Origin of the sequence: Pseudomonas sp. AAC (assembly GCF_000725445.1) — a bacterium.
Lineage (GTDB): Bacteria > Pseudomonadota > Gammaproteobacteria > Pseudomonadales > Pseudomonadaceae > Pseudomonas > Pseudomonas citronellolis.
This window is the reverse complement of record NZ_KL647096.1, coordinates 1-54703: the sequence shown is the minus strand read 5'-3', so window position 1 is coordinate 54703 and position 54703 is coordinate 1. Positions and strand designations below refer to the sequence as shown.

The following is a 54703-nucleotide window of genomic DNA, read 5'->3' as shown; positions in this document are numbered from 1 at the left end:
AGTTCCTCGTCGTACTTGCGGTTGCGCAGGACCTGGGCTGCCTGCTGCTCGCGGAACTTGTCGCTGCTGTCGGTGGCGCGGCGGCCGAGGACTTCCAGGATGTGCCAGCCGAACGGCGAGCGGAACGGCTTGGACAGCTGGTTCTGCGGGATGCTGTTCATCACGTCGCGGAATTCCGGCACCAGGGATTCCGGATCGACCCAGTTGAGGTCGCCGCCGTGCAGCGCCGAGCCCGGGTCTTCGGAGAACTGCTTGGCCAGCTTGCCGAAGTCCTCGCCGCTCTGGATGCGCTCGTAGAGCTTCTGCGCCAGCTTCTGGGTTTCCTCGTCGCTGCGGATTTCGCTGGGCTTGAGCAGGATGTGGCGGACATGCACCTCGTCACGCACCATCTTGCTGCCGCCGCGCTTCTCTTCCAGCTTGAGGATGATGAAGCCGCCGGGGGTGCGCACCGGCTCGGTGACGTCGCCCACGGCCAGGCTGCCGATCATGCCGTCGAACGGCGAGGGCAGCTGGGCGGCCTTGCGCCAGCCGATCTCGCCGCCTTCCAGGGCGTTGTCGCCGGCCGAGCGGGAAATCGCCAGCTGGTTGAAGTCGGCGCCCTGCTTGAGCTGCTGGTAGACCTCCTGGGCCTGCCTGCCGGCGGCCTGGAGGGTTTCCGGCGAAGCGCCGTCCGGCACCGGGATGAGGATGTTGGCCAGGCGGTACTCTTCGGAGAGCTGGATCTTGCCCAGGTCGGAGGCCAGGAAGTTCTGCACTTCCTGGTCGCTGACCTGGATGCGCTCGGCCACGCGGCGCTGGCGCACGCGGCTGATGATCATCTCGCGGCGCACCTGCTCGCGGGCGTCGTCGTAGGACAGGCCGTCGCGGGCGAGGGCGGCGCGGAACTGGTCCAGGCTCAGGTTGTTGCGCTGGGCGATGGTGCCCATGGCCTGGTTCAGCTCTTCGTCGGTGATGCGGATGCCGGAGCGCTCGCCGATCTGCAGCTGGATGTCCTCGATGATCAGGCGCTCGAGCACCTGCTGGGTCAGCACGTGCTCGGGGGGCAGCGGCGCGCCGCGCTTCTCGATGGTCTGGCGGACTTCGCGCAGGCGTTGGTCGAGCTGGCTCTGCATGACCACGTCGTTGTCGACGATGGCCACGACACGGTCCAGCGGGGTGACTTCGGCATGGGCTGCGGAACAGACCAGCAGGGCGCCCAGCATCAGCGGGCGCAGGGCATTACATAGAGCTGTCTTCACGTTGACGATAACCTTGGATGCCTTGGTCGAGGAAGCCTTCGACTTGGTTGCCTACAACGCCGCCAAGGCCCTTGAGGATGATTTGCAGGAAGATGCCGCGGTCGGCCTTGGAGTCGGACGTGTAGAAGTTGTCGTCGTCGTACTTCAGCCAGTAGCGGTTGACCAGTCGCAGTTTCCAGCAGCAGCTGTCGTATTCGAAGCCGCCGAGGGCCTCGAGGGTGCGGTTCTGGTTGTAGTCGTACTGCCAGCGGGCGATCGCGCTCCACTGCGGGACGATCGGCCAGATGACCGAGAAGTCGTGCTGCTCGATCTTGTACTCGTCGCTGTTGTAGCTGAAGCGGCCGAGGTTCGGGTCGAACGACTTGCTGTCCGCGCGATAGCGGTAGCCGGCGTTGAACACCTTCTGCGGCTCGGCTTCGGGCTGGTAGTGGAACATCACGCTGCCGCTGTCGGTGTGGTGCGTGTTGGGGTTCCAGTTGTAGTCCGAGCTCAGGCGCCAGTCGTGGTTGAAGCGATAGACGCCCTGCAGGGCGTAGGGCGAGCGCCAGGTGTCCGCGTCGGGGTTGTCGATCGGGTTGTTCGGGTTCGCCAGGTTGTAGTTGCGGATGTACTTCTCGGTCAGGCCCGGCAGCTGCACGCGGCGGTCGGAGAAATAGTAGATCTGGCCGGCGCTGACGGAGGCGCGCTCGAAGCCGTTGTCCTCGATGAAGCGCGAGGTGGCGCCCAGGGACAGCTGGTTGGCGTCGCCGATGCGGTCCTTGCCGGTGAAGCGGTTCTCGCGCCACAGCGAGTCGTAGCTGAAGTTGAACTCGCCGGTGTCGAAGCTCGGCAGGTTGTCCTGGTTGCGGTACGGCACGTACAGGTACATGGCGCGCGGCTCCAGTGTCTGGCGGAACTTGGTGCCGCCGAACGTGGTGTCGCGGTCGAAGTACAGGCCGCCGTCGAGCTTGGCCAGCGGCAGCGAGCGGTCGGGGCTGCTGTCGTAGCTGACTTCGCCGTAGTTGGTCGAGCTGTTCAGCTGGGCCTTGCCGGTGCCGTCCAGGTCCAGATCGTACTTGGTGTACATCGCCTTCAGCGTCGGCGTCAGGAAGCCCCAGCTGCTGGCCAGCGGCAGGCTGACGCCCGGCTCGAAGTGCGCACGGTCGCCGGTGGCGCGGGCCAGGCCGGAGATGTTCACGTCCGGGCGCTGACCGAGCACGTTGCCGTCGGTATCGAAGTAGACGTCCTCGTCCAGGTCGCGGTCGAAGCGCACCAGTTCGCTGCCGTAGGTGAACTCCAGGCCGCCCGGGTGGTAGGGCAGGCGACCGTCGAGGGTCAGCTGCGGCAGGCGGTCATATGGCGTCACGTCGGTCACGGTGGCCAACTGGTAGGCCTGGGCGTTGAGGCGCGCGGTGAAGTCGTCGCCGCGGTAGGTCAGGGCGCCCTGCTGGTTCACGTAGGTCGGCGAGCCCAGGCCCAGGGAGGTGTCCAGGTCCTGGAAGTAGTACGGGTCGCTGATCTTGGTGTAGTCCACCTGCGCCAGCCAGCGCGAATCCAGGCCGCTGGTGTTCTTCCAGCCGTACATCCAGCGCTGGTCGGTGAAGTGCGGCTGGCCTTCGCGGTCGTCGTCCTTGTCGTTCAGGTAGGCGGCGGTGATCTGGCCCTCGCTGCTGTGGGTCAGGTAGCGGAACTCGCCTTCCATCATCAGGCCGCGCTTGGCCATGTAGCGCGGGAACAGCGTGGCGTCGTAGTTCGGCGCCAGGTTGAAGTAGTACGGGGTGACCACGAACATGCCGGTGTCGCTGGTGCTGCCCAGGGTGGGCGGCAGGAAGCCGGACTGGCGGCGATCGTCGATCGGGAAATAGATGTAGGGGGTGTAGAACACCGGAATGTCCTTCACCCGCAGGGTCGCGTTGGTCGCGGTGCCGAAGCCGGTGGCCGGGTTCAGCTTGATGTTGTTGCCCTTGACGTACCAGGAGTTGCTGCCCGGCTCGCAACGGGTATAGGTGCCGTCCTTGAGCTGGATGATGGCGTCTTCCTGGCGCTTGGCGTAAAGCGCGCTGCCGCGGACCTGGGCCTGGTGCATGACGTACTCGGCGTTGTCGATCTTCGCCTCGCCGTTGTCCAGTTGCAGGTCGGCGTGGTCGCCGACGATCAGCGCGCCGTTGTCGCGCAGGCGCACGTTGCCGGCCAGCTCGCCGCGGTTCTCGGCCTGGTGCAGGTTGGCCTCGTCGGCCTCCACCTGCATGCTGCCCTGGCGCAGGACCACGTTGCCGGCCAGGGTCGCGACCTGCGACTCCTGCTCGTAGCGCGAGACCTTCGCCGAGACGTAGGTCGGGGCCTCGTCGCGCGGGGTCTTGTCGTTCATGCCCGGGCGGGTCGGTTCGATGTAGGCGCCGCTGCAGTACGGGCCGACTTCCGCCAGCTGGGCGGCGGTGAGCTTCTCCCGCGGGACCCAGTCGAGGTGGCTGTAGTCGGCGCTGCGCGACTTGAGGCCTTTGCCGCCGCTCTCGGTGACCAGCTTCTGCCTGGGCTCTTCGGCGCCGCCAGCCGCACCTGCGACGGCTGCGCCTTCAGCGCCGCCGCTGGCGGGGGTGCTGACCGAGCTTTCGGTATGCTCCGGACGCGGCGGCAGGGCGCTGGCCGGCTGCTGCGCGGAGCAGTCCCAGCTGCCGCCGGAAGGGGTGCAGTTGAACTGTTCGGCCGCCGTGGCGGTCGAGGAAGCGAGCGGCTGCATAGCCAGCAGGCCACCGGTCACCAGTAAGGGGAACTTTCTACGGAACACGGGGAGAATCACTGCCATCTTGTTAATCCGGGCTTCCTGCGAGCCATCGGCCAGATTCGGCCATAGCCACTCGATGGGCTCAAAAAGATGCTGGATAATAAAGCATGACCCGCGCAACGGCTAGGGCCGTGGAGAACCCCCAAAGATGTCTGAGGATGCCCGTTACCAGCTCCTGAATCGCTGGTTGGACTCTTGTTTACCCGTAGTGTTCAGTGCCGAGGGATGGGGGCCGGTGCCGCCCGCCGAGCTCACCCCGGCCAGCAGCGACGCCAGCTTCCGCCGCTATTTCCGCTGGCAGGGCGAGGGCCGCACGCTGATCGTCATGGACGCGCCGCCGCCCCAGGAGGACTGCCGCCCCTTCGTCAAGGTGGCCGGCATGCTCGCCGAGGCCGGGGTGCACGTGCCGCGCATTCTTGCCCAGGACCTGGAGCAGGGCCTGCTGCTGCTCGACGACCTGGGCCGCCAGACCTACCTGGACGTGCTCAACCCGCAGAACGCCGAGGAACTCTTCGAGGATGCCCTGGATGCCCTGGTGGCCTTCCAGCAGGTGCCGGCCGAAGGCCGCCTGCCGGCCTACGACGAGGCGCTGCTGCGCCGCGAGCTGGGCCTGTTCCCCGAGTGGTACCTGGGCCGTCACCTGAACATCGAGCTGCGAGGCGAGCAACTGGCGCGCTGGCAGCGCACCTGCGACCGCCTGGTGAGCAGCGCGCTGGAGCAGCCGCGGGTGCTGGTGCATCGCGACTACATGCCGCGCAACCTGATGCTCAGCGAGCCGAACCCCGGCATCCTCGATTTTCAGGATGCGGTGTACGGCCCGGTGACCTACGACGTCACCTGCCTTTATAAGGACGCCTTCCTCAGCTGGCCCGAGCCGCGCGTGCACGACGGCCTCAGCCGCTACTGGCGCAAGGCCCAGGCCGCCGGCATTCCGTTGCCGCCGACCTTCGAGGAGTTCTTCCGCGCCAGCGACCTGATGGGCGTGCAGCGCCATCTGAAGGTGATCGGCATCTTCGCGCGCATCTGCCACCGCGACGGCAAGCCGCGCTACCTGGGCGACGTGCCGCGCTTCTTCCGCTACCTCGACAGCGTCGTCGCCCGCCGCCCCGAGCTGGCCGACCTGGGTGCGCTGCTCGCCGAGCTGCCGCAACCGGTGGCGCCATGAAGGCGATGCTCCTCGCCGCCGGCAAGGGCGAGCGCATGCGCCCGCTGACCCTGCACACGCCCAAGCCGCTGGTGCCGGCCGGCGGCCGGCCGCTGATCGAGCACCAGCTGCTGGCCCTGCGCCGCGCCGGTTTCCACGACCTGGTGATCAACCACGCCTGGCTGGGGCAGCAGATCGAGGACTACCTCGGTGACGGCTCGCGCTTCGGCGTCGCCATCCGCTACTCCGCCGAAGGCGAGCCGCTGGAGACCGGCGGCGGCATCTTCCGCGCCCTGCCGCTGCTCGGCGAGGCGCCCTTCGCCCTGGTCAACGGCGACATCTGGACCGACTTCGACTACGCGCGCCTGCAGGGCGCGCTGGCCGAGGGCGACCTGGCGCACCTGGTGCTGGTGGACAACCCCGGGCACAACACCCGCGGCGACTTCCATCTGCAGGGCGGGCGCGCCAGCGACTATCGCGAGGGCGAGCCCAGCTACACCTACAGCGGCATCGCCGTACTGCACCCGGCACTGTTCGCCGCCTGCACGGGCGGCGCCTTCAGGCTGGCGCCGCTGCTGCGCGAGGCCATGGCCGCCGGCCGCGTCAGCGGCGAGCTGCACCGCGGGCGCTGGGTGGACGTCGGCACCCACGAGCGCCTGGCCGAAGTCGAACGTCTGCTGGCGGCCGGCTGAATGTTCTGGCCGGGCACCCTGATAGGCATAGTCGCCGGCTGGGCGCTGGCGAGCATCCCCGGGGCCATGCTCGGCGGCCTGCTCGGCCAGGTGCTGGACCGTCGCCTGCGCCGGCGCAGCTGGCGCGAACTCCTCGATGAGCTGCGCGGCGGCGCGCGGGTACCGGAGGAGGAGCTGCTGTTCCTCCTGCTCGGCCGCGTGGCCAAGAGCCGCGGCCGCGTGCAGGACGCGCATATCCAGCAGGCGCGGGCGGAAATGTTGCGCCTGGGCCTGGACGAAGCCGGCCGTCTGCGCGCCATCGATGCCTTCAACCGCGGCAAGCACGGCGGGCCGCGCCTGGAGGAGGGCGTGCAGCAGTGTCGGGGCCTGCGGCCCAGCGTCGACGGCCTGCTGCAGGCTTGCTGGCGCATGGCCTGGGCGGCCGGCGCGCCGAGCGCGGCGGAGAAGGCGCTGATCCTGCGCTGGGGCGAGAGCTTCGGCCTGCCGCGCGCCACCGTGCTGTCCCTGGCCGCCGGCGCCGAGGCCCTGCGCGCGCCGCCGAGCCGGGCGGAAAGCTATCGCCAGGCGCTGCGTTTATTGGGCGTGGAGGACGACAGCCCGGTGGAGGAGATCAAGCGCGCCTACCGCCGGCTGATCAGCCAGCACCACCCGGACAAGCTGGCCGGCGCCGGCGAGGCGCGCATCGCCGCCGCCACCGAGAAGACCCGCGAGATCCAGCAGGCCTATGCCCTGGTGCGCGAGCGTCGCGGCTTCCGCTAGGGCTCGGGGCCGGTTTACTCGGCGGGCGCCTGCTTGATGTGCAGCGACAGCCAGCCGCGGATGCGCCGGTAGAGCTGGTCCTGCTCGGTGGCGCGGTCGGCCGGCAGGGCGTTCATGCCGATCTGCACGTAGGTCTTGCCGGTCTCGCGCCGGCTTGCCTGCAGACGGGCCTTGGCGGCGTCGCGGTCGACGCGCCTGTCCTTGTAATAGAAGTCGCCGGTGGCCAACTGCAGGCGCGGCACCATGTCTTCCAGCGCCGGGCGGAAGTCCCGCGGCACTTCGGCGTCGACTATCAGCAGGTTGTGGATTTCGCCGGGTTCGCGCTCGGCCAGGTAGCGTGCCGCCCAGTAGGCGCCGGTGCCGTGGCCGAGGAGGACGATGCTCTTGGGCTTGCCTTGCAGGGCGAAGTCGAGGCCGGCCTGGATGCGCGCCATGACTCGGTCGGCATAGGCCTTGCGCCGCTCGATGGCCGCATCCGGCGCCGGCGGCGCCTCGCTGCTGGCCTGGGCCGGTTCGCCGCTGCCGGCTTCGGCGGTGCTTTCCGGTGTGGGCGTGGCGGCGCCGGATTCGCCCTGGACGTCCTTGCTGCTGGCGCCGGCGTCGCTGTCGGCGGCGGCCTTGTCCGCGCTTTCCTTGCGCGGCACCGGCTGGCTGTCCTGCGGGTCGGGCAGGCCGAGGGCGAGGGTCTGCCAGCCGGCGTCGGGCAGCTTGCGCCGCAGCGGGCCCACCGCCACCGGCCAGTCGGGGTTCTCGCCGTCGCCGGGGACGATGATCACCACGCCCTCTGCCTGCGGCGCGTTGGCCGGCAGCCACAGGGCGAGGAAGCTTTCCTCGCCGGCCTGCAGCGTCTGTTGCTGCTTCTGTGGCAGGCGCTGCTGCAGGGCGCTGGCTTCGTCCTGGCTGCGTTCCTCCAGGGCCGGGCGCGCGGGCGCTGCCGGCGCCACCGCCGGGCCGGGCGGGCTGGCCGGTGTGTCTTCGGCCCAGCCCGGCACCAGGGGCGCCAGGCTCAGGGCCAGGCAGAGGGCGAGGCGGGTAGGCTGTGCGGGACGGGACATGGGGCGGGTTCCTTGCGTGGCTCGGGCTGGCCTGGCAAAACGGCCAGACTAATCCCTTGTTTCTGGTTTGTCAGGCGCCGGCCTTTCCGGGTTCCCCCCGCCATGGGGTAATGTAGGCGCGCTTTTTTCTCGGGGAGCGGGCATGGGACGACTGTGCTGGAACGCCGTGGCGGCGTTCCTGTTGTGCATTCCTTTGTGGGGCGCCGCGCAGGACGCGCCGCCCGGCGTGCCCCTGGACGCCGCCCAGCGCGCCTGGCTGCAGGCGCACCCGCAGCTGCGCGTCGGCGTGGTCCTGGATGCGCCCTACGCCCAGCAGGACCGGCGCCTGCAGCAGCTCTCCGGCGCCCATGTCGAGCTGCTCGACTGGATCGCCGGCGCGTTGCAGGTGAGCCTGCAGTGGCGCGTCTATGCCGACCAGGACGAACTGGAGCGTGCCGCCCGCGCCGGCGAAATCGACCTGGCCCCGGGGCTCGGCCAGACCCCTTCCAGCCTGCGCGATTGGCTGTTCTCCGACCCCTACCTGCGGGTGCCGCGCCTGCTCATCGGCTTCCGCGACGGTCCCGGCTCCGTGGAGCTGGAGCGCCTGGGCGCGCTCGAACCCGTGGCGTTGCGCGGCCCGGGCGCGGTATCTGACTACCTGCGCGGGACCTATCCGGGCCTGGAGTTGCAGCTCACCGACAGCGACCGCGAAGCCCTGCGCCGGGTGCTCGGCCAGGAGGCCAGCTACGCGGTGGTCGACGAGGCGCACCTGGCCCGCCTCAGCCGCGAGGTCGAGTTCTCCGGCTTCCGCGTGCTGGCCGACATCGGTTATCCGCAGCTGTTGCGCCTGGCCACCCGCCGCGACCTGCCCGAGCTGGCCGGTATCCTCGACGCCAGCCTGCGCGCCTTGCCGGCCAAGCAGCTGGACCAGTTGCACGAGCGCTGGCTGCAGCCGCAGTACCCGCGCCTGGGACAGTCCCCCGGCTTCTGGCAGAACCTCTGCATCCTCCTCGGCCTGTTGCTGCTCATGGCCCTGGCCACCGCGCTGTGGCTGCGCCACCAGCGCAACGTGCTGGAGCAGCGCCTGCTCGCCGCGCGCCGCGACATGGAGCTGCGCCAGGCGGCCGAGGAAGCCCTGCGCCTGACCCAGTTCGCCATCGACAGCAGCACCGTGGGCATCCTCTGGGTCAACTGGGACAGCCACGTGCGCTACGCCAACCGCGCCGCCGAGGACATGCTCGGCTACGCCCCCGGCGAGGTGATCGAGCGGCCCCTGGCGGACTTCGAGCCCGGCCTGGACATGGACGCCTGGCTCGACCTCTGGCGCCGCGCGCGCAACAGCGAAGAAGGCCCGCTGAGCTTCGAAAGCCACCTGCGCCGCGCCGACGGCCAGTGGCTGCCGGCGGAAGTGTCGCTGAGCTTCCTGCGCTTCGGCGGCTCGGAATACCTGCTGGTGTTCCTCAACGACGCCACCGAGCGGCGCCGCGCCCGCGCCGCCCTGGAAGAGAGCGAGGCGCGCCTGCAGGGCATCGCCGCCAACGTCCCCGGCCTGGTGTTCCGCCTGGAGCCCAGCGCCCCGGGCGGCTCCGACTTCGCCCACCTCAGCTTCATCAGCGGCGGCAGCGAGGCCTCGCTGGGCTATTCCCCCGGCTACCTGCGCGAAAGCGGCCTGGGCATCCTCGGCCTGGTGCACCCGGGCGACCGCGACGGCTACCTCGCGAGACAACTGGAAGCGGTGGCCGGCGGCAAGAACTGGCACTGGCAGGGGCGCATCCTGACCCGTTCCGGCGAGCCGCGCTGGGTGGACATCAAGGCCACCGCGCGGCGCCTGGACGATGGCCGCCTGGCCTGGGACGGCGTGGTCTGGGACATCAGCGAGAACAAGCAGATCGAGCTGGAGCTGGCGCAATCGCGGGCGCAGTTGCGCGAGCTGTCGGCGCACCTGGAGAGCGTGCGCGAGGAAGAGAAGGCGCGCATCGCCCGGGAAGTGCACGACGAGCTGGGCCAGGTGCTGACCGTGCTCAAGCTGGAGACTTCCATGTGCGAGCTGGGCTACGGCGAACTGGACCCCGGCCTGAGCGAGCGCCTGGGCAACATGAAGAAGCTCATCGCCCAGCTGTTCCAGCTGGTGCGCGACGTGGCCTCGCCCCTGCCCCCGCCGATCCTCGACGCCGGTATCGGCTCGGCGCTGGAGTGGCAGGCGCGGCGCTTCGAGACGCGCACCGGCATCCCCTGCCTGGTGGAGGTGCCGGAGAACCCGCCGCGCCTGGGCGACGCCAAGGCCATCGGGTTGTTCCGCATCCTCCAGGAGGCGCTGACCAATGTCATGCGCCACGCGCAGGCGCATACTGTGGAACTGGCCCTGCGGGTGGAGGGCGACGAACTCTGCCTGAGCATCAGCGACGATGGCTGCGGCTTCGACACCGCGGCGGCCTGGGGCGGCAGCTCCTTCGGCCTGGTCGGCATGCGCGAGCGCGTGCTGATGCTCGGCGGCGAGCTGGAGATCGACAGCCAGCCGGGGGAGGGCAGCAGCCTGCGGGTGCGCGTGCCGCTGGATGCGGGGGAATTGCCGGAGCCGGGGCCGTAACGGGGCCGGCGCGGTTTTGTCTGTTCGGGGAGGGCAGCGTGATTCGAGTACTGGTGGCCGAAGACCACACCATCGTCCGCGAGGGCATCAAGCAACTGATCGGCATGGCCAAGGACCTGCAGGTGGTGGGCGAGGCCACCAACGGCGAGCAGTTGCTCGAAACCCTGCGCCAGGTGCCCTGCGAGGTGGTCCTGCTGGATATCTCCATGCCCGGCGTCAACGGCCTGGAGGCCATCCCGCGGATCCGCGCGCTGAACGATCCGCCGGCGATCCTCATGCTGTCCATGCACGACGAGGTGCAGATGGCCGCCCGCGCGCTGAAGATCGGCGCCGCCGGCTATGCCACCAAGGACAGCGACCCGGCGCTGCTGCTCACCGCCATCCGCAAGGTCGCCAGCGGCGGCCGCTACATCGACCCGGAACTGGCCGACCGCATGGTCTTCGAGGTCGGCCTGACCGACTCGCGGCCACCCCACGCGCTGCTCTCCGAGCGCGAGTTCTCGGTGTTCGAACGCCTGGTCAAGGGCGAGGGCGTCAACGAGATCGCCCAGCACCTGGCGGTCAGCAGCAAGACCATCAGCACCCACAAGGCGCGGCTGATGCAGAAGCTCGGCGCGCATTCGGTGGCCGACCTGGTCAAGTATGCCGTGGAGCACAAGCTGGTCTGAGCCGGTGCGCGGCGGGGCGATTCGCCGATGCTTATGTGAGTCCCTTCCGGTTTTTGCAACGCCCGGCTACCTCGCCGGCTGGCGAAAGGGAATCATTGCCCGCTCAGTGGGGTACTTCATCAGAACAAGGAGAAGAAGGATGTTGTTGCGAGCGGTACGGGGCGGGTTGCTGGCCGGCCTGCTGGGGACTGTCGCCACGCCGGCGCTGGCGGACTACGTGACAGTGATTTCCTTCGGTGGGGCCAACAAGGCGGCCCAGGAGAAGGCCTTCTACGAACCCTTCAAGACGGCCACCGGCACGGCGGTGGTGCACGGTTCCTACAACGGCGACCTGGACAAGCTCAGGCAGATGGTGGAGATCAGCCATGTGTCCTGGGACGTGGTCGAGGTGGAGGCCCCGGAACTGGCCCGCGGCTGCCAGGAGGGCCTGTTCCAGAAGCTCGACCAGCGCCTGATCGGCGACCCCGCCGACTTCGTGCCCGGCGCGGTGCAGCCCTGCGGCGTCGGCATCTTCGTCTGGACCACCCTGCTGGCCTACAACCAGGACAAGCTGCAGGGCAAGCCCCAGGGCTGGGCCGATTTCTGGGACCTGAAGAAATTCCCCGGCAAGCGCGGCCTGCGCTGGGGCGCCAAGTACAGCCTGGAGTTCGCCCTGATGGCCGACGGCGTGGCGCCCAAGGACGTCTACCAGGTGCTGGGCACCCCCGGCGGCGTCGACCGCGCCTTCCGCAAGCTCGACGAGATCAAGCCGAGCATCCACTGGTGGAAGTCCGGCCAGGACCCGGTGCGCGACCTGTCCGACGGCACCGTGGTCATGAGCTCGGCCTACAACGGCCGCATCGCCGCGGCCCTGCCCGAGCAGAAGGGCCTGCGCATGGCCTGGGCCGGCGGCATCTACGACTTCGACTTCTGGGCGTTGCCGTCGGGGGCGTGGAAGAAGGAGCTGGCGGAGAAGTTCATCGCCTTCGCCAGCCAGCCCGAGCAGCAGAAGGTCTATGCGCAGAACATCGCCTACGGCCCGACCAACCGCAAGGCGGTGGAGCAGCTCGACCCGCAGGTGGCCGCCAACCTGCCCACCGCGCCGCGCAACATGGCCGACGCGCTGGGCATGAACGTGGCCTTCTGGGCCGAGCATGGCGATGCCCTGGAGAAGCGCTTCCAGGACTGGGCCAAACGCTGAGAACCTGCCTACGATCTGCTGCGCGTCGGCATGACTGCGTTAAGAACAGGCGAGCGATGCTCATTTAGCGGCCTGAACTCCGCTCACTCGCCTGTTCCCGCCTTGTCCTGCTCTAGCTCGCGAGATCGTAGACAGGCTCCAGGTCGCTTTCGGATATGCCGGTGTCGCAGTCAATGCGACGCCGGCTTTCTGCGACTGATAGCCACACTTTTCGTGTAGGGATCGCCCTACAGACGATCCTCTTCTACCCTTATAGCAAGTTCTCTTCCCGCCCGATTTGCGCGCGCTGCAGGCTTCTCTAGTCTTGCTTCACGGCAACTTCTTACAAATACAAAAGGTGCGGTTATGGCCGAGACTCAGGCGAACGATGTGCTGGTGAGCTTCCGTGGCGTCCAGAAGAGCTACGACGGCGAGACGCTCATCGTCAAAGACCTCAACCTGGATATTCGCAAAGGCGAATTCCTCACCCTGCTGGGGCCGTCCGGTTCCGGCAAGACCACCAGCCTGATGATGCTGGCCGGTTTCGAAACCCCCACCTCCGGCGAGATCCAGCTGGCCGGCCGCTCCATCAACAACGTCCCCCCGCACAAGCGCGACATCGGCATGGTGTTCCAGAACTATGCCCTGTTCCCGCACATGACCGTGGCGGAGAACCTGGCTTTCCCGCTCTCCGTGCGCGGCATGAGCAAGACCGACGTGGCCGAGCGCGTCAAGCGCGCGCTGTCCATGGTCCAGCTCGACGCCTTCGGCGGGCGCTACCCGGCGCAGCTCTCCGGCGGCCAGCAGCAGCGCGTGGCCCTGGCCCGGGCGCTGGTCTTCGAGCCGCAACTGGTGCTGATGGACGAACCCCTGGGTGCGCTCGACAAGCAGCTGCGCGAGCACATGCAGATGGAGATCAAGCACATCCACCAGCGCCTGGGCGTGACCGTGGTCTACGTGACCCACGACCAGGGCGAGGCGCTGACCATGTCCGACCGCGTGGCGGTGTTCCACCAGGGCGAGATCCAGCAGATCGCCCCGCCCCACGAACTCTACGAACACCCGCGCAACTCCTTCGTGGCCAACTTCATCGGCGAGAACAACCGCATCGCCGGGCAACTGGCGAGCCACGAGGGCGAGCGCTGCGTGGTGACCCTGGCGCGTGGCGAGAAGGTCGAGGCGCTGGCGGTGAACGTCGGCCAGCCCGGCGACCCCGTCAGCCTGTCGATCCGTCCCGAGCGGGTGCGCCTGAACGGGCACAGCGAAAGCTGCGTGAACCGCTTCTCCGGCCGTGTGGCCGAGTTCATCTATCTTGGCGACCACGTGCGCATCCGCCTGGAGGTTTGCGGCCGCACCGATTTCTTCGTCAAGCAGCCGATCGCCGAGCTCGACCCTGCGCTGAGCGTGGGTGATGTGGTACCGCTGGGCTGGGCCGTGGAGCACGTGCGTGCCCTCGACCCGCTGTCGGCGGCCTGATTCGAAGAAAAACAAACCAGCACACTGTGGAGAGAAGAATAATGTCGAAGTCCCCGTTCCACCCGTCGAAGGCCGGCCTCAAGCTCGCCGCGCTGACCCTCGGCCTGGCTTGCGCCGCGCAGTCCATGGCGGCCACCGATCTGACCGTGATCTCCTTCGGCGGCGCCAACAAGGACGCCCAGACCAAGGCTTTCTACCAGCCCTTCGAGAAGGCCACCGGCAACAAGATCGTCGCCGGCGAGTACAACGGCGAGATGGCCAAGGTGAAGGCCATGGTCGACACCAACAGCGTGACCTGGGACCTGGTCGAGGTGGAGTCGCCGGAACTGGCCCGCGGCTGTGACGAAGGCATGTTCGAGGAAATCGACCCGGCCATCCTCGGCAAGGCCGAGGACTACGTCCCGGGCGCCGTGAGCAACTGCGGCGTCGGCTTCTTCGTGTGGTCCACCGTGCTGGCCTACAACGCCGACAAGCTCAAGACCGCCCCCACCGGCTGGGCCGACTTCTGGGACCTGAAGAAATACCCGGGCAAGCGCGGCCTGCGCAAGGGCGCCAAGTACACCCTGGAATTCGCCCTGATGGCCGACGGCGTCGCGCCCAAGGACGTGTACAAGGTGCTGGCCACCAAGGAAGGCCAGGACCGCGCCTTCAAGAAGCTCGACGAGATCAAGCCGAGCATCCAGTGGTGGGAAGCCGGCGCCCAGCCGCCGCAGTACCTCGCCTCCGGTGACGTGGTGATGAGCTCGGCCTACAACGGCCGCATCGCCTCGGTGCAGAAGGAAAGCAACCTGAAGGTCGTGTGGAACGGCGGCATCTACGACTTCGACGCCTGGGCCATCCCGAAAGGCGACAAGAAGAAGGAAGAAGCCCTGAAGTTCATCGCCTTCTCGGTCAAGCCCGAGCAGCAGAAGATCTACGCCGAGAACATCGCCTACGGCCCGGTGAACAAGAACACCGTGAGCCTGCTGGACAAGGGCGTGCAGGCCAACATGCCGACCACCCCGGAAAACATCGCCAACCAGGTGGGCATGGACGTGACCTTCTGGGCCGACTACGGCGAGCAGCTGGAACAGCGCTTCAACGCCTGGGCCGCCAAGTAAGGCAGGCCCCGCCGCCCGCCCGGGCGGCAACCGCGGCAGCGATGCCACGGCCCGCAGGCCCTGCGGGCCGTTCCCGCCGGGAAAAGCTCCCGGCGCGGCGGCGCTCGCCGTGACACACCCGATACACCACACCTTGGCCGCCCTCGCGGGCGGCCCGTTTTACCGGAGTTCGCTATGGCCACCGCTGTGTCCTTGAACGAGGTCGCCGGCCCCACCCTGAAGCAGCGCCTGGCGCGTGCGGAGCGGATGAACCGCCTGAAATCCCAGGCGCTGGTCCTGCCGCTGCTGCTGTTCCTTCTGCTGACCTTCCTGGTGCCGATCGCCGCGCTGCTCTACAAGAGCGTGTACAACCCCGAAGTGGTCGGCTCGCTGCCCAAGACGGTCAACGCCATCACCACCTGGGACGGCAAGTCGCTGCCGCCGGACGCGGTCTACCAGGCCCTGAGCGAAGACCTCTACGCTGCGCGCAAGAACCAGACCATCGGTGACCTCTCCAAGCGCCTGAACATGGAACTGGCCGGCTACCGCAGCCTGATGGCCAAGACCGCCCGCGCCCTGCCGTTCAAGGAGCAACCGGCTTCCTACAAGGACGCCATGGAGACCATCGACGAGCGCTGGGGCGACCCGGCCTACTGGCAGGTGATCCGCCGCAACGCCAGCAGCATCACCCCCTATTACCTGCTCGCGGCCCTCGACCACCGCATCGACGACCTCGGCGAGCTGGCCCCGGCCACCCCGGACCAGTCCATCTACCTGGACATCTTCGCCCGCACCTTCTGGATGGGCGCGGTGATCACCGTCATCTGCCTGCTGCTGGCCTACCCGCTGGCCTACTTGCTGGCCAACCTGCCGACACGCAAGAGCAACCTGCTGATGATCCTGGTGCTGCTGCCGTTCTGGACCTCCATCCTGGTGCGCGTGGCGGCCTGGATCGTGCTGCTGCAGTCCGGCGGGCTGATCAACGGCGCGCTGCTCAAGCTGGGCCTGATCGACCAGCCGCTGCAGCTGGTGTTCAACCGCACCGGCGTGTACATCGCCATGGTGCACATCATGCTGCCGTTCATGATCCTGCCGATCTTCAGCGTGATGAAGAGCATCTCGCCCAGCTACATGCGCGCGGCCATTTCCCTGGGCAGCCACCCGTTCGGCGCCTTCTGGAAGGTCTACTTCCCGCAGACCGTGGCCGGCGTCGGCGCCGGTTGCCTGCTGGTGTTCATCCTGTCGATCGGCTACTACATCACCCCGGCCCTGCTGGGCAGCCCGAACGACCAGATGGTCAGCTACTTCGTCGCCTTCTACACCAACACCACCATCAACTGGGGCATGGCCACGGCCCTGGGCGGCCTGCTGCTGTTCGCCACCCTGGTGCTGTACGTGATCTACGGCTGGCTGGTGGGCGCGAGCCGCCTGCGCCTGAGCTGAGGAGAGAAAGACGATGCTGAGTCCCTACATGTCCCCGGTCGAGCGCCTGTGGTTCTACACCCTGCGCATCCTCTGCGGCCTGGTGCTGCTGTTCCTGGTGCTGCCGGTGCTGGTGATAGTGCCGCTGTCGTTCAACTCCGGCACCTTCCTGGTCTACCCGCTGCAGGGCTTCTCGCTGCGCTGGTACGCCGACTTCTTCCACAGCGCCGAATGGATGCGCTCGCTGACCAACAGCATGATCGTGGCCCCGGCGGCCACCCTGCTGGCGATGGTCTTCGGCACCCTGGCGTCGATCGGCCTGACCCGCGGCGAGTTCCGCGGCAAGGCCCTGGTGATGAGCCTGGTGATCTCGCCGATGGTGGTCCCGGTGGTGATCATCGGTGTGGCCGCCTACCTGTTCTTCGCCCCGCTGGGCCTGGGCAACAGCTACATCTCGCTGATCATCGTGCACGCGGTGCTGGGCGTGCCCTTCGTCATCATCACGGTGTCGGCGACCCTGCAGGGCTTCAACCAGAACCTGGTGCGCGCCGCCGCAAGCCTGGGCGCGCCGCCGCTGCTGACGTTCTTCAAGGTGACCCTGCCGCTGATCGCCCCCGGGGTGATCTCCGGCGCGCTGTTCGCCTTCGCCACCTCGTTCGACGAAGTGGTGGTGACGCTGTTCCTCGCCGGCCCCGAGCAGGCCACCCTGCCACGGCAGATGTTCAGCGGCATCCGCGAGAACCTCAGCCCGACCATCGCCGCCGCGGCGACCCTGCTGATCGGCTTCTCGGTCCTGCTGCTGCTGACCCTGGAATGGCTGCGCGGCCGCAGCGAGAAACTGCGCACCGCCCCCAGCGCCTGATCCGCCGCTCCTACGCCGCAGGCGGGGACGGCTTTTCGTAGGATGGCGTTGAGCGAAGCGATACCCATCGCCACCATCGCATGGGTTTCGCAAGCTCAACCCATCCTACGAAAAGCGCCTCGGCGCGGCCTGCAAGACCGCCGCTCCTACGGTTACAGGGAAGCACGGACGTAGGAGCGGACTCCGTCCGCGATTGGATTCACCCGCCACGCCGGCTCCCCGGTGCCCCGGCCAGCGGCGGATAACCGCGAACGGTTATACGCCCTACGCCGATGTTGCTTCTCGTAGGATGGCGTTGAGCGAAGCGATACCCATCACCACCACCGCATGGGTTTCGCAAGCTCAACCCATCCTACGAAAAGCGCCTCGGCGCAGCCTGCAAGACAGTTGCTCCTACAACCATCGCCTCGATCCCCCTCGCTCGCTCCGAGCGGCTACAATGCGCGCCATCCGTGATTCCGCCCACAGAGGTGCGCCATGCAACCCTACGCCATCGCCCCGTCGATTCTCTCCGCCGACTTCGCCCGCCTGGGCGAGGACGTGGACAAGGTGCTCGCCGCCGGCGCCGACATCGTCCACTTCGACGTGATGGACAACCACTACGTGCCGAACCTGACCATCGGCCCGATGGTCTGCTCGGCGCTGCGCAAGTACGGCGTCACCGCGCCCATCGACGTGCACCTGATGGTCTCCCCGGTGGACCGCATCATCGGCGACTTCATCGAGGCCGGCGCCACCTACATCACCTTCCACCCCGAAGCCAGCCAGCACATCGACCGCTCCCTGCAACTGATCAAGGATGGCGGCTGCAAGGCCGGCCTGGTGTTCAACCCGGCCACCTCGCTGGACGCGCTCAAGTACGTGATGGACAAGATCGACATGGTCCTCCTGATGAGCGTGAACCCCGGCTTCGGCGGGCAGAAGTTCATCCCCGGCACCCTCGACAAGCTGCGCGAGGCCCGCGCGCTGATCGACGCCTCCGGCCGCGACATCCGCCTGGAGATCGACGGCGGGGTGAACGTGAAGAACATTCGCGAGATCGCCGCGGCGGGCGCCGACACCTTCGTCGCCGGCTCGGCCATCTTCAACGCCCCCGACTACGCCGAGGTCATCCGCGCCATGCGCGCCGAACTGGCGCAGGCCGGTAAGTGATGAGCGCTGCCCAAGCGCTGTTCGCCGGGCGCCTGCCGCGCCTGGTGATGTTCGACCTGGACGGCACCCTGGTGGACTCGGTGCCGGACCTGGCCGCCGCGGTGGACAAGGCCCTGATTGGCATGGGCCGCGCGCCCGCCGGGCTGGAGCAGGTGCGCCACTGGGTCGGCAACGGCGCCCGGGTGCTGGTGCGCCGCGCCCTGGCCGGCGGCATCGAGCATGAAGGCGTCAGCGAGGAGGATACCGAGCGCGCCCTGGCGCTGTTCATGGACGCCTACGCCGACAGCCACGCGCTCACCGAGGTCTACCCCGGCGTGGTGGACACCCTGAAATGGCTGAAGAAACAGGGCGTGGAGCTGGCGCTGATCACCAACAAGCCCGAGCGCTTCGTCGCCCCGCTGCTGGACGAGATGGGCCTGGGCAAGTTCTTCCGCTGGATCGTCGGCGGCGACACCCTGCCGCAGCAGAAGCCCGACCCGGCCGCGCTGCTGTTCGTGATGAAGGCTGCCGGCGTTGCGCCCGGCGAGGCGCTGTTCGTCGGGGACTCGCGCAACGACGTGCTGGCCGCCAAGGCCGCCGGGGTGCGCAGCGTCGGCCTGACCTACGGCTACAACCACGGCCGGCCGATCGCCGAGGAGCAGCCGAGCCTGGTGCTGGACGACCTGCGCCAACTGCTGCCTTGCTTCGACCCGGGCAAAGCGATAGTGTTGCCGGACGACGGTTCCAACCCCGCCCATCGAGACTCCAACGTGCTGGACACGGCTCCCCGCAAACTCTGGATGAAAGTCATCAAGGCCCTGGCCCGCTGGCGCTGGCGCGCCTGACATTCCTCCGGCCGGACCTCCCGGCGCCCGTTTGCCACTGCCCGTTCCACCTCCTCGCACGAGACCGCTCATGAACCGCGACGCATTCCAGCGGCTGGCCGCCGAAGGCTACAACCGCATCCCCCTGACCTGCGAAACCCTCGCCGACTTCGACACCCCGCTGTCGATCTACCTGAAGCTCGCCGACGGCGCCAACAGCTACCTGCTGGAATCGGTGCAGGGCGGCGAGAAGTGGGGCCGCTACTCCATCATCGGCCTGCCGTGCCGCACCGTGCTGCGCGTCTACGGCCACAGCGTGAGCATCAGTGTCGACGGCGTGGAAAGCGAGCGCTTCGACTGCGAGGACCCGCTGGCCTTCGTCGAGCAGTTCAAGGAGCGCTACCGTGTACCGACCCTGCCGGGCCTGCCGCGCTTCAACGGCGGCCTGGTCGGCTACTTCGGCTACGACTGCGTGCGCTACGTCGAGCCGCGCCTGGCGCAGTGCCCGAACCCGGACCCGCTGGGCAACCCGGACATCCTGCTGATGGTCTCCGACGCCGTGGTCGTCTTCGACAACCTGGCCGGCAAGCTGCACGCCATCGTTCTCGCCGACCCGGCCGAGGCGGACGCCTACGACAAGGGCCAGGCGCGCCTGGAGGAACTGCTGCAGCGCCTGCGCCAGCCGATCACCCCGCGCCGGGGCCTGGATTTCGCCGCGGTCAACGCGCCCGAGCCGCAGTTCCGCGCCAGCTTCACCCGCGAGGACTACGAGCGCGCGGTGGACACCGTCAAGGAATACATCCTGGCCGGCGACTGCATGCAGGTGGTGCCCTCGCAGCGCATGTCCATCGACTTCAAGGCCGCGCCCATCGACCTGTACCGCGCGCTGCGCTGCTTCAACCCGACGCCCTACATGTACTTCTTCAACTTCGGCGACTTCCACGTGGTGGGCAGCTCGCCGGAGGTGCTGGTGCGCGTGGAGGACGGCGAGGTCACGGTGCGCCCGATCGCCGGCACCCGCCCGCGCGGCGCCACCGAGGAAGCCGACCGCGCCCTGGAGCAGGACCTGCTGTCCGACGCCAAGGAAATCGCCGAGCACCTGATGCTCATCGACCTGGGCCGCAACGACGTCGGCCGCGTGTCGCAGACCGGTTCGGTGAAGGTCACCGAGCAGATGGTCATCGAGCGCTACTCCAACGTCATGCACATCGTTTCCAACGTCAACGGCCAGCTCAAGCCCGAGCTCAGCGCCATGGACGCCCTGCGCGCGATCCTCCCGGCCGGCACCCTGTCCGGTGCGCCGAAGATCCGCGCCATGGAAATCATCGACGAGCTGGAGCCGGTCAAGCGCGGCGTCTACGGCGGCGCCGTGGGCTACCTGGCGTGGAACGGCAACATGGACACCGCCATCGCCATCCGCACCGCGGTGATCAAGAACGGCGAACTGCACGTGCAGGCCGGCGGCGGCATCGTCGCCGACTCGGTGCCGGCGCTGGAGTGGGAAGAAACCATCAACAAGCGCCGCGCCATGTTCCGCGCGGTGGCCCTGGCCGAACACACCGCGCGCCTCGAAGACTGAGCGCTGCTGCCGTAACGCAGAACGCCGTTTCCCCGGGAGGGGAAACGGCGTTTTCGTTGGTGCCCGCGGTTTTCCCGTAGCGGACCTTGTCCGCGATGGTTGAGCCCGTGCTGGGCAATCGCGGATAAATCCGCTCAGGAAGCACGGCTTTTCGTAGGATGGCGTTGAGCGAAGCGATACCCATCACCACGACCGCATGGGTATCGCAAGCTCAACCCATCCTACGAAGAGCACCTCGGCGCAAGACTGTTGCTCCTACGATGCGAGCGCGGCATTTCGCTCACCCCATCACGCCTGCTGCCCCGCCCGGCGCCGGGCCAGGGCGGCATCCGCCAGGCTGGCGCGCTGCTCGACGTAGGCCGCGAGGTGATCCACCGCCACGTACTGCATGGCCTTGTGGCTGTCGTCCAGGGTGGTCACCGGCAGGGCGATGCGCCCGCAGGCCAGGGCCTTGCCGAAGTTCTCCCGGTTGAGGTTGCGGAACCAGCGCTCGCGCACCTGCTCCAGGGGCACCAGCACGTCGCCGAAGATCTGGTAGACCAGCGCCACGGTTTCCTGGCGTGGCGCCGGTTGGGTGTCGGAATTCGGCGGCAGCATGGCTTCCTCCTGCTTGCGGTTGTCGTTCGATGGGGGAAATATAGCTTTTGTTGTTTTTCCTGGCAATCGCCGTTCGCCCGGCTTTCCATCGCGCAGAACAAACCCCGCCGCGGCGGGGTTGGGGAAGGCTCAGCGAACCAGCGTGGGCGCGCGGCGATGGCGCACCGTCGACCACCAGAACACCCAGCCGATGATGCTCAGCTGGCTGGCCTGGATGGCCTGGGCGTCGTATTCCTCGTCGCCGTACTCGTCGCGGTTGAAGCTGCGCAGGCGGATGCCGCCGCCCGGCAGGCGGTAGAGGAACTTCACCCGCAGCATGCCCTCGTGCTCCAGGGCGTAGATCTCGCCGTCGGTGATGTGCGTCGTCGCCGTATCGATGCCGATGGTGGAACCGTCCATGATCAGCGGCTCCATGCTGTTGCCGGTGAGCTGGGCGCAGATGGCCGCGTCCGGGTCGACCCCGGCGGCGCGCAGGGTAGCGTAGGAGAAGCGCAGCTTGCGTCCCTCGATCTGGCGCACCGCGGTGCGCCCGGCGCCGGCGGACATTTCCACTTCCTTGTACAAGGGCAGTTCCACCTCGTCTTCGTCCAGCGGCGTGCTGCTGTCCCAGGGGTGCAGCGGCTCCAGGCGCAGCGGGCTGCCGTCGGCCGGTGGCGTGGCGGCCTGCGGCGAGCCTTCGCCGGTGCCCAGCCAGACCGGCGAGACGCCCAGGGCCGCGGCGATCTCGATCAGCTTGCGGGTGCTCTGCGCCTTGCCGGCGGTCAGCTTGTGGATGGTGTTCTGCGAGACCCCGGCCGCTTCGGCGAGGCTCTCCTGCTTGAGGTTGCGCGCGGCCATGGCCTGCTTGAGGCGCTCGGCGAGCGTAGAGGGGCGGGCTGTGCTGTTCATGTCGGCACTCTACCGCCCGCTCCGGGGAAGTGTAAATAGCTTTGGTGTTGACGATAAATAGCTTTGGTTGTAGCTTTTCCTTCGCCGGCCTTCTGAAGGTTGTTTCCGAGCCGGCGGCGGACGCGATCCGACACGAGGGTGCCGGCGCTTCCGTCTTCCGCGGCAGGGAAGCCGTGGGTTGCCTGCGGCCCGTGCGTCACGGGGCAGGCTGACGGCGGAAGCGGGCGAGGAGCGCACCGCTTCCGCACGGCGAGTGGCGTCCAGCTGAGCGCCACGCATCGACAAACAGCACGCGAATGACCTGGCAACGCGGCCGCAGGACGGCACGCGCAGGGCGGGTCGTCGCCCGGAGAAAAGCATGAACGCACCAGCGCAACACCACGGGGAGGTCGCCCATGGCTGATCTCGCCGATTACGCCAACGACCTGGCCCTGGAACGCCTCGACGCCCTGCTGGCGGCACGGCGCGGCAACGAGCCGGAGCCCGCCGCCGCCGACTGCCAGGTCTGCGGCGAGCCCATCCCCGAGGCCCGCCGCCTGGCGGTGCCCGGCTGCAACCGCTGCCTGGACTGCCAGGCCCTGGACGAACTGGAACGGCGCCGCTGAAGGCGCGGGAGGCAAACGTGATCAAGCCGATCGATGAAATGCTCAGGCTCTGGGCCGAGGAAATGCACAGCCCGGGCGTGGCCGGTGGCGGCTATGCCGGCGGCAACCTGCTGGCGCTGATGATCGCCAACAAGGGCGAGATGATCCGCGGCACCCGCGGCAGCCGGGTACTGCTCGACCGCGTCGCCGAGCTGGACCTGATCGTCAACGGCCTGCCCGAGCAGCAGAAGCAGGTGGTCAGCGAACACTACCTGAACCGCGACAGCGAACCCGAGCAGAAGTACCGCCACTGCCGCTGCAGCCGCAACACCTTCTACCTGCGCCTGCACGTGGCGCACCAGAGCATCCAGGCCCGCCTGCTGCGCCGCGTGGCCTGACCCCCGCCAAGCCCGGTCTCCCGCGCCGGGCTTGCTCCACCCATGCGCCGCTGCGCTATGCTCGCGGCCATGGACAGCACCTCCCTCACCCTGCGCCCCGCGAACCCGGCCGATGCCGAGGCGATCCTGCGGATACTCGGCGAAACCTACGAAACCACCTGGAAACCCCAACTGACCGCCGAAGCGCGAGCGCGCTTCGAAGCGGCAGGGCGCACCCGCGCCTACGTCCAGGCGCGCCTCGGGCATTTCCACCTGGCCTGCCTGGGCGGCGAGGTCATCGGCCTGGTCGACTGGCGCGACGACTTCATCGATGCCCTGCATGTCTCGCCCCGCGCCCAACGCGCCGGTGCCGGCAGCGCCCTGCTGCGCTTCGCCGAACGGCGGATGGCCGCGGCCGGCCACGCGCAGGCGCGCCTGGAGACCGACACCTTCAACAGCCAGAGCCGCGCCTTCTACGCCAGGCACGGCTACGCGGAAATCGACTTCTACCCCGACGAGGAATGGCACAGCGGCTTCACCACGGTGCTGCTGAGCAAGCCCCTGGGCTGAATCGCAGTGCATCGCCGGTGCGTTGCCGGTGCATTGCCCACCTATTGCGGTGCCAGGGCGGAAATGCCTTGTCCGGCCGGGAATCGGGGGGTACAAAGTCATCAATCTTGCAAAGGTGCGTCCCCAGGGAGCACCGCTGAAAACCTCGTCGAGCCCGGCCCCAGCGCCGGGCTTTTTCGTTTCCGCTGCCCGCTTCCGCGGCCTGCGGCCGTAATCCCCGGCTGGCTGATAGCCGCCGGTTCCGCCCGCCGGCGCGGGCGTTTGTCTTCAAGGTGAACCCATGGGCAATGAACCCGAGATGCCGCTGTGGGTATCGATCCTGCTGGCCGCCGTGGGCGGCGTCAGCGGCGAGATGTGGCGGGCCGACAAGGCCGGCCTGGGCGGCTGGGGGCTGCTGCGGCGCCTGGCGTTGCGCTCCGGCGCCTCGATCGTCTGCGGCGTGGCGGTGATGTTCCTGGCCCTGGCCTGTGGTGCCTCGCTGCTGCTCAGCGCCGCCGTCGGCAGCCTGACCGCGGCGGCCGGCGCCGAGATCGCCGTCGGCCTCTACGAACGCTGGGCGGCCCGCCGCCTGGGTGTCTGCCAATTGAGCGACAGCGACCACGAGCGTCGCTGAACGAATCCATCGGAAACAGGGAGGCGCCATGCCTGACCAGGAGTTGACCCTCGAAAGCTTGCTGGCCGCCGTCGAACAGCGGCTGCGCGCGGTATTGCCGGAGGCCGTGCAGATACTGCGCGGCCCACTGGGCACGGCCACCCCGCAGCCGCCCGCGCTGCTGCTGGAATACGCCGCGTTGGCGCCGGGCCGCGACCCCGGCACCGGCGAGACGGCGCTGCTGTGCCGCCTGCAGGCGCGCCTGCTGCTGCAGCGCGACGACGCCGAGGCGGAAGTGCTGGCGCTGCAACTGGCTTCGCTGATCGCCGTCCTGCTGCGCGCGCAGACCTGGGACCTGCCGCTGGAGCCGGCCGGCTTCGTCCAGGCCCGGCCCGAAGCCAGCGAGGCCTACCGCGTCTGGCTGTTGGAGTGGGACCAGCCGCTGCTGCTGGGCACGCCGGAGTGGTCCTGGGAGGACCAGCCGCCGGGCTCGCTGCTGCTGGGCATCGAGCCGCAGACCGGCCCCGGCCACGAGGCCGACTACTTCGCCCCGGAGGACCTGGCATGAACCCGACCTACGTGAGCGCCGAGCACGACCGCATGCTTGCCTCGCTGATCGTGCCCTGCGTGGTGGTCGCCGTGGACCTGGCCGCCGCCCGGGTGCGGGTGCGCAATGGCGACTGGACCAGCGCCTGGGTGCGCTGGCACGCCCAGGGCGCAGGCCCGGCGCGGCACTGGCGGGCGCCGGGCATCGGCGAGCAGGGCGTATTGCTCAGCCCGTCCGGGGTGCTGGCCATGGGCACCTTCGTGCCCGGCCTGTACGGCGACGCCGGCGCCCCGGCGGACAGCCGCGACCACGTCGAGACCTGGCGCTTCGCCGACGGCGGCAGCCTGAGCTACGACTGGGCCGCGCACAGCTACAGCATCGAACTGCCCAGCGGCAGCGTCACGGTGAAGGTGGGTGGGGCGCAGGTACTGGTCAGCGACGCTGCGGTCAGCGTCAAGGCCGGGCAGATCAGCCTGCAGGGCGAGGTGGCCATCCAGGGCAACCTGGCGGTGCAAGGCAACGTCACCAGCAGCGGCTCGATCATGGACACCACCGGCAACAGCAACCACCACACCCACTGAACCGCCACTTTCATCCACAGGCCCGCCACGCGCGGGCCTCTTCGTTTCTGGAGAACAGCATGGGCAAGCACAACCGCCCGCCACAGGGGAGGGCGCGGCCATGATCGGCATGGACAGGCGCAACGGCCAGCCCCTGGGCGGCCTGGCGCACCTGAAACAATCCATCGAGGATATCCTCGGCACGCCCCTGGGCAGCCGGCGCATGCGCCCGGAGTACGGCAGCCAGCTGCGGCGCATGGTCGACCTGCCGCTCAGCGAAGGCTGGAAAAGCGCGGTGCAGGCCGAGGTCGCCCGTTCCCTCGGGCGCTGGGAGCCGCGCATCCGCCTGCAATCGGTGAAGGTCAGCGCGGTGCTCGATGGCCGCGTCAGCCTGCTGTTGAGCGGGCTCTACCAGGGTGACGGTTTCCAGCTGGAGGTGCAGGCATGAGCATCATCGACCTGTCGCAGCTGCCGCCGCCGGACGTGGTGGAGAGCCTGGACTTCGAGAGCCTCTACCAGGAGCTGCTGGAAGCCTTCCGCGCGGCCATGGGCGAAGGCTGGGACGCCGCGCTGGAGTCCGACCCGGTGGTCAAGCTGCTGGAGCTGGCGGCCTACCGCGAGCTGCTGCTGCGCGCCCGCATCAACGACGCCGCGCGGGCAGTGATGCTCGCCTACGCCACGGGCAGCGACCTCGAGCAACTGGCCGCCGGCTACAACGTGGCGCGCCTGGTGATCCAGCCCGCCGATCCGTCGGCGGTGCCGCCGCTGGAGGCTGTGCTGGAGAGCGACGACTCGCTGCGCAACCGCACCCAGCTGGCCTTCGACCAACTCTCGGTGGCCGGGCCGCGGAATGCCTACGTGGCCTTCGCGCTGGGCGCCGACGGGCGCATCGCCGATGTCTCGGCGATCAGCCCCGCGCCCTGCGAGGCGCTGATCAGCGTGCTGTCCCGCGAAGGCGATGGCAGTGCTGCCGAGGACATCCTCGAAGCGGTGCGCCTGGCGCTGTCCGACGAGGACGTACGGCCGGTGGGCGACCGCGTCACCGTGCAGTCGGCGAGCATCGTCGACTACCGGGTGGAGGCGGTGCTCTACATCTACCCGGGGCCCGAGGCCGAGCTGATCCGCCAGGCGGCGGAAGCCTCGCTGCAAGGCTACATCGCCACCCAGCGCCGGCTCGGCCGCGACATCCGCCGCTCGGCGCTGTTCGCCGCGCTGCACGTGGAGGGCGTACAGCGCGTGGAGCTGGCGCAACCGGCCGCCGACGTGGTGCTGGACGCCACCCGGGCCGCCTATTGCACCGGCTACGCCATCAGCGTGGGAGGCTCCGATGAGTAGCCGGCTGCTGCCCAGCAACGCCTCGCCGCTGGAACGGGCGCTGGCCGACGTGCAGGTGAGCGATCTGCCGATCCCGCTGCGCGAGCTGATGGACCCACAGCGCTGCCCGCTGGCGCTGCTGCCCTACCTGGCCTGGGCCTGGTCGGTGGACCGCTGGGACCCGGACTGGGCCGAGCCGGTGAAGCGCAAGGCTATTGCCGCGGCGTTCCGCATCCACCAGCACAAGGGCACCATCGCCGCGTTGCGCCGGGTGATCGAGCCGCTGGGCTACCTGATCGAAGTGATCGAGTGGTGGCAGGGCACGCCCATGGGCGCGCCGGGCACCTTTCGCCTGCGCATCGGCGTGCTCGACAGCGGCATCAGCGAAGCCATGTACCAGGAGGTGGAGCGCCTGATCGACGACGCGAAGCCGCTGACCCGCCACCTCATCGGGCTGGACATCAGCCTGGAAACCCAGGGGCCGGTCTACATCGGCTCCGGCCAATACGACGGCGACATCACCACCGTCTACCCCTATCTCCCGGACGTCATCGAGACCCGCGGCGGCTACGGCCTGCCCGGCCGGGAACACACCATCGACCAACTGAGCGTCTACCCATGGCCGTGACCTACTACGCACTCCTGACCACCATCGGTGCCGGCAAGCTGGCGAATGCCACCGCGCTGGGCACCACCCTGAAAATCACCCAGCTGGCCGTCGGCGACGGCGGCGGCAGCGTCCCGACCCCGGACGCTAGCCGCACCGCGCTGGTCAACGAAGTCCGCCGCGCGCCGCTGAACCAACTGAGCGTCGACCCGGCCAACGCCGCGCAGATCATCGCCGAACAGGTCATCCCCGAGGACGTCGGCGGCTGGTGGATCCGCGAGATGGGCCTGTACGACGAGGCCGGCGCACTGATCGCCTACGCCAACTGCGCGCCGTCCTACAAGCCGCAACTGGCCGAAGGCAGCGGCCGCACCCAGACCGTGCGCATGGTGCTGATCGTCAGCAACACCGCTTCAGTGGAGCTGAAGATCGATCCGAGCGTGGTGCTGGCTACCCGCGAGTACGTGGATAGCGCCATCGTCAGCGCGATGAACAAGCTGGACCAGAAGCAGTCGGTGCGTGCGGCGACCACCGCGAACATCACCCTGAGCGGCTTGCAGACGCTGGATGGCGTGGCGCTGGCTGCTGGCGACCGGGTGCTGGTGAAGAACCAGACCAACGCGCCGGACAACGGCATCTACCTGGTAGCCAGCGGCGCCTGGAAGCGTGCGGGCGATGCGGATGCAAGCGCCGAGGTAACGCCGAACCTGACTGTTGCGGTGGAGGAGGGCAGTACCCAGGCGGACAGTATCTGGCAGCTCACCACCAATGCCCCGATCGTGCTGGGGACCACTGCGCTGGTGTTCCAGAACATCACTACCGGGCTGGCGCCGTTGGCTTCGCCGGTGTTTACCGGGAATCCGACTGTACCGACTCCAGCTCTATTCGATAGTGACACTTCAGTAGCGACTACAGAGTTTGTTCAGCGGGCACTCGGTAATCACTCCGCATTTTACGACTTCACCACCTCGGTGACACTCTCACCTGAGTACGCAGGGTCAATTGTTCAATTTATTTTATCTTCGGCGGCAACTGTTACATTACCGAGAGATCTGCCTAAGGGTTCGGTGATCAGAGTAATTAATGCATTCAGTAGTCAAGGAGTTTTGACTGTTAATGTGCCAGGTGGGGTTGGCTCGACAAATGCCATTGGTGGCCAAAAAACAGTGAGTATGGCCAATGGGACCGAGATGGAGTTTGTCAGCTATAGTCCGGATACTGGCTCTTATCAGGCAATCGGTGGTAGCGGCGCTGGTTTATTGGGGGTAAACGGTTATCAAAAGCTTCCGAGTGGTCTGATTATCCAATGGGGTACATTCCCGGTTGGATACGGTGCCGCACTGACGCCAGCTACGTCGGGCGTACCTACCAGAAATAGCTTCCCGATCGCGTTTCCGAACGCATGCCTTTCGGTTTCGCTCACGCATGCAGGTGGCCTTCCGCTAGTCATCACCGCGAAAATAATAAGCAAAACTCAGTTTGATGCGTTTTCGAATTATGTAGGAACTGGAGCTTCTGCGTACATGATTGCCGTGGGCTATTAGGCTGATTTCGAGCTGCCTCTTCTAAGAGCGGTTATTTCAACTCCCGGAAAGTCTTCGCGCTCTCATAGTTAGGCATTTTGGGATCTCAGCAGAAACCAACAACAGCCCACCGCACCCGCGGCCCGGGCCAACCAAGCAACCGCCTACCGGCGGTTTTTTTATGTCTGGAGAAAACCCTATGAGCTTCTTTCACGGCGTTACCGTGACCAACGTCGACGTCGGCGCGCGCACCATCGCGCTGCCGTCGTCCTCGATCATCGGCCTGGTGGATACCTTCACCCCGGGCACTCCGGCGACCGCCGAGCCCGACGTGCCGGTGCTGCTGACCAGCCTGCGCGAGGCGGCCGCCGCCTTCGGCACCGGCTCGGCAATCTACAAGGCCTGCAGCGCCATCTTCACCCAGGCCTCCGCCGTGGTCGTCGCGGTCGGTGTGGCCGAGGTCGAGGACCCGGCGCAGCAGACCTCGGCGATCATCGGCAGCGTCACCGAGTCCGGCCAGCGCACCGGCCTGCAGGCGCTGCTCGACGGCAAGTCGCGCTTCAACGCCCAGCCGCGCCTGCTGGTGGCGCCGAAGCATTCCGCCACCGAGGCCGTGGCCACCGCCATGGACGCCCTGGCCGGCAAGCTGCGCGCCATCGCCATCGTCGACGGGCCGAACAGCACCGACGAGGCGGCCATCGCCTATGCCGGCGAGTTCGGCAGCAAGCGCGTGTACCTGGTCGACCCCGGCGTGCAGTACTGGGACACCGAGGCCAGCGCGACCGCCGACGCCCCGGCCTCGGCCTACGCCGCCGGGCTGTTCGCCTGGACCGACGCCGAGTATGGCTTCTGGTCCTCGCCGTCGAACAAGGTGTTCACCGGCATCACCGGCACCACCCGCCCGGTGGAGTTCCTCGATGGCGACGCGACCTGCCGCGCCAACCTGCTGAACAACGCCAACGTCACCACCATCATCCGCGACGACGGCTACCGCCTGTGGGGCAACCGCACCCTGTCCAGCGACCCGAAGTGGGCCTTCGTGACCCGCGTGCGCACCCTCGACATGGTGATGGACGCCATCCTCGCCGGGCACAACTGGGCGGTCGACCGCGGCATCACCAAGACCTACGTCAAGGACGTCACCGAGGGCCTGCGCGCCTTCATGCGCGACCTGAAGAACCAGGGCGCGGTGATCGACTTCGAGGTCTACGCCGACGCGGAGCTCAACACCGCCAGCCAGCTGGCCCAGGGCAAGGTGTACTGGAACATCCGCTTCACCGACGTGCCGCCCGCCGAAAACCCCAACTTCCGCGTGGAAGTCACCGACCAGTGGCTCACCGAAGTCCTCGACGCCTAAGGAGCAACACCCATGATTCCGCAAACCCTGAGCAACACCAACCTGTTCGTCGACGGCGTCAGCTTCGCCGGTGACGTGCCGTCGCTGACCCTGCCCAAGCTGAGCATCAAGACCCAGGACTACCAGGCCGGCGGCATGGACGCGCCCATCGCCCTGGACATGGGCCTGGAGAAGATGGAGGCGAAGTTCTCCACCAACGGTGCCCGGCGCGAGGCGCTGAACTTCTTCGGCCTGGCCGACCAGAGCGGCTTCAACGGCGTGTTCCGCGGCTCCTTCAAGGGCCAGAAGGGCGACGCCGTACCGGTGATCGCGACCCTGCGCGGCATGCTCCAGGAAGTCGACCCGGGCGACTGGAAGGTCGGCGAGCTGGCCGAGTTCAAGTTCAACGTGGTGGTCAGCTACTACAAGCTGGAGGTCGACGGCCGCGAGGTCTTCGAGATCGACCCGCTGAACTCGGTGCGCCGCGTCAACGGCGTCGACCAGCTGGCCGCCCTGCGCGGCCACCTCGGCCTGTGAGGTGCGCGCCATGACCCAAGCACAACCGGCCTGGCTCAGCCTGGGCGCCGACGCCGCCACCGTGCGCCTGTCGCGCCCGGCGCAATGCAACGGCGTCAGCGTCGACAGCCTGACCCTGCGCGCCCCTACGGTGCGCGACATCCGCCTGGCCACCCGCGTCGGCGGCGATGCGGAGGAGCGCGAGCTGCAACTGTTCGCCTCCCTCGCCCAGGTCAGCGCCCAGGACCTGGAGGGGCTCAAGCTCAGCGACTACCAGCGGCTGCAGAACGCCTACTTTCGCCTGGTGCGCGAAGACGGCGACGAGTCCGGCGCGGATGCGTGAGCTGGCGCGGCGCCTGGCCCGCGAACTGGGCTTCGGCGCCGCCGACCTCGACGGTATGAGCCAGGGCGAACTGCTCTGGTGGCTGGGCGAGGACGCTGCCTGAGGGCGCGGGAGCGGCGTGCATGCGCCGCTCCCGCCTTTGATGGATGGAATGAGCGATGAGCGAAAAACAGAAGATCAGCATCGTGCTCGGCGGAGTGCTCGACGCCAGTTTCGGGGCGGTCGTGGCGGACGCCAAGGCGCGTGTGGAAGCGCTCCGGCGCGGCAGCGAGCGTGCCTTCGACCTCCAGGGCCTGGTCGGTGAAACCCGCGACCTGCAGGCGGAATACCTGCGCCTGCAGCGCGTCGGCGACGCCCAGGCGGGCACGACCCTGCGGGCACTGGAAGGCAACCTGGCGCTGCTCAAGCGGCACGGCCTGGAGGTGGGCAACCTGTCGAAGCTGTATGAGCGCCTGGGCCGCAGCGTGCGTGGCAGCGAACTCAGGGCCCGGGGCTGGGAGCAGTTGGAGAGCGCCGGCCGCCGCTTCGGCGAGCTGGGCAGGTTCGGCAGCGCCATGGGCGTGCCCATCGGTATCGCCGCGGATTACCAGGAACGCATCCGCGCCCTGGCGATCCGTGGCGGTATCGCCGGCACCGCGCAGGAACGGCAACTGTCGCAACGGGTGCAGGAAAGCGCGCAAGGCAGCGGGATGAGCCGGGACGACAGCGCGAGCCTGCTCGCTGCGCTGATGGACAGCGGCATGCGGCAGCAGGATGCCCAGGCGCTCCTGCCGTTGGCGGCGAAATTCGCCCGCAGCCAGGGCGCCGGGCTCGCCGACACCGCGGCGCTGCTGCGCAGCCTGCAGGTGAAGGCCGGGCTCGATACTCCCGCCGAGCTGGCGAAGACGCTGGACTCCCTGGCCTTCCTCGGCCAGCAGGGCGAGTTCGAGACGGCGGACCTGGCGCGCCATCTGCCGGAACTGTTGTCCAGGGCGCGCCCGCGAAAGGGACAGGGCAGCGAGGCCGTCGTCCGCCTGGGGGCCATGCTGGAACTGCAGATGCGCAAGAGCGGTTCGCCCGAAGAGGCAGCCGAAAGGGTGGGCAAAGGGCTCAAGGGCCTGCTGCCGGCCACGGGCGGCGGGGAGGAGTTGCGGCGCCTGCAAGCGCAGGCCCTGAAGGCCAGCGGAGTGGTCGACAGCCTTCTTCTCCAGCGCAATGACACGACCTCGGCCCGCATCGGTGCGGCGCGGGCATCCGGCGAGACGCTGTTGGGAGCCGTCGGCGATGCGCTCGTGCCCTATGTGGACCCTGCGCTGGAGGTGGGCTCCGAGGGTTTCCGCCGCGCGACGCAACTGGTCAACGAGAACCCCGGCGTGGTGGCCTCGGCGGTGGGGCTGTTCGGTGCCTACAAGGGTGGCCGGGCGCTGTTCGATGCGGGGCGCGGCGCCGTGAACCTGGCGCGGGGCGGCCTGCTCGGCGCGAGAGCCGGGAAGCTGCCGGAGATTGCGTTGCGCACAGGCAACACAGTGAGTGGAGTGCCCGCCGTGCTCGACGCGGCCGGCAAGGGCGGCGCGCAACTGGCCCGCGGCGGTCGCCTGCTGCTGCGCGGTGCCGTACCGCTGAGTGCCGGGCTGGCCGTGCTGGGTGCAGTGGATACCTACGCCAGCGACGGCTCTGTCCAGCAGAAGGGCGAAGGCTATGGCGGTGCCGCCGGCGCCCTGGTGGGAACCGCGCTGGGTGCTGCCGTGGGCTCGATAGTCCCGGTGGTGGGCACGGCCATCGGCGGTGCGCTCGGCGGCCTGCTGGGCGAGAAGCTCGGTGGCTGGGGCGGCGGCAGGCTCGGTGCCTGGTTGGGCAAGGAGAGTGCAGCGGCGAAGGCCGAGGCCGCCAGTGCGCCCGAAGCGAAGCTGCCTCCCGCCGCGCCAGCGATACCGCCGGTGCAGAACTGGCACTTCTCCCCGCAGATCACCCTGAACGTCGGCGGCGGTCTGTTCGAGCCGCGCCTGCTGGCCGAACAGCTGCTGCCGCAACTGCGCCGGCTGCTCGACGAATTCAACAGCCGCCAGCGCAACGACAGCCTGTTCGACCTGCCGAGGCTCTGAACGGCGACCTGACGAATGAGGAGCCAGCATGGCTTACATGGAGCAACTACAGGCCGGCCTGCGGTCCATCGGCCAGGCCATAGAGGCCGGCCGCCGCGAGCTGAAGGGCACGGTCGATCCACTGGACCAGGCCATCGGCGAGCTGCAGGACGCCAGCGGCCAGCTGGAGAAACTGCTGGGCCTGCCGCCCGGCGTGTCGGCGCAACTGCAGCGCGTGATGCGCGGCATCGACCAGGCCAATGCGCGGCTGGACAAGGTGGTGGCCGTCTATTCGAAGGCCGAGCGCGCCGTGCAGCGGGTGGACGAGCGCCTGGACGCGCTGGGCCGGCAGGCGGCGCGGGCCGGTCAGGCGATCAACCGCATCGCCGGGGCGATCAGCCCGAAGCTGGCCAACATCATCCCCAGCGAGCTGCTGGCGCCGCTGACCACGCCGGCGGCGGAAGCGGTCAAGCCGCAGCCCCACCTGCTGGTGATGCGGCCGCTGGCGCCGAACGCCACGCCTTTCTACTTCAACCTGTCCACCGCGGCCTTCGACAAGCTGGTGCGCGACACCCAGTACAGCTGGGTGCCCCAGGCGCGCCTGGACCGGCGCCCGGCCCTGCAGTCGCCGGGGCAGGGCGCGGAGACGCTGAGCCTCAGCGGCACCATCGCCACCCAGCTGGGGGCCGGCGTCGGCCAGTTGCAGAAGCTGCGCGACATCGCCGCGCGCCGCGAGCCGCTGAGCCTGAGCAGCTGGTCCGGCCAGCTGCTGGGCAACTGGTGCATCACCCGCATCGGCGAGAACCAATCCAGCCTGCTGAGCGACGGCGTGCCGCGCAGCCAGGCCTTCACCCTGGAGTTCACCCGCTATGGCGACGATCTGTAGAACGGCGGACGGCGACTGCCTGGACAGCCTCTGCCAGTACCACTACGGGCACCTGCTGGGCAGCGTGGAAGCCGTCCTCGAAGCCAACCCCGGGCTGGCCGACGAGCCCCAGCCGCTGCGCGCCGGGCTGCTGATCCGCCTGCCCGAGCTGCCGCCCCCCAGCGATCCCCGGGTACGCCTGTGGGACTGACCCCCGACCCCGCTCCGGCGGGGTCTTTCATTTCCGGAGGCCCGAAGTGCGCCCGACCTTCCGTCTGCTCGCCAACGGCAGCGACATCACCCACCTGCTCAGCGACCGCCTGCTCAGCCTGGTCCTGACCGACAAGCCGGGCCTGGAGTCCGACACCTTCGAGCTGGTCCTCGACGACCGCGACGGCGCCATTGCCTTGCCCGCGCGCGGCGCCTGGCTGGACCTGTTCCTCGGCTACGCCGGGGAGGAACTGGCGCCCATGGGCCGCTATCGGGTGGATGCGCTCCGCTTCGACGGGCCGCCCCGCCGGCTGACCCTGAGCGGCCGCGCCGGCGACATGCACGGCGAGGGCAAGAGCACCCGCTGCGCCGCCTGGGAGAACGCCAGCCTGGCGCGGATCGTCTTCGACCTGGCCGCGCGCAACCACTGGAGCGCGCGCTGCCCGGTGCAGGTGAACGTCGCCCGCGCGGAGCAGTTGAACGAATCGGACTTCAATTTCATCACCCGCCTGGCCCGCCAGCACGACTGCACCGCCAAGCTGGCCGACGGCCTGTTGCTGGTGCTGCCGCGCCAGGCCGGGGAAAGCGCCTCCGGGCGCGCCATCGCGCCGCTGGAGCTGATGCCGGGCGATGTCGGCTCCTTCGACCTGCGCCTCGACGACCGTACCGTCTACCGTCGGGTGAAGACCTGCTACCAGGACCCGGCCAGCGGCGCCATGCGCCAGGTGGCGCTGGAAAACCCGAAGGCGCCGGAGGGCGTCAGCGCCGAGTTCGTCGACCGCCATCCCTACCCGGACCGCGGCGCCGCCGAGCAGGCGGCCAGGGCGCGGCTGGCCGACTTCAACCGCGGCAGCGCCTTCGTGCGCCTGCAGATGCCCGGGCGCAGCGACCTGTTCGCCGAGCGCAGCGTGCGGCTGAGCGGCTTCAAGGACGGCCTGGACGGCGAGTTCCTCACCGACTCGGTGGAACAGCGCCTGGATGCCAGCGGCTGGAGCACCACCATCACCTGCAACGGTGGCGCCCAGGGCAAGGCCGATGCCGCGGGTGGCAAGGGGCGCAGCTGAAGGAGGGCAGCATGGAGATCACCGACCAACAACTGCTGCAGCTGTTTCCCCGGGCCGGCCAGGTCCTGCCCTGGCTGGCGCCGGCGATGCGTGCCCACGGGGTTGACCGAGCGCCGCGCGCCGCCGCTTTCCTCGCCCAGGTCGGCCACGAGAGCGCCGGGCTGACGCGCCTGGTGGAAAACCTCGCCTACAGCGCCCAGGGCCTGGCGGACACCTGGCCGCGGCGCTTCCGCAACGCCACCGGCAAGCCCACCGCGCTGGCTTGCCGACTGGCCTACCAGCCCCAGGCCATCGCCAACTGCGCCTACGCCGGGCGCAACGGCAATGGCGACGAGGCCTCCGGCGATGGCTGGCGCTACCGCGGCCGTGGCCTGCTGCAGATCACCGGCCGGGCCAACTATCGGCGCGTCGGCATGGCGCTCGGCCAGGCCTTCGAGGCCCAGCCGGAAACGCTCGCCGAACCGCACTGGGCCTGCGAATCGGCGGCCTGGTGGTGGGCGGACGCGGGCCTGAACGAACTGGCCGACGCCGGGCGCTTCGAGGACATCACCCGGCGCATCAACGGCGGCCTCAATGGTCTGGCCGAGCGCCAGAAACTGTGGCGACGGGCACAGGAGGTGCTGGGATGAGCCTGTACCGGAAGCTCGCCGTCGTCCTGCTCCTGATCGGCCTCGGCGTTGCCGTGGGCGCCTGGCTCGCGGCCCGGCACCTGCGTCCGCAACTGGACGCCGCCCGCGTCGAGAGCGCGCTCTGTGCCCAGGGCCGCAGCACGTTGCACGCCCAATTGACCGAGCAGAACCGCCGCCTGGATGAACTGGCGCTCGCCGCGCGGAAGCGCGAGATCGACGCCGCCCAGGCGCTGCGGGCGGCCCAGGTGCAGGCGGATGCCCACGAGGCGGCCGCCCAGCGCCTGCTGGCGGGGCACAGCGACGGCGAGGACTGCGCCGCTGCGCGCCAGCTCATCGACCAGGAGCTGGCGCCATGAAAGTTCTTCTCCTCGTGGGCCTGCCGCTGCTCGCTGCCTGCACCGCAGCGGCGCCCACCCAACCGGCCGCGCTCGAAGTGCGGGTGCCGGTCGCCATTCCCTGCCGGGCGCCGGCCGTCCCAATGCCGGTGTTCGCCACTTCCCTCCTGCATCCTTCCGACTCGCTGCAGACCAAGGTCCGCGCACTGCTCGCCGAGCGCCAGCAGCACCTGGGCTACGAGGCCCGCCTGCGCGCCGCGCTGGAAGCCTGCCGCTAGCCGCCCGCCGGCTCCCGGCGCCGCGCGGGCCCGTGCGGCTTGCGTTGCCGGGCGGCCATCGGCTACTGTTCGGCAATCATCTGGCGAGATCGCTACCGTGATTCACCGCAACAGCATCCTCATCTCCCTCCTCAAGGCATTCGCCCGCTGGCGCTGGCGCGCCTGATTCCTTCTTTCCCGGCCCTCGCGCCGGTCCCTTCCCCGCGTTCGTCCCCCCATCCGCTGGCATAATGGCCAGGTCCTGCCCAGGCCGCCCCGGGTGCGCCGGCGACGCGAACCGAAAGCAGTGCAATCATTGAGGTCCGAGCAGACATGCTGCTGATGATCGATAACTACGACTCCTTCACCTACAACCTGGTGCAGTACTTCGCCGAGTTGAAGGCCGACATCCACGTCATTCGCAACGACGAGCTGAGCGTCGACGAGATCGCCGCGCTGAACCCCGAGCGCATCGTGCTCTCCCCCGGGCCCTGCACCCCCAACGAGGCGGGTGTGTCGCTGGAGGTGATCCGGCGTTTCTCCGGCAAGCTGCCGCTGCTGGGCGTGTGCCTGGGGCACCAGTCCATCGGCCAGGCCTTCGGCGGCGACGTGGTGCGCGCGCGCCAGGTCATGCACGGCAAGACCAGCCCGGTGTTCCACACCGACCAGGGCGTGTTCGCCGGCCTGAACAACCCGTTGACGCAGACGCGCTACCACTCCCTGGTGGTCAAGCGCGAAACCCTGCCCGAGTGCCTGGAGATCACCGCCTGGACCGCCCATGACGATGGCTCCGTGGACGAGATCATGGGCCTGCGCCACAAGACGCTGAACGTCGAGGGTGTGCAGTTCCACCCCGAGTCCATACTTTCCGAGCAGGGCCACGAGATGCTGGCCAACTTCCTCAAGCAGCAGGGCGGGGTGCGCGCATGAACATCAGGGAAGCCCTCGACCGCGTGGTCAACCAGCTCGACCTTTCCACCGAGGAAATGCAGGCGGTCATGCGCGAGATCATGACCGGCCAGTGCACCGACGCGCAGATCGGCGCCTTCCTCATGGGCATGCGCATGAAGAGCGAGACCATCGACGAGATCGTCGGCGCGGTCTCGGTGATGCGCGAGCTGGCCGACGGCGTGAAGCTGCAGAGCCTGGACCGCGTGGTCGACGTGGTCGGCACCGGCGGCGACGGCGCCAACATCTTCAACGTGTCCTCGGCCTCGGCCTTCGTGGTCGCCGCCGCCGGGGGCAAGGTGGCCAAGCACGGCAACCGCGCCGTGTCCGGCAAGAGCGGCAGCGCCGACCTGCTGGAAGCCGCCGGCATCTACCTGGACCTGAAGTCCGAGCAGGTGGCCCGCTGCATCGAGAGCGTCGGCGTGGGTTTCATGTTCGCCCAGGTCCACCACAAGGCCATGCGCTACGCCGCGGGCCCGCGGCGTGAGCTGGGCCTGCGCACCCTGTTCAACATGCTCGGCCCGCTGACCAACCCGGCGGGCGTCCGCCACCAGGTGGTCGGCGTGTTCAACCAGGCGCTGTGCCGGCCGCTGGCCGAGGTGCTCAAGCGCCTGGGCAGCGAGCACGTGCTGGTGGTGCATTCGCGCGATGGCCTGGACGAGTTCAGCCTGGCCGCCGCCACCCACGTCGCCGAACTCAAGGACGGCGAGGTGCGCGAGTACGAAGTGAAGCCGGAAGACTTCGGCATCCGCAGCCAGACGCTGATCGGCCTCACCGTCGACAGCCCGCAGCAGTCCCTGGAGCTGATCCGCGACGCCCTCGGCCGGCGCAGGACCGAGGCCGGGCAGAAGGCCGCCGAGCTGATCGTGCTCAACGCCGGCGCCGCGCTCTACGCCGCCGACCTCGCCAGCACGCTGCACGAGGGCATGCACCTGGCCCACGATGCCCTGCACACCGGCCTGGCCCGGGAAAAAATGGACGAACTGGCCGCCTTTACCGCCGTTTACCGAGAGGAGAATGCACAGTGACTGTGCCCACGGTTCTGCAGAAGATTCTGGCCCGCAAGGCCGAGGAAGTCGCCGAGCGCCGCGCGCACGTCTCCTTCGCCGAGCTGGAGCAGCGCGCCCGCGCCGCCGACGCGCCGCGCGGCTTCGCCGCGGCGCTGCTGGCGCAGGCCCAGCGCAAGCAGCCGGCGGTGATCGCCGAGGTGAAGAAGGCCTCGCCGAGCAAGGGCATCCTGCGCGAGAACTTCTCGCCCGCGGACATCGCCCGCAGCTACCAGGAAGGCGGGGCTACCTGCCTCTCGGTGCTGACCGACATCGACTACTTCATGGGCAGCGACGCCTACCTGCAGGAAGCCCGCGCCGCCTGCGCGCTGCCGGTGATCCGCAAGGATTTCATGATCGACCCCTACCAGGTGGTCGAGGCCCGCGCCATCGGCGCCGACTGCATCCTGCTGATCGTCTCCGCGCTGGACGACGCGCGCATGGCCGAACTGGCCGCGGTGGCCAAGGAACAGAAGCTCGACGTACTGGTCGAGGTGCACGACGGCGATGAGCTGGAGCGTGCGCTGAAGACCCTGGACACCCCGCTGATCGGCATCAACAACCGCAACCTGCACACCTTCGAGGTGAGCCTGGACACCACCCTCGACCTGCTGCCGGAGATTCCGCGCGATCGCCTGGTGGTGACCGAGAGCGGCATCCTCAACCGTGCCGACATCGAGCTGATGGAGGTCAACGAGGTGTATGCGTTCCTGGTCGGCGAGGCGTTCATGCGTGCCGATGATCCGGGTGTCGAGCTCAAGCGGCTGTTCTTCCCCGAGCGCCGTAGTGCTGTGCTGGGTGCCGATCCGGATTGAGTTTGTAGGGAGGCGCAATCAGGAAGGCTGGCATTGTTGTAGAGGGGTCAGCAAAGGTGTTCGGCCTTTGCCTCCGATCCCTCTCCATGTGCGCCCCGTCCTGACGGGAGAGGGGGCGTTCCGTCCGGCGTGGCCGAGGAGTCCAATCGCGGACAAAGTCCGCTCCTACCGCATGAGCGCGCATGGCTTTTCGTAGGATGGTGTTGAGCGAAGCGATACCCATCAGCGCAACCGCATGGGGTTCGCAAGCTCAACCCATCCTACGAAAAACGCCTCGGCGCAGACAGTTGCTCCTACGCCCGAGCCTCCCTACGTTCTGCGCCCGCACCACGGAAACAGCTGGAAGAACGCCGTTCCCCCATGGAGGCAAGCGGCGCTCTTGCTGCCGAAGTTCAGCGGGTGCCGAACACCACCATGGTCTTGCCCTTCACGTGCACCAGACCCTGCTCCTCCAGGCTCTTCAGCACGCGGCCGACCATTTCCCGGGAGCAGCCGACGATACGGCCGATTTCCTGGCGGGTGATCTTGATCTGCATGCCGTCGGGGTGGGTCATGGCGTCCGGCTGCTGGCACAGGTCCAGCAGGGTGCGGGCGACGCGTCCGGTGACGTCGAGGAAGGCCAGGTCGCCGACCTTGCGCGTGGTCTTGCGCAGGCGCTCGGCCATCTGGCTGCCGAGGGTGAGGAGGATCTCCGGATCCTGCAGGCAGAGTTCGCGGAACTTGGTGTAGCTGATCTCGGCGACCTCGCATTCACCCTTGGCGCGAACCCAGGCGCTGCGTTCCTGGGCGGCGCTGCCGTCCTTCTCGAACAGCCCCATCTCGCCGAAGAAATCACCGCTGTTGAGGTAGCCGATGATCATTTCCCGGCCATCGTCGTCCTCGATCAGGACGGTGACCGAGCCCTTGATGATGAAGAACAGGCTTTCGCAACGATCCCCGGCGTAGATGATGGTGCTCTTTGGGGTGTAGCGGCGGCGGTGACAGTGTGCGAGCAACTTGTCGAGGTTTTTGTGTTTGGGTGTAAGGGTAATAGCTACCATGCCCGAGTCCCGAAATTATAAGAATGGCCCTGTGCACGACAGGCGCTTTTGTCGAGTTGTTATGTGTCGTCCCTGGCTGGCTTACCGTGACGTTACGACGCTCTCCCCCGAGCATCGGTGCCGCAGCTCGATGGCTGGCGGTCTTTTTTGATGGCAAGAGCTTAAACAGACGTTCTGGCGCCGACAATCAAAAGCTGGTCGGGCTGTCAATTTAACCTCGTGAGTGTGCCAGTAAAATGACGCCAGCATAATAGAACGTTAAGGTGTCAGGGCTCGAATTGAGACCTGGTCAACATCGCCGGGCATTCCAGGCCTTGTGATAAGCTGTCGCCCCCTTTTTTCCGGCGGAAGCCTGTGCATGAAAGCGAGAATCCAGTGGGCCGGCGAGGCCATGTTCCTCGGTGAATCCGGCAGCGGTCATGTGGTGGTGATGGACGGTCCGCCCGATGCCGGTGGCCGCAACCTGGGCGTGCGCCCGATGGAGATGCTGCTGCTCGGCCTGGGCGGCTGCACCAACTTCGACGTGGTCAGCATCCTGAAGAAGGGCCGCCAGCCGGTGGAGAGCTGCGAGGCCTTCCTCGAGGCCGATCGCGCCGGCGAGGACCCGAAGGTGTTCACCAGGATCCACGTGCACTTCGTGGTCAAGGGCCGTGGCCTGAAGGAAGCCCAGGTCAAGCGCGCCGTCGAGCTGTCGGCGGAGAAGTACTGCTCGGCCTCGATCATGCTCGGCCGCGCGGGCGTGGAGATCACCCACGACTACGAGATCGTCGAGCTCGGCTGACATCCACCCGTCACGGGATCGTCATGGCGGTGGCGTAAAGGCTGGCAGAGGTCGCCCGACCTCTGCATAATGCGCCACCTTTTTTCGGGGCCAGGCCCCAAACCAAGCAACCACAATCGCCAACGCGAAGAGGTGTAAACCGTCCTACGCAGGTGCGCCGTAAGCATCTGACGGGCATGCTCAACCACGCGGCAGAGCCGCATTGAAGAGAGTTCCCCCACGGTGAAAAGCAAACTCAAGCTCCACGGGTTCAACAACCTGACGAAGACCTTGAGCTTCAACATCTATGACATCTGCTACGCCGAGACGCCGGAAGACCAGCAGGCGTACGTGCAGTACATCGACGAAGAGTACGATGCCGAGCGCCTGACGCAGATCCTCACCGATGTTGTCGACATCATCGGCGCCAATATCCTGAACATCGCCCGTCAGGACTACGACCCCCAAGGCGCCAGCGTTACCATCCTGATCTCCGAGCAGCCGGTCACCCCGACCGACAGCCAGATCGAGGAATCCCCCGGGCCGCTACCGGAAACCATCCTGGCGCACCTGGACAAGAGCCATATCACCGTGCACACCTACCCGGAGATCCATCCGGTGGAAGGCATCGCGACCTTCCGGGTGGACATCGACGTTTCCACCTGCGGGGTGATCTCGCCGCTGAAGGCGCTCAACTACCTGATCCACCAGTTCGACTCGGACATCGTCACCGTGGACTACCGCGTGCGCGGCTTCACCCGCGACGTGGAGGGCAAGAAGCACTTCATCGACCACGAGATCAACTCGATCCAGAACTACCTCTCCGACGACACGTACGAGGCCTACCAGATGACCGACGTGAACGTGTACCAGGAGAACCTGTTCCACACCAAGATGCTGCTCAAGCAGTTCGACCTGGACAACTACCTGTTCGGCGACGCCACGAGCAACCTCTCGCCGGAGCAGCGCAAGCAGGTGGAAGAGCGCGTCCGCCACGAGATGCTGGAGATCTTCTACGGTCGCAACATGCCGCACTGAGATGGCTGCAGGTTTTAGGCGGTAGGCTGTAGGCAAGAGCGAAGAGCGCGTCATGCTGTTAGCCTGAAGCCTGAAGCCTGAAGCCTGAAGCCTGAAGCCTGAAGCCTGAAGCCTGAAGCCTGAAGCCTGAAGCCTGAAGCCTAGATGCGGTAGGTGGTCTTGGTCATCACCCTGGACAGCAGCGTCATGCCGAACTTGACCGGCGCCGGGAAGCGCAGGCCGCCGGCCTCGATGGCGTTGCTGGCGTGTTGTTCCTCGTCGATGCGCATCTGTTCGAGGATGGCGCGGCTCTTCTGGTCTTCGGCCGGCAGTTGTTCCAGGTGTTCGTCGAGGTGCTTGCACACCTGGTCCTCGGTGGCCGCGACGAAGCCCAGGCTCATGCGGTCGCTGATCAGCCCCGCCGCCGCGCCGACGCCGAAGGACAGGCCATAGAACAGCGGGTTGAGCAGGCTCGGGCGGCTGCCCAGTTCGCGGATGCGCTGTTCGCACCAGGCCAGGTGGTCGACCTCCTCGTCAGCGGCTTCTTCCATGGCCTTGCGCACCTGCGGCAGCTTGGCCGTCAGTGCCTGGCCCTGGTACAGCGCCTGGGCGCAGACCTCGCCGGTGTGGTTGATGCGCATCAGCCCGGCGATGTGGCGGCTGTCGGCCTCGTCGAGCTCGGCGTCGGGCTGCACGATGGCCGGCGACGGACGTGCCGGGTGACCGCTGAAGGGCAGCAGGGTGCGCAGCGCGGCATCGGCCTGCAGCAGGAAACGGTCGGCGGGGGAATAGTGACGGTCGGCGGACATGGCGCACCTCCGAAAGGGAAAACAGCGGCCAGTTTAACGGATTGCCGATGACAGGTCTTGCGGGGCGGCTGCGTGGCCGCCCTGCGCTTGGCGGCTCAGCCCGGCGGCCAGTGCATCTGGCGCTGGCCGAGGACGTGCATGTGGATGTGGTGCACGGTCTGGCCGCCCAGGTCGTTGCAGTTCATCACCACGCGGAAGCCTTCCGCGCAGCCCTGCTCGGCGGCCAGGCGCTGGGCGGTGAGGAGGATGTGCCCGGCCAGCGGCTTGTCGGCTTCCTCCAGGTCGTTGAGGGTGGCGATGTGGCGCTTCGGCACCACCAGGAAATGCACCGGCGCCTGCGGGCCGATATCGTGGAAGGCGATGACCTGGTCGTCTTCGTAGAGCTTGCGCGCCGGGATTTCCCCCGCGGCGATCTTGCAGAACAGGCAGTCCATGGGATGTCCTCCGGTAGGGGGCGATGGACCGCAGTTTAGCCGGCCGCGGCCGGGGAACACAGCCTGGCGCGCCGAGGCTATGGGTTGGGCAGCACCGAGCGATTGGCCCGCCCGGCGATCCAGCGCACCAGCCAGCGCGGCGCCAGGCGCGGGCTCCAGGCCATCAGGCGGTTGCGCCAGCCGGGGATGATGATGGCCTTGTTGCGCCGCAGGGCCTTTACCGTGATCAGCGCCACTTCCTCGGGGCTCATCATCAGCTTGCTGCCGTCCAGGCGGGCGGCCTCCACGCTGGCATTGCGGAAGAAGGCCGTGCGCGTCGGCCCCGGGCACAGCACCGAGACCTTCACGCCATGGCGCTTGAGCTCGCTGCGCAGGGCCTCGGACAGGTGCAGGACGTAGGCCTTGCTGGCGTAGTAGTTGCTCATCCAGGGGCCGGGCATGAAGCCGACCACCGATGCCACGTTGAGGATATGCCCGCCGCCGCTGCGCGCCATCTGCCCGCCGATGGCGTGGCACAGGCGGGCCAGGGCGAGGACGTTGAGCTCGATCATCTCCTGCTCGCGGGACCAGTCCTGCTCGACGAAGGCGCCGCCGCTGCCGAAGCCGGCGTTGTTCACCAGCAGCTCGATCTGCCGGCCGGACTGCTCCAGCTCATGCAGTAGTCCGGAGAGCTGCAGCGGCTCGGACAGGTCGCAGATACGGAACAGCACATCCACGCCGAAACGCTGGGCCAGCTCATAGGCGATGCTTTCCAGGGCATCGCGCTGGCGCGCCACCAGGATCAGGGCCTGGCCGCGGCGCGCCAGGGCCTCGGCCAGGGCGAGGCCGATACCGCTGGAGGCGCCGGTGATCAGGGCATAGCGAGGCATCGATGGGTCTCCGGAATGGGGCGCGGATTCTAGCGCGCCCCATTGCCGTGGGCTATTGCTCCGAGGGCTCGTCGGTTTCGACGGCGGCCGCGTCCTCGTCGTCGTAGGCCTGGGGCTCGGCGGTCGCGGCCGGGTCGTAGCTCTGGTCCTGGCTGTAGGCCGCCTCCTGGGCACGGGTGAGGTATCCCTGGTAGGCCGGGATGGCGATCGCGGCGAGGATGCCGACGACGGGCACCAGGATCGACGCCCAGGCCAGGCCTGTCACGCCGCGGCTGTTCGGCGGCGGCGGCGGGCCGTAGCGGTTGGCGCCGACGCTGCCCGGCACCAGCAGCATCAGCAGGGCCATGACGCTGCCCACCACGGGCACGAAATTGAGCAGCCACAGCCAGCCGGACCAGCCGATGTCGTGCAGGCGCTGGACGCCGAAGAAGATGCTGACCACGACCATGCCGACGCAGGCGGCGATCAGCACCAGGGCGCCCAGCGTCTGGGAGGCTGCAGTGAGGGCAGCGAAGAGGATGAACAGCGGGATCATGGCGAGGATCATGCCCATGCTCCAGCCCAGGTAGCGGACGCGGCCGATGCGGCCCTGGACGGTGAAGTACTGCAGCTCGCCGTATTCCGGCAGCGCCTCGCCGACCGGTGCCTGCGGGGTAGCGTAGGGCGATTGGACAGCATTGCTGGGACTGGAACTGGAACTGGAACTGGAGCTGGCAGTGGCGGCCGGCGCCGCGGCGATGGGCTGGCTCGCGGACAGCTCGGCCTGGCGCGCCAGGTACTTGTCGATGATGATGCCGCAGGCGCTGCACTCGCTGGCCTTGGCCTGCTCGTGCCCGCACTTCGGGCAGGTCATCCGCTCGGCGCTGGCCGCCTGTTCCGCGGCTTGGGTCTCGGCGCCGGGGTGATCCTCGGTCTCCACCAGCGACAGGCTGGATACCAGGTCGGACTCCTTGCGCGCCTGGGCGCCGGCGTTGTGCAGGGCCTGCAGGTACTTGTCGGCCTCGCCCTCGGAAAGGTCGCGCTTGAGCACGACCAGTTGCCCGCTGAACAGTGCCTCGATGCGCGCCAGGTCGCTCTTGAACAGGCGGGCGAGGTTCTCCTTGGCGGTTTCCAGCGGCGTTTGCGGCATCAATGTGCCGTCGAACACGATCTTGTAGCGTGGTTCATCCATCGAGGGGCATCCTTGTCGGTTGATTGGGCTGTAGCTTCTGGCTACAGCCTAATCGCAGGCCCGGAGGGCAACAAGCCAGCATGCGCGGATTTGCGAGCCCCGTTCAGGGACGCAGCAGGCCGGGCAGGGCGCCGCCGCGCTGGAGGGCGTCGCGGTACTCCTGGTCCAGGCGCGCCACCAGCTCGTCCACCGACGGCAGGTCGCTGATGTTGCCCACGCCCTGGCCGGCGGACCAGACGGTCTTCCAGGCCTTGGCCTCGTCGTTGACCGGCTTGAGTTTCTCGCCGTAGTTCAGCTCGCCCTTCTCGTTCAGGCGCGCCATGTCGAAGCCGGCGGCCTCCAGGCTCTGGCGCATGAAGCTGGCCGGCACGCCGGAGACCGCGGGGGTGTGGATGATGTCGGCGGCGCGGGCCTCCAGCAGCATCTTCTTGTAGGCGGTGGAAGCGTTGCTCTCGCGGGTGGCGATGAAGCGCGTGCCGAGGTAGGCGAGGTCGGCGCCGAGGATCTGCGCCGCCAGGATCTCGTGCCCGCGGTTGATGCAGCCCGCCAGCAGCAGCGTCTTGTCGAAGAACTGGCGGATCTCCGCGACCAGCGCGAAGGGGCTCCAGGTGCCGGCATGGCCGCCGGCGCCTGCGGCCACCGCGATGAGCCCGTCGACCCCGGCTTCGGCGGCCTTCTCCGCATGGCGGCGGGTGGTCACATCGTGGAACACCAGGCCGCCATAGCTGTGCACCGCATCGACCACTTCGCGCACCGCCCCCAGGCTGGTGATGACGATGGGCACGCGGTGCTCCACGCACAGCGCAAGGTCAGCCTGCAGGCGCGGGTTGCTGTGGTGGACGATGAGGTTCACCGCATAGGGCGCCGCTTGCGGGGCGTTGGCCAGGCCGGCCTCGATCTCTTCCAGCCAGGCCTTGAAGCCGCTGCTCTCGCGCTGGTTCAGCGCCGGGAAGCTGCCGACGATGCCGCTGTGGCAGCAGGCCAGCACCAGTTGCGGGTTGGACACCAGGAACATGGGCGCCGCCACCAGGGGCAGGCGCAGACGGCGGTCGAGCAGGGCGGGCAGGGACATGGGAGGCTCCGGGCAGGATTCAGAAAGGTTTGACCACGACCAGAATGACGATGGCCAGCAGGAAAAGCACAGGGACTTCGTTGAACCAGCGGAAGAACACGTGGCTGCGGCGGTTCTCGCCACGGGCGAAGCGCTTGAGCATGGCGCCGCAGGCGTGGTGGTAGCCGATCAGCAGGACCACCAGGGTCAGCTTGGCGTGCAGCCAGCCCTGGCTCAGCCAGCCCGGGGTCAGGTAGAGCATCCAGGCGCCGAGCAGGATGGTGAGGATCATCGACGGGCCCATGATGCCGCGGTAGAGCTTGCGCTCCATCACCTGGAAGCGCTCGCGGCTGGCGGCGTCCTCGCTCATGGCGTGGTAGACGAACAGGCGCGGCAGGTAGAACAGGCCGGCGAACCAGCAGACCACTGCGACTATGTGCAGGGCCTTTATCCACAGATACAGCATCGATAGCTCCTCGGGTCACGGTTGGGCTGATAGTAGTGGCAGCCCCGTGCCAGCGTCATCCCCGCGAAGCCGCACGCCCCTGCCGGCGACTCGTCGCCCGCGGCGCTTCGGCCTGTTCATGCGAGGCCCGCGCTCTTATCATTGGCGGTTCTGAGTGAGCCCCTTATTGGCGGAGTGACGGACAGATGATCAAGGTCGGTATCGTAGGTGGTACGGGTTACACGGGTGTGGAGTTGCTGCGCCTGCTGGCCCAGCATCCGGAGGCGCGCGTCGAGGTGATCACCTCGCGCTCCGAGGAGGGCGTGAAGGTCGCCGACATGTACCCGAACCTGCGAGGCCACTACGATTACCTGTCCTTCAGCGTGCCGGACGTGCAGCGCCTGGGCGCCTGCGACGTGGTGTTCTTCGCCACCCCGCACGGCGTGGCCCATGCCCTGGCCGGCGAACTGCTGGCCACCGGCACCCGCGTCATCGACCTGTCCGCCGACTTCCGCCTGCAGGATGCCGAGGAATGGGCCAAGTGGTACGGCCAGCCCCACGGCGCGCCGCAGCTGCTGCCCGAGGCGGTCTACGGCCTGCCGGAAGTGAACCGTGAGGCCATCAAGTCGGCGCGCCTGATCGCCGTGCCCGGCTGCTACCCGACCGCCACCCAGCTGGGCTTCATCCCGCTGCTGGAAGCCGGCCTGGCCGACACCTCGCGGCTGATCGCCGACTGCAAGTCCGGCGTCAGCGGCGCCGGTCGCGGCGCCAAGGTCGGTTCGCTGTTCTGCGAGGCCGGCGAGAGCATGATGGCCTACTCGGTCAAGGGCCACCGCCACCTGCCGGAAATCAGCCAGGGCCTGCGCCGCGCCGCCAAGGGCGATGTCGGCCTGACCTTCGTCCCGCACCTGACGCCGATGATCCGCGGCATCCACGCCACCCTCTACGCCCAGGTGGCCGACCGCGGCGTGGACCTGCAGAAGCTGTTCGAGGAGCGCTACGCCAACGAGCCCTTCGTCGACGTGATGCCGGCCGGCAGCCACCCGGAAACCCGCAGCGTGCGCGGCGCCAACGTCTGCCGTATCGCCGTGCACCGTCCGCAGGGCGGCGACCTGGTGGTGGTGCTGTCGGTGATCGACAACCTGGTCAAGGGCGCGTCCGGCCAGGCGATCCAGAACATGAACATCCTCTTCGGCCTGGACGAGCGCCTCGGCCTGTCCAACGTGGCCCTGCTGCCCTGAGGCTGGCCCCGGGCTCCCGCTGCGGGAGCCCGTCCCGAAGGATGTTCGACGAAGGATTGACCTGGCTTAGTTGACCATTTTTCTCGGGTAAGCGGATAATAGCCCGCAATGTTGTAACGTACGGCTTCGGCCGGGAGACATCTGACATGACCATCGAGACCTTCACCCCCACCCCGCTGATCTTCTCCAACGGGGCCGCGCACAAGGTGAAGACGCTGATCGACGAAGAAGGCAATCCGCGTCTGAAACTGCGCGTCTTCGTCACCGGCGGCGGCTGCTCGGGCTTCCAGTACGGCTTCACCTTCGACGAGGACACCGCGGACGACGACACCGTGGTTGAACGCGATGGCGTCAGCCTGGTGGTCGACCCGATGAGCTTCCAGTACCTCGCCGGCGCCGAGGTGGACTACCAGGAAGGCCTGGAAGGTTCGCGCTTCGTGATCAAGAACCCGAACGCCGCCACCACCTGCGGGTGCGGACAGTCGTTCTCGATCTGAGTCGGCCGCAATGACGAAACGCCGCGCATCTGCGCGGCGTTTTCGTTTGTATCAGGCGGGGTAGAGGGCGCCGAGTATCCGTGGCCCGGCCGCGCCTGTGACTTCCGGGCGGTTGCCGGGCAGGCGCTGGAGGAAGCGGTGCGCCAGCCAGGCGAAGGCCATGGCCTCCATCCATTCCGGCGCCACGCCGTATTCCGCGGTACTGGTCACCTTTGCCCTGGGCAGGTGCGCCGCCAGGCGCGCCATGAATGCGCCATTGAAGGCGCCGCCGCCACATACCAGCACCTCTTCGCAACCCGGCTGCGCATGCAGCAGGGATTCGGCGATGCTGCGGGCGCTGAGCTCCAGCAGGGTGGCCTGCACATCCTCGGCGGGCAGGGCGGGGCCTTCGGCCAACTGCGCCTTCAGCCAGGGCAGGTTGAAACGCTCGCGCCCGGTGCTCTTCGGCCCGCGGGTGGCGAAGAAGTCATCGGCGAGGAAGCGCTGCAGCAGTTCGTCATTCACCCGGCCGCTGGCCGCCCAGGCGCCGTCGCGGTCATAGGATTCGCCGCGCTGGTCGTGGATCCAACTGTCCAGCAGCACGTTGCCCGGTCCGCAGTCAAAGCCGCGTACCGGCTCGCCCGGGGCGAGCAGCGAGACGTTGCTGAAGCCGCCGACGTTCAATACGGCTCGCAGCTTTTTGTTGCCGAACAGCGCCTGGTGGAAGGCCGGGACCAGCGGCGCGCCCTGGCCGCCGGCAGCCAGGTCGCGGCGGCGGAAGTCGGCCACCACGTCGATGCCGGTCAGCTCGGCGAGCAGGGCGGGATTGTCGATCTGCACGGTGAAGCCGCGCTGCGGCTCGTGGCGCACGGTCTGGCCGTGGCTGCCGATGGCACGGATGGCTTGCGGCGGCAGTTGCTGGCGCTGCAGCAGTTCCAGGATGCCCTGGGCGGCGAGCCGCACCCAGGCATTCTCGGCGCAGGCGCCGCGGGCGATCTCGTCGGGGCCGCTGGCGCACAGGGCCAGGAGTTCGGCGCGCAGGTCCGCGGGCATGGGCAGGTAGTGGGAGGCGAGCAGGGTGGTGGAGTCTTCACCCTGCTCGACCAGGGCGATGTCCAGGCCATCGAGGCTGGTGCCGGACATCACCCCCAGGTAGAGCGCCATGGTTCAGCGCTGCTGCTCTTGCTGCTTGTTCATGGCCAGGGAGGTGGGCTTCTCCTGGTCCATGCGCGCCATCAGCGGCTGGGTCTGGGCCAGGAAGCGCTTGCGGTCCGGGCCGGCCAGCGGGTCGGCCATCGGCAGCTTGGCGCTCAGCGGGTCGACGTACTTGCCGTTGATATGGAACTCGTAGTGCAGGTGCGGGCCGGTGGCCAGGCCGGTCATGCCGACGTAGCCGATGATCTGCCCCTGCTTGACCGCGACGCCGCTGCGGATGCCCTTGGCGAAAAGGCTCATGTGGCCGTAGACGGTCTGGTAGGTCGAGCCGTGCTGGATGACCACCGCGTTGCCGTAGCCGCCCTTGCGCCCGGCCTCGATCACCTTGCCGTCGCCGGTGGCCTTGATCGGCGTGCCGATGGGCGCGGCGTAGTCGACGCCCTTGTGCGCGCGGATCTTGTTCAGGATCGGGTGCAGGCGGCCCATGGAGAAGCGCGAGCTGATGCGGGCGAAGTCCACCGGGGTGCGGATGAACGCCTTGCGCATGCTGGTGCCGTCGGCGCGGTAGTAGCTGGTGTTGCCGGCCTTGTTGGTGAAGCGCACCGCGGTGTATTCCTTGCCGCGGTTGATGAAGCGCGCGGCGAGGATGTTGCCGGTGTCCACCTGGCGGCCGTCGACCACCTTCTTCTCGTAGATCACGTCGAACTGGTCGCCTTCGCGCAGGTCGAGGGCGAAGTCGATGTCGTAGCCGAAGATGTTCGCCAGGGCCATGATCAGGTCATGGGACAGGCCGGCTTCCTTGCCCGCGGTGAACAGCGAGCTGTCGATGCGGCCATGGGCGTAGGCGGTGTGCACGTCCGGCTTGACCAGGTCGCGCTTGAACGCATAGCCCTTGGCGGACTTGTTCAGGCTGATGGTCTCCAGGTCGCTCTGCTTGATGCGCAGGCTCTGCAGCTCGCCTTGCGGGCTGATCAGGAACTCGACTTCGTGGCCGACGTCCAGGCGGGTGAACTGCTTGGCGTCCTTGCTGCTGGCCAGCACGTCGTGCACCAGGCCGGCCGGCAGGCCAGCCTTGGCGAAGACGGTGGAAAGGGTGTCGCCCTTGCCCACGGTCACGCGCTTCCAGGCCGGTTCGGCGGGAGTGGCGGGCTGGGTATCGTTGGAGGCCTTGAGTGCTTTCTTTTCTTCTTCCGCGTCTTTTCCGGCGCGGTTGTCGTCGTTCTGCCCTTCGATCCGTGCGAAGGGAGAATCGCTGTTCTCGGTGACCTGCGGGCTTCGCAGGTCGTCCTTTTCCTGAATGATGCGGTCGGAACCGCCGTCCAGCTCCAGATTGAGCGTGGTCTTCTTCGCCTCGACTTCACTCGAGGGGAACACCAGCAGAGCCAGGCTGAGGAGCGCTGCTACACCGCTTGCGGCCAGCAGATGGCTCTTCGGATAGTAGGGCGCTTTCTGATTCGATTGCGTCATGGCATGAGTGGTGTTTTTGGAATGTGAAATAACTGCCTAAAATATAACCAAATTCCCCTCGAAGCAAGTCTATCGCCCAGGGTTTGACGCCATTTCCCCGTACGCCGGGCAAAACTTGTTTTTAGTGTCCGATCTTGTATGGTTGGTTCCCTTTTGATTGCCGGAAAAACGGAACAGGAACTGTGATGAAGTCGGTCGAAGAGCAGCTGGCGCTGATCAAGCGTGGTGCGGATGAACTCCTGGTGGAAGCCGAGCTGGTCGAAAAGCTCAAGCGTGGCCAGCCACTGCGGATCAAGGCGGGCTTCGACCCGACCGCGCCGGACCTGCACCTCGGGCATACCGTCCTCATTAATAAGCTGCGCCAGTTCCAGGACCTCGGCCATCAGGTGATCTTCCTCATCGGAGACTTCACCGGGATGATCGGCGACCCCAGTGGCAAGAGCGCCACCCGTCCGCCGCTGACCCGCGAGCAGGTGCTGGAGAACGCCGAGACGTACAAGTCCCAGGTCTTCAAGATCCTCGACCCGGCCAAGACCGAGGTGGCATTCAACTCCACCTGGATGGACAAGCTGACTCCGGCCGATTTCATTCGTCTCGCCTCCCAGTACACCGTCGCCCGCATGCTCGAGCGCGATGACTTCAGCAAACGCTATGCCAGCAACCAGTCCATCGCCATCCACGAGTTCCTCTATCCGCTGGTGCAGGGCTACGACTCGGTGGCGCTGCGCGCCGACGTGGAACTGGGCGGTACCGATCAGAAGTTCAACCTGCTCATGGGGCGCGAGCTGCAGCGCGCCTACGACCAGGAGCCGCAGTGCATCCTGACCATGCCGCTGCTGGAAGGTCTGGACGGCGTGAAGAAGATGTCCAAGTCCCTGGGCAACTACATCGGTATCCAGGAAGCGCCGGGCGTCATGTACAGCAAGCTCGTTTCCATTCCGGACACTTTGATGTGGCGTTACTTCGAGCTGCTCAGCTTCCGCTCGATGGATGAGATCGATGCCCTGCGCAAGGATGTCGAGGCCGGTGCCAACCCGCGCGACGTCAAGATCAAGCTGGCGGAAGAGATCGTCGCCCGCTTCCATGGCGAAGAAGCCGCTGCCAATGCCCACAAGTCCGCAGGCAATCGCCTGAAGGAAGGCGAACTGCCGGAAGACATCCCGGAAGTGGAAGTGGCCGCCACCGAGGACCTGCCCATCGGCGCCGTGCTGAACCGCGCCGGCCTGGTGAAGAACTCCGCCGTGGCTCGCGACCTGCTGGGTGCTGGTGGCGTGCGCGTCGACGGTCATGCCGTGGATCGCAGCTTCGTCTTCAAGGTCGGTGCTACTCATATAGTGCAGGCCGGCAAGAAGGCGTTCGCGAAGGTCACTTTGCTGGCCGAGTGAAAACTTTCAGAAAAGTGTTGACGGGGGTTTTTAACTCCCTATAATGCGCACCACTCCCAGCGACGAAGCGCTGAAAGAGCTTGAAAATCAAGCACTTAAGCAGGTTCGAAGTTGAGAGTGGTGGTCAGGTGGGTGGTTCACTCGCCGCCTTTGGGTTCGACGGCTGCTCCGGCAGCGAGCCAAAAGGAAGATCGCCGAGGTGCTTGACAGTGATTCTGGTCGCTGTAGAATGCGCCTCCCGCTGACGAGAAGCTCCGGCCGATCGGCAGCGCAAGCGGTTGAGTAGGAACGAAAAATTCTGAAAATAACGCTTGACGAAATAAGAGGTTGGCGTAGAATGCGCGGCCTCGGTTGAGACGAAAGCCTCAGCCAACTGCTCTTTAACAAGTTGAATCAAGCAATTCGTGTGGGTGCTTGTGAGTTAAGACTGGTGATCGCAAGATTATCAGCATCACAAGTAACACTCGTGAATTCGAGAGTTTTTTTGCGATTGCTGAGCCAAGTTTAGGGTTTTCTCAAAACCCGATCAGTATTGAACTGAAGAGTTTGATCATGGCTCAGATTGAACGCTGGCGGCAGGCCTAACACATGCAAGTCGAGCGGATGAAGGGAGCTTGCTCCCGGATTCAGCGGCGGACGGGTGAGTAATGCCTAGGAATCTGCCTGGTAGTGGGGGACAACGTTCCGAAAGGAGCGCTAATACCGCATACGTCCTACGGGAGAAAGTGGGGGATCTTCGGACCTCACGCTATCAGATGAGCCTAGGTCGGATTAGCTAGTAGGTGGGGTAATGGCTCACCTAGGCGACGATCCGTAACTGGTCTGAGAGGATGATCAGTCACACTGGAACTGAGACACGGTCCAGACTCCTACGGGAGGCAGCAGTGGGGAATATTGGACAATGGGCGAAAGCCTGATCCAGCCATGCCGCGTGTGTGAAGAAGGTCTTCGGATTGTAAAGCACTTTAAGTTGGGAGGAAGGGCAGTAAGTTAATACCTTGCTGTTTTGACGTTACCAACAGAATAAGCACCGGCTAACTTCGTGCCAGCAGCCGCGGTAATACGAAGGGTGCAAGCGTTAATCGGAATTACTGGGCGTAAAGCGCGCGTAGGTGGTTTGGTAAGATGGATGTGAAATCCCCGGGCTCAACCTGGGAACTGCATCCATAACTGCCTGACTAGAGTACGGTAGAGGGTGGTGGAATTTCCTGTGTAGCGGTGAAATGCGTAGATATAGGAAGGAACACCAGTGGCGAAGGCGACCACCTGGACTGATACTGACACTGAGGTGCGAAAGCGTGGGGAGCAAACAGGATTAGATACCCTGGTAGTCCACGCCGTAAACGATGTCGACTAGCCGTTGGGATCCTTGAGATCTTAGTGGCGCAGCTAACGCGATAAGTCGACCGCCTGGGGAGTACGGCCGCAAGGTTAAAACTCAAATGAATTGACGGGGGCCCGCACAAGCGGTGGAGCATGTGGTTTAATTCGAAGCAACGCGAAGAACCTTACCTGGCCTTGACATGTCCGGAATCCTGCAGAGATGCGGGAGTGCCTTCGGGAATCGGAACACAGGTGCTGCATGGCTGTCGTCAGCTCGTGTCGTGAGATGTTGGGTTAAGTCCCGTAACGAGCGCAACCCTTGTCCTTAGTTACCAGCACGTTAAGGTGGGCACTCTAAGGAGACTGCCGGTGACAAACCGGAGGAAGGTGGGGATGACGTCAAGTCATCATGGCCCTTACGGCCAGGGCTACACACGTGCTACAATGGTCGGTACAGAGGGTTGCCAAGCCGCGAGGTGGAGCTAATCCCAGAAAACCGATCGTAGTCCGGATCGCAGTCTGCAACTCGACTGCGTGAAGTCGGAATCGCTAGTAATCGTGAATCAGAATGTCACGGTGAATACGTTCCCGGGCCTTGTACACACCGCCCGTCACACCATGGGAGTGGGTTGCTCCAGAAGTAGCTAGTCTAACCGCAAGGGGGACGGTTACCACGGAGTGATTCATGACTGGGGTGAAGTCGTAACAAGGTAGCCGTAGGGGAACCTGCGGCTGGATCACCTCCTTAATCGAAGATCCCGGCTTTCTCATAAGCTCCCACACGAATTGCTTGATTCACTGGTTAGACGATTAGGTTGTTGCTCGGTTGGTTAGAGCGCACCCTAGGCTCTTGGATAGAGAGCAGGGTGAGGTCGACCTGCAGGGCCAAAACGATTGGGTCTGTAGCTCAGTTGGTTAGAGCGCACCCCTGATAAGGGTGAGGTCGGCAGTTCGAATCTGCCCAGACCCACCAATTGTTGTGGTGGTGCCTTGATCCGATGGGGCCATAGCTCAGCTGGGAGAGCGCCTGCTTTGCACGCAGGAGGTCAGGAGTTCGATCCT

General features: G+C 67.2%; 55 protein-coding genes, 1 tRNA gene and 1 rRNA gene (1 of these 57 cut by a window edge). 43 read left to right on the top strand and 14 right to left on the bottom strand.

All coding sequences use genetic code 11. The annotated features are described in order from the left end of the window. Both surA and FG99_RS10110 read right to left on the bottom strand, forming a co-directional pair. Window positions 1-1238 carry the 5' portion of a peptidylprolyl isomerase SurA gene (gene surA / locus FG99_RS10115; protein WP_009615587.1) on the bottom strand. The gene continues 55 nt to the left of window position 1, outside the view, so only the first 1238 of its 1293 coding nucleotides appear in the window; the start codon lies at window positions 1236-1238; its stop codon lies off the left edge, out of view. Further along, window positions 1219-4020 carry an LPS-assembly protein LptD gene (locus FG99_RS10110; RefSeq protein WP_043269287.1) on the bottom strand — a complete coding sequence of 934 codons (2802 nt, stop codon included), beginning with the start codon at window positions 4018-4020 and terminating at the stop codon, window positions 1219-1221. Before FG99_RS10110 ends, surA begins: the two co-directional genes overlap by 20 nt. A 127-nt stretch (window positions 4021-4147) precedes the next feature. On the opposite strand from FG99_RS10110, the gene FG99_RS10105 reads away from it, so the two are divergent. From FG99_RS10105 to FG99_RS10095, 3 genes are read left to right on the top strand one after another with little or no spacing between them, the layout of a single operon-like run. Next, window positions 4148-5164, top strand: a complete 1017-nt coding sequence (locus FG99_RS10105; RefSeq protein ID WP_043269285.1) for an aminoglycoside phosphotransferase family protein — start codon at window positions 4148-4150, stop codon at window positions 5162-5164. Beyond that, window positions 5161-5835 (top strand): N-acetylmuramate alpha-1-phosphate uridylyltransferase MurU, encoded by a 675-nt coding sequence (murU, locus tag FG99_RS10100; protein ID WP_043269283.1) that lies wholly within the window; start codon window positions 5161-5163, stop codon window positions 5833-5835. Before FG99_RS10105 ends, murU begins: the two co-directional genes overlap by 4 nt. After that, window positions 5836-6594 (top strand): DnaJ domain-containing protein, encoded by a 759-nt coding sequence (locus tag FG99_RS10095; RefSeq protein ID WP_009615593.1) that lies wholly within the window; start codon window positions 5836-5838, stop codon window positions 6592-6594. It begins immediately after the preceding gene. A 14-nt stretch (window positions 6595-6608) separates the two neighbouring features. Here the strand turns inward: FG99_RS10095 and FG99_RS10090 are convergent, their stop codons facing one another. Beyond that, the gene (locus FG99_RS10090; RefSeq protein ID WP_043269281.1) at window positions 6609-7649 is read right to left on the bottom strand and encodes an alpha/beta hydrolase family protein; all 1041 of its coding nucleotides are present in this window, start codon (window positions 7647-7649) and stop codon (window positions 6609-6611) included. 142 nt (window positions 7650-7791) lie between these two features. Here FG99_RS10090 and FG99_RS10085 point away from each other — a divergent pair, with 142 nt between their 5' ends. From FG99_RS10085 to trpE, 10 genes are all read left to right on the top strand, one after another. Then, on the top strand, window positions 7792-10215 hold the full coding sequence (locus FG99_RS10085; protein WP_043269279.1) for a PAS domain-containing sensor histidine kinase: 2424 nt from the start codon (window positions 7792-7794) through the stop codon (window positions 10213-10215). A 38-nt stretch (window positions 10216-10253) separates the two neighbouring features. Continuing rightward, window positions 10254-10883: a response regulator gene (locus FG99_RS10080; protein ID WP_043269277.1), complete on the top strand. Its 630-nt coding sequence runs from the start codon at window positions 10254-10256 to the stop codon at window positions 10881-10883. Between the two features lie 142 nt (window positions 10884-11025). Further along, entirely contained in the window at window positions 11026-12063 is a 1038-nt protein-coding gene (locus FG99_RS10075) for an ABC transporter substrate-binding protein (RefSeq protein WP_141766124.1), read from the top strand. A gap of 345 nt (window positions 12064-12408) precedes the next feature. Then, on the top strand, window positions 12409-13518 hold the full coding sequence (locus FG99_RS10070) for an ABC transporter ATP-binding protein (RefSeq protein ID WP_009615598.1): 1110 nt from the start codon (window positions 12409-12411) through the stop codon (window positions 13516-13518). Between the two features lie 41 nt (window positions 13519-13559). Beyond that, on the top strand, window positions 13560-14618 hold the full coding sequence (locus FG99_RS10065) for an ABC transporter substrate-binding protein (RefSeq protein WP_043269275.1): 1059 nt from the start codon (window positions 13560-13562) through the stop codon (window positions 14616-14618). A 174-nt stretch (window positions 14619-14792) separates the two neighbouring features. Next, window positions 14793-16040, top strand: coding sequence for an ABC transporter permease (locus FG99_RS10060; protein ID WP_009615600.1), 1248 nt, complete (start codon window positions 14793-14795; stop codon window positions 16038-16040). A 13-nt stretch (window positions 16041-16053) separates the two neighbouring features. Next, a complete protein-coding gene (locus FG99_RS10055) occupies window positions 16054-16881 on the top strand; it encodes an ABC transporter permease (protein WP_043269273.1) in 828 nt (275 codons plus the stop codon). A gap of 477 nt (window positions 16882-17358) precedes the next feature. Beyond that, window positions 17359-18033 (top strand): ribulose-phosphate 3-epimerase, encoded by a 675-nt coding sequence (gene rpe, locus FG99_RS10050; protein ID WP_043269271.1) that lies wholly within the window; start codon window positions 17359-17361, stop codon window positions 18031-18033. Further along, window positions 18033-18857, top strand: a complete 825-nt coding sequence (locus FG99_RS10045; RefSeq protein WP_043269269.1) for a phosphoglycolate phosphatase — start codon at window positions 18033-18035, stop codon at window positions 18855-18857. Before rpe ends, FG99_RS10045 begins: the two co-directional genes overlap by 1 nt. Before the next feature lie 70 nt (window positions 18858-18927). Then, the gene (gene trpE / locus FG99_RS10040; RefSeq protein ID WP_043269267.1) at window positions 18928-20415 is read left to right on the top strand and encodes an anthranilate synthase component I; all 1488 of its coding nucleotides are present in this window, start codon (window positions 18928-18930) and stop codon (window positions 20413-20415) included. Between the two features lie 288 nt (window positions 20416-20703). Here the strand turns inward: trpE and FG99_RS10035 are convergent, their stop codons facing one another. Further along, window positions 20704-21012: a pyocin activator PrtN family protein gene (locus FG99_RS10035; protein WP_043269265.1), complete on the bottom strand. Its 309-nt coding sequence runs from the start codon at window positions 21010-21012 to the stop codon at window positions 20704-20706. Between the two features lie 129 nt (window positions 21013-21141). After that, entirely contained in the window at window positions 21142-21900 is a 759-nt protein-coding gene (locus FG99_RS10030) for an XRE family transcriptional regulator (protein WP_043269263.1), read from the bottom strand. Window positions 21901-22295: 395 nt separating this feature from the next. Between FG99_RS10030 and FG99_RS10025 the strand changes: the two genes are divergently transcribed. From FG99_RS10025 to trpC, 23 genes are all read left to right on the top strand, one after another. Next, complete coding sequence (locus FG99_RS10025; RefSeq protein WP_043269261.1) at window positions 22296-22505, top strand: TraR/DksA C4-type zinc finger protein; 210 nt, start codon at window positions 22296-22298, stop codon at window positions 22503-22505. A 17-nt stretch (window positions 22506-22522) separates the two neighbouring features. Beyond that, window positions 22523-22882, top strand: a complete 360-nt coding sequence (locus tag FG99_RS10020; RefSeq protein ID WP_009615611.1) for a PA0613 family protein — start codon at window positions 22523-22525, stop codon at window positions 22880-22882. 42 nt (window positions 22883-22924) lie between these two features. Next, complete coding sequence (locus tag FG99_RS10015; protein ID WP_232244858.1) at window positions 22925-23431, top strand: GNAT family N-acetyltransferase; 507 nt, start codon at window positions 22925-22927, stop codon at window positions 23429-23431. A gap of 280 nt (window positions 23432-23711) precedes the next feature. Further along, window positions 23712-24044, top strand: a complete 333-nt coding sequence (locus FG99_RS10010) for a phage holin family protein (protein ID WP_009615613.1) — start codon at window positions 23712-23714, stop codon at window positions 24042-24044. A gap of 28 nt (window positions 24045-24072) precedes the next feature. Further along, window positions 24073-24591, top strand: a complete 519-nt coding sequence (locus tag FG99_RS10005) for a hypothetical protein (protein ID WP_043269259.1) — start codon at window positions 24073-24075, stop codon at window positions 24589-24591. Next, a complete protein-coding gene (locus FG99_RS10000; RefSeq protein WP_043269258.1) occupies window positions 24588-25151 on the top strand; it encodes a phage baseplate assembly protein V in 564 nt (187 codons plus the stop codon). Before FG99_RS10005 ends, FG99_RS10000 begins: the two co-directional genes overlap by 4 nt. Window positions 25152-25251: 100 nt before the next feature. Then, window positions 25252-25578 carry a GPW/gp25 family protein gene (locus FG99_RS09995; protein ID WP_043269256.1) on the top strand — a complete coding sequence of 109 codons (327 nt, stop codon included), beginning with the start codon at window positions 25252-25254 and terminating at the stop codon, window positions 25576-25578. Further along, window positions 25575-26465 carry a baseplate assembly protein gene (locus FG99_RS09990; protein WP_043269254.1) on the top strand — a complete coding sequence of 297 codons (891 nt, stop codon included), beginning with the start codon at window positions 25575-25577 and terminating at the stop codon, window positions 26463-26465. The genes FG99_RS09995 and FG99_RS09990 overlap by 4 nt, the downstream gene beginning before the upstream one ends. Continuing rightward, window positions 26458-27072, top strand: a complete 615-nt coding sequence (locus FG99_RS09985) for a phage tail protein I (RefSeq protein WP_043269252.1) — start codon at window positions 26458-26460, stop codon at window positions 27070-27072. The genes FG99_RS09990 and FG99_RS09985 overlap by 8 nt, the downstream gene beginning before the upstream one ends. Continuing rightward, window positions 27063-28595, top strand: a complete 1533-nt coding sequence (locus FG99_RS09980) for a phage tail protein (RefSeq protein WP_051878754.1) — start codon at window positions 27063-27065, stop codon at window positions 28593-28595. The genes FG99_RS09985 and FG99_RS09980 overlap by 10 nt, the downstream gene beginning before the upstream one ends. 178 nt (window positions 28596-28773) lie before the next feature. Next, window positions 28774-29931, top strand: coding sequence for a phage tail sheath subtilisin-like domain-containing protein (locus FG99_RS09975; RefSeq protein ID WP_043269249.1), 1158 nt, complete (start codon window positions 28774-28776; stop codon window positions 29929-29931). A gap of 12 nt (window positions 29932-29943) precedes the next feature. Then, a complete protein-coding gene (locus FG99_RS09970) occupies window positions 29944-30447 on the top strand; it encodes a phage major tail tube protein (protein ID WP_043269248.1) in 504 nt (167 codons plus the stop codon). A gap of 10 nt (window positions 30448-30457) precedes the next feature. Further along, window positions 30458-30769, top strand: a complete 312-nt coding sequence (locus FG99_RS09965) for a phage tail assembly protein (RefSeq protein WP_043269246.1) — start codon at window positions 30458-30460, stop codon at window positions 30767-30769. A 158-nt stretch (window positions 30770-30927) separates the two neighbouring features. After that, on the top strand, window positions 30928-32850 hold the full coding sequence (locus FG99_RS09960; RefSeq protein ID WP_043269244.1) for a phage tail tape measure protein: 1923 nt from the start codon (window positions 30928-30930) through the stop codon (window positions 32848-32850). Between the two features lie 28 nt (window positions 32851-32878). Further along, window positions 32879-33715, top strand: a complete 837-nt coding sequence (locus tag FG99_RS09955) for a phage tail protein (RefSeq protein WP_043269242.1) — start codon at window positions 32879-32881, stop codon at window positions 33713-33715. Beyond that, window positions 33699-33905, top strand: coding sequence for a tail protein X (locus FG99_RS09950; protein WP_009615647.1), 207 nt, complete (start codon window positions 33699-33701; stop codon window positions 33903-33905). The genes FG99_RS09955 and FG99_RS09950 overlap by 17 nt, the downstream gene beginning before the upstream one ends. A 46-nt stretch (window positions 33906-33951) precedes the next feature. Beyond that, the gene (locus FG99_RS09945) at window positions 33952-34968 is read left to right on the top strand and encodes a phage late control D family protein (RefSeq protein ID WP_043269240.1); all 1017 of its coding nucleotides are present in this window, start codon (window positions 33952-33954) and stop codon (window positions 34966-34968) included. 11 nt (window positions 34969-34979) lie between these two features. Then, a complete protein-coding gene (locus FG99_RS09940) occupies window positions 34980-35597 on the top strand; it encodes a glycoside hydrolase family 19 protein (protein WP_043269238.1) in 618 nt (205 codons plus the stop codon). Continuing rightward, window positions 35594-35953, top strand: coding sequence for a hypothetical protein (locus tag FG99_RS09935; protein ID WP_009615650.1), 360 nt, complete (start codon window positions 35594-35596; stop codon window positions 35951-35953). The genes FG99_RS09940 and FG99_RS09935 overlap by 4 nt, the downstream gene beginning before the upstream one ends. Next, a complete protein-coding gene (locus FG99_RS09930) occupies window positions 35950-36210 on the top strand; it encodes a hypothetical protein (protein WP_043269236.1) in 261 nt (86 codons plus the stop codon). Before FG99_RS09935 ends, FG99_RS09930 begins: the two co-directional genes overlap by 4 nt. A 312-nt stretch (window positions 36211-36522) precedes the next feature. Further along, window positions 36523-37119, top strand: a complete 597-nt coding sequence (locus tag FG99_RS09925; RefSeq protein ID WP_009615655.1) for an aminodeoxychorismate/anthranilate synthase component II — start codon at window positions 36523-36525, stop codon at window positions 37117-37119. Beyond that, window positions 37116-38165 carry an anthranilate phosphoribosyltransferase gene (gene trpD, locus FG99_RS09920; protein WP_043269234.1) on the top strand — a complete coding sequence of 350 codons (1050 nt, stop codon included), beginning with the start codon at window positions 37116-37118 and terminating at the stop codon, window positions 38163-38165. Before FG99_RS09925 ends, trpD begins: the two co-directional genes overlap by 4 nt. Further along, entirely contained in the window at window positions 38162-38998 is an 837-nt protein-coding gene (trpC, locus tag FG99_RS09915; protein WP_043269232.1) for an indole-3-glycerol phosphate synthase TrpC, read from the top strand. The genes trpD and trpC overlap by 4 nt, the downstream gene beginning before the upstream one ends. A gap of 392 nt (window positions 38999-39390) precedes the next feature. Here the strand turns inward: trpC and crp are convergent, their stop codons facing one another. Next, window positions 39391-40038 (bottom strand): cAMP-activated global transcriptional regulator CRP, encoded by a 648-nt coding sequence (gene crp, locus FG99_RS09910; RefSeq protein WP_043269230.1) that lies wholly within the window; start codon window positions 40036-40038, stop codon window positions 39391-39393. 358 nt (window positions 40039-40396) lie between these two features. Here crp and FG99_RS09905 point away from each other — a divergent pair, with 358 nt between their 5' ends. Together FG99_RS09905 and speD are read left to right on the top strand one after the other, a co-directional pair. Next, window positions 40397-40819 carry an OsmC family protein gene (locus FG99_RS09905; RefSeq protein WP_009615662.1) on the top strand — a complete coding sequence of 141 codons (423 nt, stop codon included), beginning with the start codon at window positions 40397-40399 and terminating at the stop codon, window positions 40817-40819. 222 nt (window positions 40820-41041) lie between these two features. Continuing rightward, complete coding sequence (gene speD / locus FG99_RS09900) at window positions 41042-41836, top strand: adenosylmethionine decarboxylase (protein ID WP_009615665.1); 795 nt, start codon at window positions 41042-41044, stop codon at window positions 41834-41836. Window positions 41837-41976: 140 nt separating this feature from the next. On the opposite strand, the gene coq7 is transcribed toward speD, so the two are convergent. The 6 genes from coq7 to hemJ all read right to left on the bottom strand — a co-directional run bounded on the left by coq7 (window position 41977) and on the right by hemJ (window position 46612). Next, entirely contained in the window at window positions 41977-42624 is a 648-nt protein-coding gene (coq7, locus tag FG99_RS09895; RefSeq protein ID WP_043269228.1) for a 2-polyprenyl-3-methyl-6-methoxy-1,4-benzoquinone monooxygenase, read from the bottom strand. A 95-nt stretch (window positions 42625-42719) separates the two neighbouring features. Next, on the bottom strand, window positions 42720-43058 hold the full coding sequence (locus FG99_RS09890) for a histidine triad nucleotide-binding protein (protein ID WP_009615667.1): 339 nt from the start codon (window positions 43056-43058) through the stop codon (window positions 42720-42722). Between the two features lie 77 nt (window positions 43059-43135). Further along, window positions 43136-43927 (bottom strand): SDR family NAD(P)-dependent oxidoreductase, encoded by a 792-nt coding sequence (locus FG99_RS09885; RefSeq protein ID WP_043269226.1) that lies wholly within the window; start codon window positions 43925-43927, stop codon window positions 43136-43138. Window positions 43928-43979: 52 nt separating this feature from the next. Beyond that, window positions 43980-45098, bottom strand: a complete 1119-nt coding sequence (locus FG99_RS09880) for a DUF805 domain-containing protein (protein ID WP_043269224.1) — start codon at window positions 45096-45098, stop codon at window positions 43980-43982. A 103-nt stretch (window positions 45099-45201) separates the two neighbouring features. Beyond that, complete coding sequence (locus FG99_RS09875; protein ID WP_043269222.1) at window positions 45202-46170, bottom strand: NAD(P)H-dependent flavin oxidoreductase; 969 nt, start codon at window positions 46168-46170, stop codon at window positions 45202-45204. A gap of 19 nt (window positions 46171-46189) precedes the next feature. Continuing rightward, window positions 46190-46612, bottom strand: coding sequence for a protoporphyrinogen oxidase HemJ (gene hemJ / locus FG99_RS09870; protein WP_173427880.1), 423 nt, complete (start codon window positions 46610-46612; stop codon window positions 46190-46192). A gap of 188 nt (window positions 46613-46800) precedes the next feature. Between hemJ and argC the strand changes: the two genes are divergently transcribed. Beyond that, a complete protein-coding gene (gene argC / locus FG99_RS09865; RefSeq protein WP_043269220.1) occupies window positions 46801-47835 on the top strand; it encodes an N-acetyl-gamma-glutamyl-phosphate reductase in 1035 nt (344 codons plus the stop codon). Between the two features lie 146 nt (window positions 47836-47981). Further along, window positions 47982-48332 carry an iron-sulfur cluster insertion protein ErpA gene (gene erpA / locus FG99_RS09860; protein ID WP_009615673.1) on the top strand — a complete coding sequence of 117 codons (351 nt, stop codon included), beginning with the start codon at window positions 47982-47984 and terminating at the stop codon, window positions 48330-48332. A 51-nt stretch (window positions 48333-48383) separates the two neighbouring features. Here the strand turns inward: erpA and FG99_RS09855 are convergent, their stop codons facing one another. Next, window positions 48384-49475 carry an anhydro-N-acetylmuramic acid kinase gene (locus tag FG99_RS09855; protein WP_043269217.1) on the bottom strand — a complete coding sequence of 364 codons (1092 nt, stop codon included), beginning with the start codon at window positions 49473-49475 and terminating at the stop codon, window positions 48384-48386. 3 nt (window positions 49476-49478) lie between these two features. Further along, complete coding sequence (locus FG99_RS09850) at window positions 49479-50933, bottom strand: peptidoglycan DD-metalloendopeptidase family protein (protein WP_043269215.1); 1455 nt, start codon at window positions 50931-50933, stop codon at window positions 49479-49481. A 185-nt stretch (window positions 50934-51118) separates the two neighbouring features. Between FG99_RS09850 and tyrS the strand changes: the two genes are divergently transcribed. The 3 genes from tyrS (at window position 51119) to FG99_RS09835 (ending at window position 54614) form a co-directional block, all read left to right on the top strand. After that, on the top strand, window positions 51119-52318 hold the full coding sequence (gene tyrS, locus FG99_RS09845) for a tyrosine--tRNA ligase (protein WP_043269213.1): 1200 nt from the start codon (window positions 51119-51121) through the stop codon (window positions 52316-52318). Between the two features lie 534 nt (window positions 52319-52852). Beyond that, window positions 52853-54389: ribosomal RNA gene (locus FG99_RS09840) — 16S ribosomal RNA — on the top strand. 148 nt (window positions 54390-54537) lie between these two features. Beyond that, a tRNA-Ile gene (locus tag FG99_RS09835) sits at window positions 54538-54614 on the top strand. Window positions 54615-54703 lie beyond the last annotated feature (89 nt).

Excerpts from the sequence above, each read along its gene's own strand:
- FG99_RS10110 (WP_043269287.1), bottom strand. The coding sequence starts at position 4,020 with ATGGCAGTGATTCTCCCCGTGTTCCGTAGAAAGTTCCCCTTACTGGTG.
- FG99_RS10105 (WP_043269285.1), top strand. The coding sequence starts at position 4,148 with ATGTCTGAGGATGCCCGTTACCAGCTCCTGAATCGCTGGTTGGACTCT.
- murU (WP_043269283.1), top strand. The coding sequence starts at position 5,161 with ATGAAGGCGATGCTCCTCGCCGCCGGCAAGGGCGAGCGCATGCGCCCG.
- FG99_RS10095 (WP_009615593.1), top strand. The coding sequence starts at position 5,836 with ATGTTCTGGCCGGGCACCCTGATAGGCATAGTCGCCGGCTGGGCGCTG.
- FG99_RS10090 (WP_043269281.1), bottom strand. The coding sequence starts at position 7,649 with ATGTCCCGTCCCGCACAGCCTACCCGCCTCGCCCTCTGCCTGGCCCTG.
- FG99_RS10085 (WP_043269279.1), top strand. The coding sequence starts at position 7,792 with ATGGGACGACTGTGCTGGAACGCCGTGGCGGCGTTCCTGTTGTGCATT.
- FG99_RS10070 (WP_009615598.1), top strand. The coding sequence starts at position 12,409 with ATGGCCGAGACTCAGGCGAACGATGTGCTGGTGAGCTTCCGTGGCGTC.
- FG99_RS10065 (WP_043269275.1), top strand. The coding sequence starts at position 13,560 with ATGTCGAAGTCCCCGTTCCACCCGTCGAAGGCCGGCCTCAAGCTCGCC.
- FG99_RS10060 (WP_009615600.1), top strand. The coding sequence starts at position 14,793 with ATGGCCACCGCTGTGTCCTTGAACGAGGTCGCCGGCCCCACCCTGAAG.
- FG99_RS10055 (WP_043269273.1), top strand. The coding sequence starts at position 16,054 with ATGCTGAGTCCCTACATGTCCCCGGTCGAGCGCCTGTGGTTCTACACC.
- rpe (WP_043269271.1), top strand. The coding sequence starts at position 17,359 with ATGCAACCCTACGCCATCGCCCCGTCGATTCTCTCCGCCGACTTCGCC.
- FG99_RS10045 (WP_043269269.1), top strand. The coding sequence starts at position 18,033 with ATGAGCGCTGCCCAAGCGCTGTTCGCCGGGCGCCTGCCGCGCCTGGTG.
- trpE (WP_043269267.1), top strand. The coding sequence starts at position 18,928 with ATGAACCGCGACGCATTCCAGCGGCTGGCCGCCGAAGGCTACAACCGC.
- FG99_RS10035 (WP_043269265.1), bottom strand. The coding sequence starts at position 21,012 with ATGCTGCCGCCGAATTCCGACACCCAACCGGCGCCACGCCAGGAAACC.
- FG99_RS10030 (WP_043269263.1), bottom strand. The coding sequence starts at position 21,900 with ATGAACAGCACAGCCCGCCCCTCTACGCTCGCCGAGCGCCTCAAGCAG.
- FG99_RS10025 (WP_043269261.1), top strand. The coding sequence starts at position 22,296 with ATGGCTGATCTCGCCGATTACGCCAACGACCTGGCCCTGGAACGCCTC.
- FG99_RS10015 (WP_232244858.1), top strand. The coding sequence starts at position 22,925 with ATGCGCCGCTGCGCTATGCTCGCGGCCATGGACAGCACCTCCCTCACC.
- FG99_RS10010 (WP_009615613.1), top strand. The coding sequence starts at position 23,712 with ATGGGCAATGAACCCGAGATGCCGCTGTGGGTATCGATCCTGCTGGCC.
- FG99_RS10005 (WP_043269259.1), top strand. The coding sequence starts at position 24,073 with ATGCCTGACCAGGAGTTGACCCTCGAAAGCTTGCTGGCCGCCGTCGAA.
- FG99_RS10000 (WP_043269258.1), top strand. The coding sequence starts at position 24,588 with ATGAACCCGACCTACGTGAGCGCCGAGCACGACCGCATGCTTGCCTCG.
- FG99_RS09995 (WP_043269256.1), top strand. The coding sequence starts at position 25,252 with ATGATCGGCATGGACAGGCGCAACGGCCAGCCCCTGGGCGGCCTGGCG.
- FG99_RS09990 (WP_043269254.1), top strand. The coding sequence starts at position 25,575 with ATGAGCATCATCGACCTGTCGCAGCTGCCGCCGCCGGACGTGGTGGAG.
- FG99_RS09985 (WP_043269252.1), top strand. The coding sequence starts at position 26,458 with ATGAGTAGCCGGCTGCTGCCCAGCAACGCCTCGCCGCTGGAACGGGCG.
- FG99_RS09980 (WP_051878754.1), top strand. The coding sequence starts at position 27,063 with ATGGCCGTGACCTACTACGCACTCCTGACCACCATCGGTGCCGGCAAG.
- FG99_RS09975 (WP_043269249.1), top strand. The coding sequence starts at position 28,774 with ATGAGCTTCTTTCACGGCGTTACCGTGACCAACGTCGACGTCGGCGCG.
- FG99_RS09970 (WP_043269248.1), top strand. The coding sequence starts at position 29,944 with ATGATTCCGCAAACCCTGAGCAACACCAACCTGTTCGTCGACGGCGTC.
- FG99_RS09965 (WP_043269246.1), top strand. The coding sequence starts at position 30,458 with ATGACCCAAGCACAACCGGCCTGGCTCAGCCTGGGCGCCGACGCCGCC.
- FG99_RS09960 (WP_043269244.1), top strand. The coding sequence starts at position 30,928 with ATGAGCGAAAAACAGAAGATCAGCATCGTGCTCGGCGGAGTGCTCGAC.
- FG99_RS09955 (WP_043269242.1), top strand. The coding sequence starts at position 32,879 with ATGGCTTACATGGAGCAACTACAGGCCGGCCTGCGGTCCATCGGCCAG.
- FG99_RS09950 (WP_009615647.1), top strand. The coding sequence starts at position 33,699 with ATGGCGACGATCTGTAGAACGGCGGACGGCGACTGCCTGGACAGCCTC.
- FG99_RS09940 (WP_043269238.1), top strand. The coding sequence starts at position 34,980 with ATGGAGATCACCGACCAACAACTGCTGCAGCTGTTTCCCCGGGCCGGC.
- FG99_RS09935 (WP_009615650.1), top strand. The coding sequence starts at position 35,594 with ATGAGCCTGTACCGGAAGCTCGCCGTCGTCCTGCTCCTGATCGGCCTC.
- FG99_RS09930 (WP_043269236.1), top strand. The coding sequence starts at position 35,950 with ATGAAAGTTCTTCTCCTCGTGGGCCTGCCGCTGCTCGCTGCCTGCACC.
- FG99_RS09925 (WP_009615655.1), top strand. The coding sequence starts at position 36,523 with ATGCTGCTGATGATCGATAACTACGACTCCTTCACCTACAACCTGGTG.
- trpD (WP_043269234.1), top strand. The coding sequence starts at position 37,116 with ATGAACATCAGGGAAGCCCTCGACCGCGTGGTCAACCAGCTCGACCTT.
- crp (WP_043269230.1), bottom strand. The coding sequence starts at position 40,038 with ATGGTAGCTATTACCCTTACACCCAAACACAAAAACCTCGACAAGTTG.
- FG99_RS09905 (WP_009615662.1), top strand. The coding sequence starts at position 40,397 with ATGAAAGCGAGAATCCAGTGGGCCGGCGAGGCCATGTTCCTCGGTGAA.
- coq7 (WP_043269228.1), bottom strand. The coding sequence starts at position 42,624 with ATGTCCGCCGACCGTCACTATTCCCCCGCCGACCGTTTCCTGCTGCAG.
- FG99_RS09890 (WP_009615667.1), bottom strand. The coding sequence starts at position 43,058 with ATGGACTGCCTGTTCTGCAAGATCGCCGCGGGGGAAATCCCGGCGCGC.
- FG99_RS09885 (WP_043269226.1), bottom strand. The coding sequence starts at position 43,927 with ATGCCTCGCTATGCCCTGATCACCGGCGCCTCCAGCGGTATCGGCCTC.
- FG99_RS09880 (WP_043269224.1), bottom strand. The coding sequence starts at position 45,098 with ATGGATGAACCACGCTACAAGATCGTGTTCGACGGCACATTGATGCCG.
- FG99_RS09875 (WP_043269222.1), bottom strand. The coding sequence starts at position 46,170 with ATGTCCCTGCCCGCCCTGCTCGACCGCCGTCTGCGCCTGCCCCTGGTG.
- argC (WP_043269220.1), top strand. The coding sequence starts at position 46,801 with ATGATCAAGGTCGGTATCGTAGGTGGTACGGGTTACACGGGTGTGGAG.
- erpA (WP_009615673.1), top strand. The coding sequence starts at position 47,982 with ATGACCATCGAGACCTTCACCCCCACCCCGCTGATCTTCTCCAACGGG.
- FG99_RS09855 (WP_043269217.1), bottom strand. The coding sequence starts at position 49,475 with ATGGCGCTCTACCTGGGGGTGATGTCCGGCACCAGCCTCGATGGCCTG.
- FG99_RS09850 (WP_043269215.1), bottom strand. The coding sequence starts at position 50,933 with ATGACGCAATCGAATCAGAAAGCGCCCTACTATCCGAAGAGCCATCTG.
- tyrS (WP_043269213.1), top strand. The coding sequence starts at position 51,119 with ATGAAGTCGGTCGAAGAGCAGCTGGCGCTGATCAAGCGTGGTGCGGAT.